The following is a 57,671-nucleotide window of genomic DNA, read 5'->3' on the forward strand; positions in this document are numbered from 1 at the left end:
TCGACAGCTCGCCCAGCGCAGTCTCCCCGCTCAGCACCAGCGCATCGAGCAGTTGCCCTAGGTGCGCCGCCAGTTGCGCCACGGTTTCGCCCGCCAGTTGGCCACGGTCGTAGCTCATGCGCACGCTCAGTTGCTCGCCCGCCTCGATCACCAGGGTCAGCGGATAGTGGGTCTGCTCCTGGCTGACGATGGCATCGAAGGTCAGGGCATCCGGCGCCGCGCCTTGCAGGGCATCGGCGATCGGGTAGTTCTCGAAGACCATGATCGAGTCGAACAGCGCCTCGCCACTCCAGCCGGCCCAGCGCTGGATATCGTAGAGCGGCGTATGTTCATGCTCGCGCACGGCCAGGTTGCGCGCCTGCACCTGCTGCACGAACTCAGCGACAGACTGCTCCGCACGTGGACTGCCCACCACCGGCAGAGTGTTGATGAACAGACCGAGCTGTTCCTCGACACCCGCCAGGTCGGCCGGACGACCGGCCACGGTGGCGCCGAAGGTCACCCCCGACTGCCCGGTGTAGCGCTGCAACAGCAGCATCCACGCCGCCTGCAGCAGGGTGTTGGCGGTAACCCGCTGGTCGCGGGCGAAGTCGTTGAGGCGACGGGTACGCGCTGCATCCAGGGTCAGCAGTTGATCGGCGAAACCTTCGCCCTCTGCCGGCGCCTTGAACACCGGCACCAGGCGGGTCGGCTCGCTCAGCTCGGCCAGCTGGCCGCGCCAGAAGTCCTGGCTGACCTGCACGTCCTGGCCCTGCAGCCATTCGATGTAGTCGCGATAACGGCGGCCCGCAGGCGGTGTGTGTCCGCTGTAGCGCTGCAGCACTTCACCGAGCAGGCGCGAGTTGCTCCAGCCGTCGAGCAGGATGTGATGGCTGGTGAACACCAGGAAATGGCTGTCCGCGCCGGTGCGCAGCAGGCTCAGGCGCAGCAGCGGGTCGCGCTGCAGGTCGAAGCCGCGTTGCTGGTCGGCGGCGGCCCAGGCGTTCAGCGCCTCGGCGCAGCTGTCGCGCTCGCGCCAGTCCAGTTCGACGAAGGCCAGTTCGGCCTGCCGCCGGATCAGTTGCAACGGCTGCTCGAAACCACTGAGGAAATTGGCGCGCAGCACATCGTGGCTGTCCACCACCGCCTGCCAGGCGGCGCGGAAGCGCTGTACATCGAGGCCGCGCACCGTGGCCGACATCTGGTTCACGTAGCTGGCCGCGTCCTGCTCGTACAGGCTGTGGAACAGCATGCCCTGCTGCATCGGCGACAGCGGGTAGAGGTCGGCGATCTGCGCAGCGGCCACTGGCAGGCTGTCCAGCTGCTGCTGGTCGAGACCGGCCAGCGGGAAGTCCGACGGCGTCACGCCGCCGGCTGCATTCAGGCAGTGCTCGACCAGCTGGCGCAGCTCGCGGCCATAGGTATCGGCCAGGCCCTGCACGGTGATGACGTCGAACACCTCGCCACTGAAGCTCCACAGCAGTTCCAGCTCGCCGTCGAGCACCTGGCCGTTGATCGCCAGCAGGCTGTCCAGCGGCGCCTCGGCGTCCTGGCCCTGGCCACTGCCCTCGCCGGACGGGGCAAACAGCGCATCGTCCGAGGCGAAGCTGCCATCCAGCTGGCCGAGGTAGTTGAACACGATGCTGCCCTGGGCCAGCGCGGCCAGGCGGCGTTGCGTCTGCTCGTCGCCGAGCCAGCGCAGCACGCCGTAGCCGAGGCCCTTGTGCGGTACCGCGCGCAGCTGTTCCTTGACGGTCTTCAGCGACTCGCCAGGACCACCAGCAACGCTGAGCTTCACCGGGTACATCGCGGTGAACCAGCCGACGGTGCGGGTGGTGTCGAGGCCGTCGAACAGGTCTTCGCGGCCATGGCCTTCCAGGCGCACCAGGGTCTCGGCGCGGCCGGTCCAGCCGCTGATGGTGCGGGCCAGGGCTGTGAGCAGCAGGTCGTTGATCTGCGTGCGGTAGGCCGCCGGGGCGTCCTGCAGCAGTTGCCGGGTCAGCGCGGCGTCGAGGTGCGTGCGCACCGACACTTCATGCTTGTGCCGTTGCCCGCCGTCGGCATGGTCCAGCGGCAGTTCATCGCTGACACCCTGCAGCTGCGCCTGCCACCAGCCCAGCTCCGCGGCCAGCGCCGGGGTGCCGGCGAAGGCGTGCAGGTGCTCGGCCCAGGTCTTGATCGAATGGGTCTTGGCCGGCAGCGCGACGCCACGGTAGGCCGCCTGCAGGTCTTCCAGGAGGATACGCCAGGACACCCCGTCCACCGCCAGGTGATGGATCACCAGCAGCAGGCGCTGTTCGCCCTGTGGCAGCTCGACCAGCAGCGCGCGCAGCAGCGGACCCTGTTGCAGATCGAGGCTGCGTTGCGCCTGGTTGGCCAGGGCCAGCAGGCCGTCGTGGCTCGCCAGTTCACGGACCCAGAGCAGCTCGCCGGCGACCGGCTCGCGGAAGCTGGCGCGGCCATCGACGAAGCTCAGGCGCAGGGCATCGTGGTGCGCCAGCACGCTGTGCAGGGCGCGCTCCAGCGACGCGGCGTCGAGACGCACGGTCGGCTTGAGCAGCACCGACTGGTTCCAGTGCTGACGCTCGGGGATCGGGCTGGCGAAGAACCATTGCTGGATCGGCAGCAGCGGGGTTTCGCCGCGGACCGGACCCTGCTCGATCCGCACCGCCGCGGCACGGCTCGCCACCTGGGCGATACCCTGCACGGTCTGGCGCTGGAACAGGTCTTTCGGGGTGAACACGATGCCGGCCTGACGGGCGCGGCTGACCACCTGGATGGAGATGATCGAGTCGCCGCCCAGTTCGAAGAAGTTGTCGGTGACGCCGACCTTCTCCAGCTTCAGCACCTCGGCCCAGATCGCCGCCAGCTGGCTTTCCAGGGCAGTGCCCGGGGCGACATAGGCGGCCTGGGCCTGACTCACGTCGGGCTTGGGCAGCGCACGGCGGTCCAGCTTGCCGTTGGCGCTGAGCGGCATCTTCTCCAGCAGGATGAAGTGGCTCGGCACCATGAATTCCGGCAGGTGCGCCTTCAGGTGGGTCTTGAGCAGGTCCTTCAGCTCGCCGCTGTCGTCGGCCACCAGGTAGGCCGCCAGCTGCTTGCCGCTCGGACCGTCGATATCGATCACGCTGGCCTCGCGCACTGCCGGATGCTCCAGCAGACGCGCCTCGATTTCGCCCAGCTCGATACGCAGGCCGCGAATCTTCACCTGATGGTCGATACGCCCGGCGTACTCGATGATCCCTTCGCCGCGATAGCGGGCCAGGTCACCGGTGCGGTACAGACGACCGCCCTCGGACGAGAACGGATCCGGCACGAAGCGCTCGGCGGTCAGCGATGGACGGTTGTGGTAACCGCGGGCCAGACCGACGCCGCCCAGGTACAGCTCGGCGGCGCAGCCTGGAGCCGCTGGCAGCAGGCCGTCTTCGAGGATATGGGTCTTGAGGTTGTCGATCGGCTGGCCGATCGGCACGCTCAAATGATCTTCAGTCGTGCAAGTCCAGTGAGTGACGTCGATCGCCGCTTCGGTCGGGCCGTACAGGTTGTACAGGCCGGCCTGTGGCAGACGTTTCAACACTTGCGCAGCCAGTTCCGCCGGCAGCGCTTCACCACTGCACACCACGCGCTTCAGGCTGTGGCAGCTCTCGACCTGCTCGCTGGTCATGAAGGCCTGCAGCATCGACGGCACGAAGTGCAGCGTGCTGACGCCGTACTGGTTGATGGTCGCCACCAGACGCTCCGGATCACGGTGATCGCCTGGCAGGGCAACGGCCAGACGCGCACCGGTCAGCAGCGGCCAGAAGAACTCCCACACCGACACGTCGAAGCTGAACGGCGTTTTCTGCAGCACGGTATCGCTGCCGTCCAGGCCGTAGGCCTTCTGCATCCAGTGCAGACGGTTGACCAAAGCACGGTGGCTGTTGCCGGCGCCTTTCGGCTTGCCGGTGGAGCCCGAGGTGTAGATCACGTAGGCCAGGTTTTCCGGCACGGCGTGCAGCGAAGGATTGGCTTCGCTGTAACCGTTCAGGTCCAGTTGATCCAGGCACAAGGACTGCACAGCATCCGGAACCGGCAGTTGCGCCAGCAGCGAGCCTTGGGTCAGCAGCAGACCGATACCGCTGTCCTCGATCATGTAGGCCAGACGGTCCTGTGGATAATCCGGGTCCAGCGGCACGTAGGCACCGCCGGCCTTGATGATCGCCACCAGGCCGATGACCATTTCCAGGCTGCGTTCTCGGCGAAGATCAGCGCCGGCGCATCCGGCGTTGCCGCCACTTGCGCCTCGATCAGGCTCTGGATGCACACCTCGCTCGGGAACTCGGCAGCCGTGGCGTTCCAGTCGCGCAGGATATGCTGCTGTTCGGCAGCCTCCAGCAGCGTCAGCTCACCGATCCGCTGCTGCACATCGACGCTCAGCGACGCCAGCAACTGCTGCCAGTGCGCGGCCATGCGGGCGATGGTGTCGGCCTCGAACAGCGCCGTGGCGTAGGTCAGCGAGGCACTCAGGCCGTCGTCCTGCTCGACGGTGTTGAGCATCAGGTCGAACTGCGCGGTGTGCTTCTGCGACAGCACCGCTTCCAGGCTCAGCCCGGCCAGTTGCGGGGCCAGCTGCGGCGCCTGGTTCTGGTGGTTGTACATCACCTGGAACAGCGGGCTGCGGCTCAGGTCGCGCTGCGGCTGCAGGGCTTCGACCAGTTGCTCGAACGGCAGGTCCTGATGGGCCTGGGCCTGCAGGGCATGGCGCTTGACCTGCTGCAGCAGCTCGGCCACGGAGGTCTGTGCATCGATCTCGGCCTTGAGCACCTGGGTGTTGACGAAGAAGCCGATCAACGCCTCGGTTTCCGCGCGGTTGCGGTTGGCGATCGGCACGCCGACACGCACGTCCGCCTGGCCCGAATAGCGGTGCAGCAGGGTCTGGAACGACGCCAGCAGCAACATGAACAGGGTCACGCCCTGCTCCTGGGCCACGGCCTTCAGGCGCGCGGCCAGTTCAGGCGCCAGGCTCAGGTTGAACTGCGCGCCCTCGGTGCTCTGCACCAGCGGACGCGGATGGTCGGTGGGCAGTTCCAGCACCGGCTGCTCGCCGCCCAGTTGCGCGGTCCAGTAGGCCAGTTGCCGGGCCTTCTCCCCCGCTTCCATCCACTGCCGTTGCCACAGGGCATAGTCGGCGTACTGGATCGCCAGCGGCGCCAGCTGCACCGCCTCGCCCTGGCTGTGGCCGGCGTACAGGCGCATCAGCTCGTCGACCATGATCGGCATCGACCAGCCGTCGGTGACGATATGGTGCTGCACCAGCACCAGCACATGCTCGTCCGCGCCCAGATGGAGCAGACGCACGCGCAGCAGCGGACCGCTTTCCAGGTCGAACGGGCGCAGGGTCTCGGCCTCGACCAACAGGCGCACCTGCTCCTCGCGGGCCAGCTCAGAGGCCGGCAGTTGTTCCACGGCCAGCACGAACGGCGCCGGTTCATGGATGATCTGCACGGCCTGGCCGCCGTCCTGGCGGAAGGTGGTGCGCAGGGTTTCGTGGCGGGCGATCAGCTGTTCGAAGCTCAGTTCCAGCGCAGCGATATCCAGCGCGCCACGCAGGCGCAGGGCCGCCGGCATGTTGTAGGCCGCGCTGTGCGGCTCCAGCTGCCAGAGGAACCACTGGCGCTGCTGGGCATAGGACAGCGCCAGCGGCTGGCTGCGATCGGCGCGGGCGATGGCCTGCAGCTTGCTGCTTTCGCCCTGCGCGACCTGCCGGGCGAAGCCGCGCAGGTCTTTCGCCTCGAACAGGCTGCGCAGCGACAGCTCGATCTTCAGGCCCTGGCGCACGCGGGAAATCACCTGGGTGGCCAGCAGCGAGTGGCCGCCCAGCTCGAAGAAGCTGTCGTCGAGACCGACCCGTTCGATCTTCAGTACATCGGCCCAGATGGCGGCGAGCTGTTGTTCCAGCTCGCTGACCGGGGCGACGTAGGTGGTTTGTGATTGCGTGGCGTCCGGCTGCGGCAGGGCCTTGCGGTCGAGCTTGCCGTTGGGCGTCAGCGGCATGGCGTCGAGCACCACGAAGTGGGTCGGCACCATGTAGTCCGGCAGGTTGGCCTTCAGGGAGGCCTTGAGCTGATCGACATCGATCGCGCTGCGAGGTACCAGGTAGGCGGCGAGCTGCTTGCCTTGCGGGCCGTCGATATCCAGGACCACGGTCTCGCGCACCGCAGGATGCTCCAGCAGGCGCGTCTCGATCTCGCCCAGTTCGATGCGATAGCCGCGGATCTTCACCTGGTGGTCGGCGCGGCCGACGTATTCCAGCACGCCATCGGCGCGACGGCGGGCCAGGTCGCCGGTGCGGTACAGCCGCTCGCCCGGGGCACCGAACGGATTCGGCACGAAGACCGGCACGGTGCGACGGGTGTCGCTCACATAGCCACGACCGACGCCGGTGCCAGCGACGCACAGTTCGCCCACGGCGCCCAATGGCACCAGCTCAAGGGCATCGTCCAGCAGGTAGATCAGGTTGTTGTCGGTCGGCGTACCGATTGGCAGGTAGGTACTTTCGGTCGCTTGCAGATCGACACGGAAGAACGCCACGTCGTCCGAGCACTCGGCCGGACCGTAGGCATTGACCAGACCGATCTGTGGATAACGCAGCAGCCATTGCTTCGCCAATTCAGGCGGCATGGCTTCGCCGGTCGGCAGCATCCAGCGCAGGCCGTCGAGGTTGACCCGCTCTTCGGCCAGCAGGCCCTGGATCAGCGATGGCACGCTTTCCAGCACGGTGATTCCTTGCTGGGTGACATGGGCCAGCAGCGCCTGCGGATCGCGAGCGATGTCGTTCGGCACGATATCCACACGAGCCCCGAACAGCGGCGCGGCGAGGAACTGCCAGACCGAGATGTCGAAGCTCTGCGAGGCGGTCTGGGCGATCACGTCCTGCTCGCTCAGGTCCAGGTACGGCACCTTGCTCAGCTGGTTGTTGAGCATGCCGCGCTGTTCCACCATCACGCCTTTCGGCAGGCCGGTGGAGCCGGAGGTGAAGATCACGTAGGCGAGGTTGTCCGGGCCGCTGTAGCGGCCTGGGTTGACCACGGAATGTCCTGCTTGCTGGACCTGTTCCCAGACCAGCAGTTGCACACCTTCAAGCCCGACCAGCAGTTCGCGGGCTTGAGCTTCGCACTCGGCGCTGCAAACCAGCACCGGCGCCCCGCTCTGCCCGATCACGCCGCTCAGGCGCTGGTTCGGCAATGCCGGATCCAGCGGCAGATAACCCGCGCCGGCCTTGAAGCTGCCGACGATCATGCCCAGCAGGTCCGGACCACGCTCGGCCAGCAGCGCGATCGGCTGGTCGAAGGCGACACCCGCCGCGATCAGGGCATGGCCCAGGCGGTTGGCGGCGCTGTTCAGTTCCTCGTAGCTGTGTTCGCGCGCCAGGCAGGTGACCGCGATACGCTGCGGATGCGCCGCCACCTGCTCTTCGAACAGCGCCACATAGCCACGCTCCAGCGGATACGCGCGGGCGCTCTGGTTGCAGCCTTCGCTGAGGAACGCACGCTCGTCGGCGCCCAGCAGCGGCAGCTCGGCCATATCGCCATGGAAGCCCTGGACCAGCGCCAGCAGCAGGCGCTTGAACTCGGCCAGCATGCCCTGCACGGTGCTTTCGTCGAAATAGCGCTGGTCATAGGACAGGTGCAGGCCGAGGTCATCGCCCGGGTAGCACACCGCGGTCAACGGGTAGTTGGTGTGGGTACGGCCGGAATCCGAGGTGGCGTTCAGGCTCTGCGCGCGGTCCAGTACCGAGACTTCCACCGGGGCGTTCTCGAACACGAACAGACTGTCGAACAGCGGCATGCCCTTGGGCAGCTCGCTGAGCTCCTGGATATTCACCAGCGGCAGGTATTCGTACTCGCGCAGCTGCATGTTGCTGTCGAGCAAGCCGCTCAGCCACTGGCGCACGCTCTGGCGCTGGCCGTCGCGGGGCAGGCCGATGCGCAGGGCGATGGTGTTGATGAACAGGCCGACGGTGCGCTGCATCTGCGGCATGTCCACCGGACGCCCGGCCACGGTGACGCCGAACAGCACGTCGCGGTCGCCGCTCAGGCGGCGCAGGGTCAGGGCCCAGGCGGCCTGAGCGAAGGTGTTGACGGTCAGCTGGTGCTGCTGCGCCAGTTCGCGCAGACGGGCGCCATCGGCTACGTCGAGGCGGGTATAGACGTCGCCCACCACCATGCCGCCGCTCTCGCTGGCATGTTCGCGCAGGTACGGACGGTCGCTCGGAATCGGCGTCGGCCGCTCGAAGCCGCGCAGGTTGTCGCGCCACCAGTTGCGCGCCTGTTCCAGGCCGCGCTGCTGCAGCCAGCCGATGTAGTCGCGGTAGCGCGGCGCCGGCGACAGCTGCGCCTCGCGCCCCTCGCCGAGGGCCATGTAGAGGTCGAAGAAGTCGTTCATCAGCAGCGAACGGCACCAGGCATCGATGAGGATGTGGTGGTTGCTCATCATGAACCAGTAGCTGGCCTCGCCGACGCGGATCAGGCGCAGGTGGAACGGCGCCTGGTGCAGCAGGTCGAAACCGGCCTCGCGCTCGCGCTTGTGCAGGGCCTGCAGTTTCGGGTCCTGTTCGTCGGCAGGCACGTCGCGCCAATCGAGGTATTCCACCGCGGTGGTACCCGGCTTGTGGATAACCTGCAGCATGCCCTCGCCGATATCCCAGCAGAACGAGGCGCGCAGCGCTTCGTGGCGGGCGACCACGGCCTGCCAGGCGCGGCTGAAGCGCTCGGGGTCGAGGTCGCTGTTGATGCGGTAGCGGTCCTGCATGTAGTACAGGCCGGTGCCCGGCTCCAGCAGGGTGTGCAGGAGCATGCCCTCCTGCATCGGGGTCAGCGGGAACACGTCCTCGATCCGCGCCGCCGGCACCGGCAGGGCGTCGAGCTGGGCCTGGGTCAGGCTGGCCAGGGGGAAGTCGGACGGCGTCAGGCCGCCGCTGCCATCGCTGACGCAGTGCTCGACCACCGCCTGCAGCTGCGCCAGGTAGGCGTTGGCGAGGGCCTCGATGGTCGCGACCTGATGGCGCTCGGCGCTGAAGGTCCAGCGCAGCACCAGTTCGCCGGCGTAGACCTGGGCATCGATGCTCAGTTCGTTGGGCAATGGCGCCTGGGGATCATGGGCGACGCCCGCGGACTCCTCCAGCGGACGGAACAGCGCATCGCTGGCGAAGCTCTGGTCGAACTGGCCGAGGTAGTTGAAGGTCACCGGCGCCACCGGCAGCGCGCGCATGGCGGCGCGGCTGGCGTCGTCGCCGAGGTAGCGCAGCACGCCGTAGCCCAGGCCCTTGTGCGGCACGGCGCGGAGTTGCTCCTTGATCGCCTTGATCGAGGTGGACAGCTCGGCGGCCGGGGTCAGGCGCAGCGGGTAGGCGCTGGTGAACCAGCCGACGCTGCGGGTCAGGTCGATCTCGTCGAACAGGCTTTCGCGGCCATGGCCTTCCAGCTGGACCAGCGCCGACGGCTGTTCGGTCCACTGGCAGAGCACCCGCGCCAGGGCGCTGAGCAGCAGGTCGTTGACCTGGGTGCGGTAGGCGCTCGGCGCCTGTTGCAGCAACTGGCGGGTGCGCTGCGCGTCCAGGCGCACGCTGACGCTCCGGGCATGGCGGTTCTGCTGGCCGCCAGCCTGGTCGACGCCTGGCAGCGGCATCTCGGCGCCGCCCAGCTGGGCTTGCCACCAGTGGCGTTCCTCGCCCAGGGCTTCGCCGCCGGCATAGGCGGACAAGCGCTCGGCCCAGTCGCGCATGGCGCTGGTCTTGGCCGGCAGTTGCACGGCATCGCCGGTCTGCAGCTCGCGGTAGACCGTCTGCAGGTCTTCCAGCAGCACGCGCCAGGACACGCCGTCCACCACCAGGTGATGGATCGCCAGCAGCAGGCGCTGCCGACCCTGGCCAGCATCCACCAGCAGGGCGCGCAGCAGCGGGCCCTGGTGCAGGTCGAGGCTGCGCTGGGTTTCGTCGTAGAGGTTGCCGCAGTCGTTCAGGTCAGCGACCTGCGCGACCCGCAGCAGGCTGTCGTCCGCCGCGCGGAACTGCGCCTGCCAGGCACCGTCGCGCTCGCGGAACGCCAGGCGCAGGGCATCGTGCTGCTGTTGCACGGCCTTCAGCGCCTGCTCCAGCAGCGCGGCATCGAGGGTCTGGGTCGGCTCCAGCAGCACCGCCTGGTTCCAGTGCTGGCGGTTGACGATCGGGGTGTCGAAGAACCAGTGCTGGATCGGCGTCAGCGCCGAGGCACCGCTGAGCAGGCCCTGCTCGGCGCTGACCACTTCGCGGGTGGTGGCGACGGCGGCCAGGGTCTGCACGGTCTGGTGCTGGAACAGGTCGCGCGGGCTGAAGTGGATACCGGCGGCACGGGCGCGGCTGACCACCTGGATCGACAGGATCGAGTCGCCGCCCAGTTCGAAGAAGTTGTCGTTGAGGCCGACCTGGGCGACGTTCAGCACCTCGCCCCAGATCCGCGCCAGACTCTGTTCCAGCTCGCTGCTCGGCGCCACGTACTGCTGGCGGTTGAGCTCCGGGTCCGGCGCCGGCAGGGCGCGGCGGTCGAGCTTGCCGTTGGCGGTGAGCGGCATGGCTTGGAGCAGGATCAGGTGGGTCGGCACCATGTAGTCCGGCAGTTGCGCCTTGAGCGCGGCTTTCAGCTCATCACGCAGTTGCGCCTGGCGCGCTTCGTCCTGGCTGGCCACATCGCTGACCAGGTAAGCGGCCAGTTGCTTGCCCGCCGGGGTGTCCAGGGCCAGGACCACCGCTTCGCGGATCGCGGCGTGGTCGAGCAGGCGGGTCTCGATCTCGCCCAGCTCGATACGGAAGCCGCGGATCTTCACCTGATGGTCGACCCGGCCGATGTATTCCACCAGGCCGTCGGCGCGCTGGCGCACCAGGTCGCCGGTGCGGTACAGGCGCCCGCCTGCGCTGGAGAACGGATCGGCGACGAAGCGCTCGGCGGTCAGGCCCGGACGCTCGTGGTAACCGACCGCGAGGCCGGCGCCGCCGACATACAGCTCACCGGTGGCGCCCTGCGGGACCAGGGCCAGGTCGGTGTCGAGGATATAGGCGACCCGCGCCCCGACCACGCTGCCGATCGGCACGCTGGCCTGGCCCTCTTCCAGCTCGGCCGGCGACAGGCAGGCCAGCGGCATGACCACGGTCTCGGTCGGGCCGTAGGCGTTGAAGAACAGCTCCGGGGCGAAGGCCGCGCGAATGCGCTGCAGGTGCTCGCCGGTCAGCGCTTCGCCACCGGTGATGCACATGCGCACCGGCAGGCGTTGTTGCTGGGTGGCAAGGAACTGCGCCAGCTGGCTGCCGTAGCTCGGAGTGAAACCGAGGATATTCACGCCCTGCTCGCGGATCAGCGTGCAGATCTCTTCGGCATCCCACTGCCCCTGGGCGCGCAGGACCAGGCGCGCACCGGTCAGCAGCGGCACCAGCAGGCGCTCGGTGGCGGCGTCGAAGTTGATCGAATAGAAGTGCAGTTCGCAGTCGTCCGGGCGCATGTCGAAGCGCCTGATCACCGCCTGGCAGTGCATGGCGATCTCGCCATGGCTGACCACCACGCCTTTGGGCAGGCCGGTGGAGCCGGAGGTGTAGATCAGGTAGGCCTGGTGCTGCGGCAGGTTGACGAAGGGCGGCGCGCTGTCCGGGTAGGCCGACAGCTGTGGCAGGTCGTCCTCCAGGCACCAGCGCGCCACGCCTTCGGGCAGCTCGCCGAGGGCGTCCAGCAGTTTCGCGTCGCTGAGCAGCAGGCGCACGCCGCTGTCCTGGATCATGTACTGCAGGCGTTCCAGCGGGTATTCCGGGTCCAGCGGCACGTAGGCGCCGCCGGCCTTGAGGATCGCCAGCAGGCCGACGACCATCTCCAGCGAGCGCTCCAGGGCCAGGCCGACCCGCACCTGCGGGCCGACGCCACGTTCGCGGAGCATCCAGGCCAGGCGATTGGCCTGGGCGTCCAGCTCGCCGTAGCTCAGGGTCTGGCCACGGAAGGTCAGCGCGCCGGCCTCGGGGTTGGCCTTGACCCGCTCGCTGAACAGGCTGTGGATGCACTGGTCGAGACGCTGCTCGCCGGCTTCCGCGCCGAGGCTGTCGAGCAGGTGCTGGCGCTCGTCGGCGGCCAGCAGCGGCAGCTCGCCGAGGCGCTGTTGCGGATCGGCCAGCAGCGCCTGCAGCAGGTTGCGCCAGTGCGCGGCCATACGGGCGATGCGCGGCTCGTCGAACAGGTCGGTGCTGTAGGTCAGGCAGCAGCCCAGGCGGTGGTCCAGCTCGGTGACTTCGAGGTTGAGGTCGAACTTGGTGGCGCGGGCATCGTTGACGATGTACTCCACGGTCATCCCGGCCAGCTCGCGGCTCTGCTGGAATTCCCAGCGCTGCACGTTGCACATCACCTGGAACAGCGGGTTGTAGGCGGCGCTGCGCGGCGGCTGCAGGGCTTCCACCAGGTGATCGAACGGCAGGTCCTGGTGCGACTGGCCTTCGATCACGGTGTGGCGCACCTGCTCGAACAGCTCGCCGACACTCATCTGCCCGTCGAGCTGCACGCGCAGCACCTGGGTGTTGAGGAAGGCACCGATCAGCCCTTCGCTTTCCGGGCGGATGCGGTTGGCCACCGGCGCGCCGATGCGCAGGTCGGTCTGGCCGCTGTAGCGGTAGAGCAGCACCGCCAGGGCGGCGGTCATGGTCATGAACAGGGTCAGGCCGTTTTTCGCGTTGAAGGCCCGCACGCGGCCGGCCAGGTCGTCGCTGAGGTCGAAGCGGAACAGCTCGCCCTGGTGGCTCTGCACCGCCGGCCGCGGACGGTCGCCGGGCAGTTCCAGCAACGGGTGCTCGTTGCCCAGTTGCGCGGTCCAGTAGTCCAGCTGGCGCTGGCGCTCGCCGGATTCCAGCCACTGGCGCTGCCACACGCTGTAGTCGAGGTACTGCACCGCCAGCGGCTGCAGCGGCGACGGCTTGCCGTCGAGGAAGGCCTCGTAGAGCAGGCCCAGCTCGCGGGCGAAGATGTCCATCGCCCAGCCTTCGGTGACGATGTGGTGCAGGGTCAGGACGAAGTAGTGCTCCTGCTCGCCGGCCTTGACCAGGCAGGCGCGCAGCAGCGGGCCGGTTTCCAGGTCGAAGGGGGTGTGCGCCTCGCTGTCGGCGAAGGCCTGCAGGCGTACCTGGCGCTCGGCGGCGGGCAGCGCGGAAATATCCAGCCACTGCATGGCCACGCCGGTCTCCTCGGAGACTTTCTGGCAGGCCACGCCATCGATGCTGGGGAAGGTGGTGCGCAGGGTTTCATGACGCAGGATCAGCGCCTGCAGGGCTGCCTCGAAGCAGCCGATATCGAACGCGCCGCTCAGGCGCGCCATGCCGCCGACGTTGTAGGCGGGGCTGTCCGGTTCCATCTGCCAGAGGAACCACATGCGCTGCTGCGAGTACGACAGCGCCACCGGCTGGCTGCGGTCGACCGTGGCGATGGCCTGCTGGCTGTTGCGCTGGCCGGCGGCTTGCAGGGCGGCAATCTGTGCGGCGAAGGCGCCCAGCTCACGGTGCTCGAACAGCACCCGCAGGGGCAGCTCGACGTCGCAGCTCTGGCGTACCCGGGAAATGATCTGGGTAGCCAGCAGCGAGTGGCCGCCGAGGTCGAAGAAGTCATCGGCCAGGCCGACCCGCGGCACCGCCAGGACATCGCGCCAGATCGCGGCGATCGCGCGCTGCAGTTCGCTCTCCGGTTCGATGTGTTCGCGGGCCTGCCACTGCGGCTCGGGCAGCGCGCGGCGGTCCAGCTTGCCGCTCGGGCCGAGGGGCATCACGTCCATGCGCACCAGTTGCGCCGGGACCATGTATTCCGGCAGCTCCAGGGCCAGTTCGGCCTTGAGCCGGGCGATCTGCGCGGCCTCGTCCTCCGCGCCCGCCTCGGCGGTGAAGTAGCCGACCAGTTGCGCACCGGCGGCGGTTTCGCGGACCAGCACGGCGGCCTGGCCGACACCGTCCAGGGCCAGCAGGCGTGCTTCGATTTCCTGCGGTTCGACGCGGAAGCCGCGCAGTTTCACCTGGTGGTCGAGACGCCCGAAATACTCCAGGGCGCCATCGGCCGCCCAGCGCACGCGGTCGCCGGTGCGGTACAGGCGCGCGCCCGGCTCGCCACCGGCATCCGGGACGAAGCGCTCGGCGGTCAGCGCGGCGCGGCCCAGGTAGCCACGGGCCAGGCCGATACCGCCAATGCACAGCTCGCCGGCGACGCCGTCCGGCTGGGCATTCAGTTCGCTGTCCAGCACGCGGCAGATCACGTTGCCCAGCGGCCGGCCGATCGGCGAACGGGCTCCGTCGCTGCTCTGGCAGTGCCAGTGGGTGACGTTGATCGCGGTCTCGGTCGGGCCGTAGCGGTTGTGCAACTGGGCGTCGGGCAGTTGCGCCAGCACCCGGTTGCGCAGCTCGGCGGGCAGCGCTTCACCGCCGGAGAAGACCCGGCGCAGGCTGCTGCACTGGGCGCTCAGCGGCTCGTCGATGAACAGTTGCAGCAGCGGCGGGACGAAGTGCAGCGTGGTCACGCCATGTTCCGCGACCAGTTGCGCGATGCGGTGCGGATCGCGGTGCTCGCCGGGTGCGGCGATGACCAGCTTGCAGCCGGTGATCAGCGGCCAGAAGCACTCCCACACCGAGACGTCGAAGCTGATCGGCGCCTTCTGCATCAGCACGTCGCTGGCGTCCAGGGCATAAGTGGCCTGCATCCACTGCAGGCGCTCGGCCAGGGCCGCGTAGGTATTGCCAACGCCTTTCGGCTGGCCGGTGGAGCCGGAGGTGTAGATCACGTAGGCGAGGTTGTCGCCGTCCAGGTGCAGGCCCGGCGCGTGGCTCGGCCAGTTGTCCAGCTTGAGGGTGTCCAGGGCGATGGCGCTGACGCCGTCGGCGCTGGGCAGGTCGCCGAGCAGGTGGCTCTGGGTCAGCAGCAGCGACACGCGGCTGTCGGCGAGCATGTAGGCCAGGCGCTCGCTCGGGTAGTCCGGGTCCAGCGGCACATAGGCGCCGCCAGCCTTGACGATCGCCAGCAGGCCGATCAGCAGTTGCGGCGAACGCTCCACGGCGATCGCCACCCTGACGTCGGGGCCGACGCCCTTGTCGCGCAGGTAGTTGGCCAGGCGGTTGGCCTGGGTGTGCAGCGCGGCGTAGTCCAGGCTGCCGCCGTCCCACACCAGCGCGGTGCGCTCGGGACTGCGCTGCGCCTGTTCGTTCAGCAGCTCCGGCAGCCAGCGCCCGGCTGCGGTGCACGGGGCCACGCTCCAGGCGGCCTGGCGCGCCTGTTCGGCGTCGTCGAGCAGTTGCAGGTCGCCGAGGGCGATGTCGGCCTGCGCGCTGACCTGGGTCAGCAGGCGCACGTAATGGGCGGCCAGACGCTGGATGGTGGCGCGCTCGAACAGCTCGTCGGCGTAGTCGAAGGACAGGTTGATGCGCCCGCCGCGGTCTTCCTCGCTGTGCAGCTGCAGGTCGAACTTGGCTTCGCGGCTGTGCCACGGCAGTTCGTCGGCGAGCAGGCCCGGCAGGCGGCGCAGCGCGCCGAGGTCGCGTTGCTGGTGGTTGAACATGACCTGGAACAGGCCCTGCTCGCGGGCCTGCGGGAAGGCCTCCACCAGTTGGTCGAACGGCAGGTCCTGATGGGCCTGGGCGTCCAGCGCGGCCTGGCGGGTGCGCAGCAGCAACTGCTCGAACGGCAGGCGCGCATCCAGTTCGGCGCGCAGCACCAGGGTGTTGATGAAGAAGCCGATCAGGCCCTGGGTTTCCTGGCGCGGACGGTTGGCGCCAGGTACGCCGATGCGGATATCGGTCTGTCCGCTGTAGCGGTGCAGCAGGCTCTGGAAACCGGCCAGCAGGAGCATGAACGGCGTCGATTGCTGGCGCTGCGCCGCGGCTTTCACCGCCTTGCTCAGCTCGGCGCTCAAACGCAGGCTGTAGCGCGCGGCGCTGTGCTGCCGGCGGGCGGAACGCGGGTGGTCGGTGGCCAGGTCGAGGCTCGGCTGTTCCTCGCCCAGTTGCTGTTTCCAGTAGGCCAGCTGACGCTCGGCCTCACCCCGGGCCAGCCACTCGCGCTGCCACTGGCCGTAGTCGGCGTAGCGCACCGGCAGCGCCTCCAGGGTCAGCGGCTGGCCCTGGACGGCGGCGGCATACAGGCGCGAGAACTCGTCGATCAGCACGTTCAGCGACCAGCCGTCGGCGATGATGTGGTGCAGGGTCACCAGCAGTTGGTGTTCCTGCTCATCGAGGCAGACCAGTTGCACCCGCAGCAGCGGACCGTTTTCCAGATCGAACGGCAGGCGCGCCTGCTCTTCGCGAATGGCCTGGGCACGCTCGCGGCGCTCATCCTCGTCGAGATCGCTGAGGTCGATGCGCTGGATGGCAAACGGACCGGCGGCATCGATGCGCTGCAGGGCCACGCCGTCCTTCTCGTAGAAGCGCGTGCGCAGCGCTTCGTGGCGCTCCACCAGGCGCTGGAAGGCGCCGCGCAGGGCCTCTTCGTCCAGCTCGCCGCGCAGGTTGAGGCCGGCGGGAATGTTGTAGGCGCTGCTCTGCGGATCCAGCTGCCAGGTGAACCACAGGCGGTTCTGCGCCAGGGATTGCGGCAGGTCCTGTTCGCCCGCCAGGCGCACGATGCGTTCCTCTACCTGGGCGCCGGACTGCACGCCCTCGATGGCGGCGACGAAGCCCTGCAGGGTCGGTGCTTCGAACAGCAGGCGCAGGTTCAGCTCGATGCCCAGCGCCTCGCGCAGGCTGGCGACGACCTGGGTGGCGAGGATCGAGTTGCCGCCAAGCAGGAAGAAGTGATCGTCGGCGACGATGTCGTCGACCTGCAGGTGTTCGCGCCAGCTGCGCGCCACCAGCTCGCCCAGGTTGGACTGGGCCAGGCTCGCGCCGTCGGCTTTTTCAGCGCCGGCCTGCTGCGGGAACAGCGCGTAGCTGTCGAGGCTGCCATCGGCCAGGCGGGTGCGGCAGGCGGAGCGCTGCAGCTTGCCGCTGGAGGTCTTCGGCAAGGCCCCGGGATTGAGCAGCACCACCACCGCGGGGGCCTGCTGGTAGGCGTCGGCGACGGTCTGGCGCAGGGTGCGGATCAGTTCCTCGGCCGGCACGTTCTTCTGCACGCTGCGGCCGATCTCGGCGGCGATGCCGATGCCCTCGACGCCGTCCAGGGTGACCGCGAACGCCGCGACCCGGCCCTTGCGCACCACGTCCACTTCGCGCTCGACGGTCTGCTCGATGTCCTGTGGATAGATGTTCTGCCCGCGGACGATCAGCATGTCCTTCAGGCGGCCGGTGATGTACAGCTCGCCGTCACGCATGAAGCCGAGGTCGCCGGTGCGCAGCCAGGTCTGGCCGGCGTGTTCGACGAAGGTCTTCGCCGTGGCCTCGGGGTTGCGCCAATAGCCGTGGGCGATGCTCGGCCCGCTGGCCCAAACCTCGCCGACCTGATTCTCGCCGAGCACTGCCAGGCTCTGTGGATCGGCGATCAGCACGGCGTGTTCCGGTTGGCTGGTGCCACAGCTCATCACCGGGCTGCCCTGCCCGGGCTCGGCGACGTTGCGCGCCAGGGCCTGCTCGTCGAGGCGCAGGTGCGGGATGCCCTGGCCGCGCTTGCCGCCGGCGACGAACAGGGTCGCCTCGGCCAGGCCATAGGAGGCGAAGAAGCGGCTGGAATCGAAACCGCAGCCGGCGAACTTCTCGGCGAACGACTCCAGGCTGTCCAGGCGGATCGGCTCGGAACCGGAATAGGCCACGCGCCAGCCGCTCAGGTCGAGGCGGGCCAGGGCCGAATCGCTGACCCGCGCCGCGCACAGCTGGTAGGCGAAGTCCGGACCGCCGCTGATGGTGCCCTTGTAGTCGCTGATCGCTTCCAGCCAGCGCAGCGGCCGGGTCAGGAAGTACGCCGGCGACATCAGCACGCAGGGCACGCCGCTGAAGATCGGTTGCAGCAGGCCGCCGATCAGGCCCATGTCGTGGTACAGCGGCAGCCAGCTGACGATCACGTCATCCGGGTTGATATCGATGCCGAAGCCGTGGCGGATGAGCTTTTCGTTGGCCACCAGGTTGCCGTGGCTGACCTGCACGCCCTTGGGCAGCGCGGTGGAGCCGGAGGTGTATTGCAGGAAGGCGATGTCGTCGCCGCTCAGTTGCGGTGCTTGCCAAGCCTGGGCGGCAGCGCTGTCGAGGGTGTCCACGCAGAGCAGCGCCGGCGCGCCCTCGGCCTTGAGTTCGGCGACTTCCAGCAGGCTGTCGCGCAGCGCCGAGGCGGTCAGCACCAGGCTCGGCTCGGCGTCGGCGATGATCGACAGCAGGCGCTCCTGGTGATGGCGGCGGTTGGATTCCGGCGGATAGGCCGGCACGGCGATGATGCCGGCGTACAGGCAGCCGTAGAACGCCGCGACGTAGTCCGGGCCGCTGGGGAACAGCAGGATCGCGCGATCGCCGAAACGGGCCTGGGCCTGCAGGGCGGCGGCGATGGTCCGCGCGCGCTGGTCGAGGTCGGCGTAGGTCAGCACGATGCCCTGGTCCTGCTCGTCGGAGAGGAAACGCAGCGCCAGCTTGTCCGGCGTCTGTGCGGCACGACGTTGAAGGGACTGGGCCAGGGTGTCTGGAAGTTCAAACGCATCCATGAGGGGTTCCTGCTGAATTCGGCTTGGCAAAAAAGGGGTCGGGTGACGAAAAGAAAACGCGCCTGCCGTGGCCGGCGCGGGCAACGCTGGGTTCAACCGAGGGCGCGGGCCGTGTGGCGCCGGGCGTGGCGATTGCGCCAGCGCGCCAGGTGCTGGTCGGCGTAGCGGCGCACCTGGCGCAGCAGGCGGGCCTGCTCGTCGACCAGGTAGAAGTGATGACCTTCGAACATGTCGAGGGAGAAACCGGTGCTGGTCTCCTCCTGCCAGTCCAGCAGTTCCTCGACCCTGACCGTGTCGCGCTTGCCGCCGAACACGTGGATCGGCACCGCCAGCGGCTCGCGCTGGCCGTAGGCGAAACTGCCGCAGAGGAGGAAGTCGGCGCGCAGGATCGGCAGGATCAGCTCGAGCAGTTCCTCGTTCTCGATCACGCTTTCACGGGTGCCGCCCAGTTCGCGCAGGCGCGCGACGAGTTCGGCGTCGCTCTTGGCGATGGCGTACTCGCTGACATCGCGTCGCGCAGGGCCGGCGATGGCCGAGGTGAACAGCGCCAGCGGCGCCGGCAGGCCGCGATCGCGCAGGGCGTGGGCCAGTTCGAAGGCCAGCAGGCCCCCGAGGCTGTGGCCGAACAGGGCGAACGGGCGATCCAGCTCGACGGCGATTTCCTCGGCCAGCAGGTGCGCCAGTTGCACGATATCGGTGTGCAGCGGCTCGTCCATGCGCATGCCGCGCCCGGGCAACTCCAGCGGCCGCAGCTTCAGCCAGGACGGCAGCTTGTGCTTCCACGGGCTGTAGCAGGTGGCGCTGGCGCCGGAATAAGGCAGGCAGAACAGGGTCAGGCCGGGTGCGTCGCGTTCGATGCCCATGTGTCGTTTTCCTGTAGGTGCACGCCCCGGCCATGACAGCGGCCGGGCTTGTCTCCCAAAAGAACGGATGGCATCTGGAAATAATTAGTCGCATCTGCCGGCAGACACGCCGGGCGGTTCACTCGCCGATGAACGCGCGGTGGTTGCGTACCACTTCATCGATGATGTTGCGGAAAATCCGCAGCGTCAGGCTCTGGTCCAGGCCGTGCTGGCCGGCCAGGGTCAGGTAGCGGTGGCGCTGCCGCGCCTCGCGTTCGGGGTCCACGGCCTGCCAGCGTTGCCGGGCCTTGAGCCGCCCGACATGCTCGGTGACCTGGAAGCGCCGGGCGAGCAGGATAATCAGTTGCTCGTCCAGCTCGTCGATGGTTTGCCGCAGGCCGGCCAGTTCAACGTCAACCACTCTCTCTTCTCCCGTACTGATCATGGCGCACGCCCCAGCAGTCTGTTGGCCAGCCCCGAGGACTCGCGAATCCTGCCGTGCAACTCCAGCGGCCGCTCCTGCAGGATGACCCGCCACTGGTTGAGCACGGCGATGAACGACTCGGTCTGCGACAGCAGCGCGGCACTGTTGTTTTCAAAAATGCTGGTCCACACCGTGACGTCCGAGGACGCCAGGCGAACCTGCTCGAAGAAGCTGCGGCCGATGAACGAACCGGTCTGCGAATCGAGGGGCAGCTGCTCGCCGAAGGTGTCCATCAGCGAGAAGGCAATCAGGTGCGGCAGGTGCGAAGTCAGGGCGGCGATGCGGTCGTGCTGGCGCGCATCGACCCGGCAGGTGGCAGCCCCCAGGGCGTGCCAGAAGCCCTCGACCCGCTCGATGGCCGGTGTGGGCGTGGCGGCCAGCGGGATCAGCAGGCAGCTCTTGCCGACGAACAGGTCGGCGCGCCCGGCGCTCGGCCCGCTTTGCTCGCCGCCCGCCATGGGGTGACCGGGGACGAACGCCACATGCGCCGGCAAGCGCTCGCCCAGGGCATCGATCACCGTCTGCTTGGTCGAGCCGACATCGGTCAGCACCGCGCCGGGCTTCATGCTCGCGGCCAGCGCCAGGACCACCGAGGCCACGGCCCCGGTCGGCACGCAGACCACCACCAGGTCGCAGTCGCGCAGCGCCGCCAGTTGCTCGGCACAGCGCGGCACCAGGCCCAGCGCCTCGACCTCGGCGCGCACCGCGGGGTCGCTGTCGAAGGGGTACAGCCGGACATGCGGATGATTCAGCCGCACCGCCCGCAGGATCGAGCTGCCGAGCAATCCCAGACCGACGATACCCAGATGCCGTATGTGCTCCATCTCCGACACTCCTTGTCCGAATCGTTTTACCACTGCCGCAGAAAATTAGTACGCACATGATCAATAAGCAAGCACATAAAAACCATCGACGGGCTGCCCGGCGGACAAACGGCGCGGCTCGGGGTGAGCGGAACAAGGGCTGAAAATCCCGTAAACACGGGACGAAATGCCACTCGGGCACGGCCCCCGGCGATCGCCGGCGGCGGGAATACTCTGCTAGAATTTCGCTGCGAGTACATCCTGACAGTTCGCGTGTACTCGCTTTTAACCCTGCGACTGGTCGCGAGGATTTTCGCTGCCATGCCGCTGTCCCGTCGCTAAACGGCAGGCAGGTCGCTTCGGCCACAACTACCGGAGAAGCGGCCGTCAATTACAACAATAGGTCTAACGATGTATTCGAGTCTACGTTCCCTTGCAGACGATACTTTCTGTCTGCGCCTGCAGCGAGCGGCCAGGGTATGGCGCAAGGTGTCCGACGAAGAGTTGAGCAATCTCAACCTGTCGGAAGCCACCACCACCCCGCTCTGGCTCATCAACAAACTGGGCGAGGGCCTGCGCCAGCGCACCCTGGCCGACCATATGGGACTCGAAGGACAGTCCCTGGTACGCCTGCTGGATCAACTGGAAAGTGCCGGCCTGGTAGTCCGCCGCGACGATCCTTCCGACCGCCGGGCCAAGGCGCTGTACCTCACGGACGCCGGGCGCAAGCTGGCCGAACAGGCCGAGCTGGTGGTACGAAAGATTCGCGCCAGGCTGCTGGACGACGTGCCAGCCGAACACCTGGCCATCATCGACGGGGTATTTGACAAGATCATTACCGCCGCTTCCGACTGACTCCGTCGCGCGCCGGACCCCGTCCGCGGGTCCGGCCATTTGCCCTCCTCCTGCCCCTCCACGGCGACGAAAAAACATTTCTACCAATATTTGCGAATAGATCGCATGAGATCTACAGTCCCTCCTGCGCCCTCGATCGTCGTCGGCGCAGAGCAGCGACCGCGTCTGCGCAAACCAGCCAGGGAACGGCGGTCGGCACATTCTTTCCAGCCGTGGAGCCCACGTCATGTCAGATTCGCCTGGAGTCAGGGACGCTACACGTGAACGGACACTTACCGCTCCGCCCCTGGCCGCACACCGCCAACAGATCATCGACCTGCTCGACCCGCACAGCTTTCACGAACTGGATGCCCAGGCCGAGCACGACTGCGTGCACTTCGGCGCCGCCGCGCGCAAGGTCGCCGGCGACGGCATCGCTACCGGCCATGGCACCCTCGATGGCCGCCCCGTGGTGGTCTACGGCCACGACGGCAGTTTCCTCGGTGGCAGTTCCAGCCGTATCCATGCCCTGAAGATCGGCAAGGTGCTGGACATCGCCCTGCGCACCGGCGTCCCGGTGATCGCCCTCAATCACTCGTCCGGCCTGCGCATCCACGAGGGCGTCGACGCCGACTCGCAGTTCAGCCATGTCTTCTACAAGACCGTGCGCGCGTCGGGGGTGGTGCCGCAGATTTCCATCATCCTCGGCGACTGCATCGGCGGTGCGGCCTACACCCCGGCGCTGACCGACTTCATCATCATGGTCGACAACCAGTCGGCGCTGTTCCTCACCGGCCCCGCGGTGATCCGCCGCGCCACCGGCGAGGACGTGACCAAGGAAGAGATCGGCGGCGGCCTGCTGCACGCCAGCGAAACCGGGCTCGCGCATTTCCTCGTCGACAGCGCCGACGAGGCCCTGGCCCTGACCCGCGCCCTGCTCTCCTACCTGCCGCAGAACAACACCGCCCGCCCGCCGCAGCTGGACGGCCCGGCCAGCCAGCGCTACCCGACCCCGGCCGTCGCCAGCCTGGTGCCCGCGGAAAAGAACCTGCCATTCGATGTGCGCGAGCTGATCGACGGCTTCGTCGACGAGCAGTCGTTCCTTGAAGTGCATGCCCTGTTCGCGCGCAACATCGTGGTCGGCTTCGCCCGCCTGGGCGGGCAGAGCATCGGCATCGTGGCCAACCAGCCGTCGTGGCTGGCCGGTTGCCTGGACATCGATGCGTCGACCAAGGCGGCGCGCTTCGTGCGCCTGTGCGATGCCTTCGGCCTGCCCGTGCTGACCCTGGTCGACGTGCCCGGCTACCTGCCCGGCCGGGACCAGGAGCGCGCCAACGTGATCGGCGCCGGGGCCAAGCTGATGCACGCCTACTGCGAGGCCACGGTGCCGAAAATCGCCGTGGTGCTGCGCAAGGCCTACGGCGGCGCCTACCCCACCCTGGCCAACCGCTCGGCCACCGACCTGATCTTTGCCCTGCCCGGCGCGGAGATCTCGGTGATGGGTCCGGAGGGCGCCGTCGACGTGATCTTCCGCAAGGACATCGCCGCCGCCGACGATCCCCAGGCGCGGCGCACCGTCCTGATCGAGGACTACCGCCAGGCCCACGCCAGCGCCGAGTACTCGGCCAGCCGCACCTACATCGAGGGCCTGCTGCAGCCCGAGCAACTGCGCAACGCGCTGATCGCCAACTTCGCCCTGCTGCAGGACAAGATCAGCGGGCTCCCCGCGCGCCGGCATTCGAACATTCAACTGTGAAGGAGCATGGTCATGGCTATCCCAAGGAATCCCGCCAACGATTATGAGTACGACCAGGTGGCCCGACGCCTGGCCTGGGTCGTCGAGCAGACGGACACCGCCCTGCCCTACATCGGCGGCGCGCCGATCAGTGGCGAGCAGGTCAAGGGCACCTGCGAGAACTTCATCGGTTTCGTCGGCACGCCGCTGGGGGTCGCCGGCCCGCTGCGGATCGACGGCGAACGTGCCCGCGGCGACTTCATCGTGCCGCTGGCGACCACCGAAGGCGCGCTGGTCGCGTCGTTTTCCCGCGGCATGAACCTGATCACCGACAGCGGCGGTTGCACCGTCACCAGCCTCGACAACCAGCAGCCCTCCAGCGAACAGCCGGGCTATCGCTTCCTCGGCGATGCGCTGACCAAGGTGTCCGCGCTGGTCCTGCGCAGCCCCGCCGATGCGGCGCCGTTCGACGCCTGGCTGCGGCTGCACATGAGCGAAATCGTCGCCATCGCCAACGCCACCAGCAACCACGCGCGCCTGCTGGAACTGTCGCCGCTGCTGCACGGCGACCTGGTCGGCCTGGCGTTCACCTACGCCACCGGCGACGCCATGGGCCTGAACATGGCGACCAAGGCCAACGAGGCGGTGTGCCGCTTCATCAAGAGCGAATGCCCGCAGTGGGTCGACGGCTACTTCAACACCCTCGGTGGTGACAAACGCTTCGTCGCCGACCAGGCCAAGGGCCGCTACGTATCGGCCAGCGTGCGCATCCCCAAGGCCCTGGTGGAGCAGCGCCTGCGCACCACGCCGCGACGCATGCAGCGCTTCCTGCAGGCGTGCAACAGCCTGCTTGCCCAGCGCGGCGCCACCGCGCCGAACATTCATGTGGCCAATGCCCTGACCGCCCTGTTCATCGCCTGCGGCCAGGATCCGGCGTTCGTCACGGTGTCGTTCAAGAACGCCTGCACCACCCTCGACGTGCTGGACAATGGCGACCTGCTCGCCAGCGTCACCCTGCCCAACCTGATCGTCGGCACGGTCGGCGGCGGCACCCGCCTGCCGGCCCAGCAGGAATGCCTGCGCATGCTCGGCTGCGCCACGGATGCCCGCAAGCTGGCGGAAATCGCCGCCGCCGTGGCCCTCGCCGGTGAGATCTCGGTGGCCGGTGCGGTCAGCGCCGGCGAATTCACCCGTGCCCACACCACCCTCGGGCGCGGCCAGAACGCCGAGGCAGGCTCCGTGCAAGCGGCGGAGGCATGAGCATGGTCAGTCGCGTCCTGATCTGCTGTCGCGGGGAAATCGCCCACCGCTTCATTCGCACCTGCCAGCTGCTGGGCCTGGAGACCGTGGTGATCTACAGCGCCGACGATGACCAGGCGCCGTTCGTCCTCGCCGCCGACGCCACGGTGCGCGTCGCCGCCTGGGATCCGGCAACCCTGATCCCCACGGTGATCGGCGCGGCGCTGGACCACGGCGCCGACGCCGTGGCGCCCGGCTACGGCCCGTTGGCCGAGAATGCCCAGTTCGCCGAGGCCTGCGTGGCCGCCGGGCTGGTGTTCATCGGCCCCAACGCCGCCGCCGTGCGCCAGACCGGCGACAAGATCGCCGCCCGCGCCGCGGCGCAGCGGGCCCGGGTTCCGCTGGTGCCGGGACGGAGCATCGACGCCGACCTCGAGGCCGGCGCCCGCGCCGCCGCCGAGATCGGCTACCCGGTGCTGCTCAAGGCCGCCCTTGGCGGCGGCGGGCGCGGCATCCGTGTGGTGAGCCAGGCGGCGGACTTCGCCGGGGCGCTGGCCGAAGTGCGCCATGAAGCGCTCCGGGCCTTCGGCAGCGACCAGGTGTACCTGGAGAAATTCCTCGGCGAGACAGTGCGGCACATCGAAGTCCAGGTGGTCGCCGACCAGCACGGCCATTACCTGCACCTGGGCACACGCGAGTGCAGCGTGCAGCGCCGTCGGCAGAAAATCGTCGAGGAAGCCCCCGCACCGAACCTCAGCGACGACCTGCGCCGGCGCCTGCACGAGGCGGCCCTGGCCATGGCCCGCGAGGTCGCCTACGACAGTGTCGGCACGGTGGAATTCCTCGTGGATGCCAACGAGCAGTTCTACTTCATCGAGATGAACGCGCGGATCCAGGTCGAGCACCCGGTGACCGAGGCCATCACCGGTGTCGACATCGTCGAGCAGCTGATTCGCTCGGCCCAGGGCCTGCCCCTCGCCCTCAGCCAGGAGCAGGTGCAGTTCCACGGGCACGCCCTGGAGTTTCGCCTCTGCGCGGAAAGCGCCCATGGCGACTTCCTGCCCACCGGCGGGCGGGTGGTCGACTACCGCGTGCCCGAGGGGCCGGGGATTCGCGTCGATTCCGGCATTCGCATCGGCTCGCTGATGTCGCCGCTGTTCGACAGCCTGTGCCTGAAGCTGATCGTCAGCGCCGGCAACCGCGCCTTCGCCGTGCAGCGCGCCCGCGCCGCCCTCGACGAATTGCTGGTGGCCGGTTTCAGCAGCAACCTGCCGGTACACGCCTGGCTGCTGGCCTGGCCGCCCTTCGTCGAGGGGCGCTATGACCTGTCGATCTGCAACCACTTCCCCTCGGCCCATGCCCTGCCCGCCGAGGAGGCGCAGTTGCTGCAGGCGGTGGCGGCCCTGGCGCGCCACCTGCAGCCCGCCGCCGCGCCCGCCCCAGCGGCGGGCAACCCGGTCTCGACCTGGACCCAGCGCAACAGCCACTGGCAGTTGTCCTGATGTCACCCAAGGAGCATGCCCGCATGAGCAGATCAGCGCCCAATACCTCACTCTCGACCCTCGCCGGCAACGTCGAAGGCGACGCCGGCACGGCTCAGGTCCATATCGAGGAGCTGGGTGAGCAGCGTTACCAGGCGGTGTTCGCCGATGGCCGCACCGTCCTGCTGGAAGTGCTGCGCCAGGACGAACTGTCCCGGCACGGCACGCGACTGGCCCTGAATGTCGAAGGCCGGCGGCAGACCGTGCACTTCACCAGCACCGGCACGCACACGGCGATCCTCGACCACGCCGGCAATCGTCGCGAGATCAGCTGGCACGGCGCCAGGCGTCGGGAAGGCGGCGCCAGCAGCAGCCGCCGGGACTTCGGCAACAGCCTGCTGGCGCCGATGCCGGCCCGCGTGCTGGAGCTCCTGGTCGACGCCGACAGCCTCGTCGAAGAGAACCAGCCGTTGCTGCGCATCGAAGCGATGAAAATGGTCATGACCCTGTCGGCGCCCGGCCGCCGGCGGATCGAGGCCCTGCACGTGCAGGCGGAGGACAGCGTCCTCGCCGGCCAGTTGCTGATCACCTTCGCCCAGGCGGACTGAGCCTGCGGCACCCGCTCGTTTTTCTCATCTCAAAGGAACTGAAATGACACTGGAAGCCCGCCTTATCCGCTATTGCGACGACCTCACCTATGCCGCCATCGACCCCGCGGCCGTGGAGATCGCCAGCCGCTCGCTGCTCGACGCCCTCGGCGTGTCCTTGGCAGGTGCCCGTGACGACGGGGTCAGGGTGCTCGCCGGGATCGTCGAAGACTGGGGCGGCCAGCCGCAGAGTCGTGTCCTTGGTCGCCGCCAGGCGCTGCCCGCGCCGGCCGCGGCGCTGCTCAACGGCGCCGCCGCGCGGGTCCTGGATTTCGATGATGTGGCCGACCCGCTGGGCACCCACCCGAGCGTGGCCATCCTCCCGCCCCTGCTGGCGATCGCCGACCTGATCGATGCCCCGCTCGACCGCGAGGCGTTCATCAGCGCCTTCGTCCTCGGCCAGGACCTGTCCATTCGCCTGTCCCGGGCGCGCAAGGAAACCCTGCTGGAGAGCGGCCGCTACGACCTGTGCAAGGTGATCGCAGCGACAGCCGCCGCCGGCAAGCTCTACGGCCTGCGCGGCAACCAGTTGCAGCACGCCCTCGGCATCGCCTACACCAGCGCCCTGGGGGAAACCCAGTGCATGATCGATGGCGCCTCGACGGTGTTCTACCAGCAGGGCCTGGTGGCGGCCAACGCGGTGCGCGCGGTGATCCTCGCCGCCAACGGCTTCACCGGCGCCAGCCAGTTCCTCACCGGCCGCTGGGGCTACTACAACGCCTTCGAACCCGGCTCGGCGCTGGAAACCATCGACGCCGAGCTCGGTACCCTGTTCAGCAACACCGACGGGATCGCTTTCAAGCCCTACCCGACCTGCCGGCCGAACACCTCGGCCGTGGCCCTGGCCCTGGAACTGGTGGGCGGGCGCCGCCTGAGCGCTGCCGAGGTGGTGCGCATCGACATCCGCACCAACCGCCAGATCCATGACCTGGTCAGTGCCCCGGTGGAGCGCAAGCAGGCGCCGACCACGGTGGTCGAGGCGCGTTTCAGCCTGGCCTACAACGTCGCCACGGCCCTGGCCAGCGGCGACCTGTTCATCGACGACTTCACCGAGCAGGCGATCCTGCGTCCGCAGATCATCGCCTTGAGCCGCAAGATCTTCCCGGCCCACGACCCGGCCTGCGAAATCGCCGAGCTGGGTACCCACGGCAAGATCAAGGTGCGCATCGAGCTGACCGATGGCACGGTTCTGCAGGGCGAGGTCAGCCACGCCAAGGGCAACCCGCGCAACCCGATGAGCCAGGAAGAACTGCTGCACAAGTTCGACAAGTGCCTGGCCTATTCGGACGCGCCTCATGCCCGGGCGCACGCGGCCACGGTGATCGACTGGATCTTCGATCGCGACGGCATCAACCCCGCCTACACCGTGCTGGCCCAGGCCCTGCACGCGCCGCTTTGAGCCGGGCGACCGGATAAGCCTGTTGGGGCTGCTCTGCAGCCCTTCGCGGGCAAGCCACGCTCCTACGGCAATCCTGTGGGAGCGAGCTCGCTCGCGAAGGGCCGCAAAGCGGCCCAATACGCCTGTTGTCGTTCAGGTGCACTCCCTTCAGGACACCTTGTCCACCTCCACCACCGCAATGCGCCTCGGCGCCCCGCGCTCCACCGGCCCGCCCTCGATCTGCGCGATCAGGTCGAGCTGACGCTGCCGCGCCAGGACGATCGAGCGGGTCTTGATGTGCCCGTAGCCGCGAATGCTCTCCGGCACCCGCGCCCAGCTCACCAGCAACGGCAAGGTGTCGGCGTTCAGCCGCGGCAGCAGGGACAGCAGCGTGCGCTGGTAGTCGTCGAGCAAGTGCCGCTCTTCACGCCGCTCCTTGAGCAGACCGAACGGGTCGAGCGCCGTGTGACGCAGGAAGCGCAGCCCGGCCAGCGCGCGGAACACCGGGATGATCCAGCCCGAGACCTTGATCTTGCGCGGCTCGCCGGCCTGCTTGCGAAACACATCCAGCAACGGCGGCGCCAGGTGGAAGGTCACCCGCGGCCGACCGACGAAGGACTCGCCAAGGCTGCGCAGGAACGCCGGCGAGCTGTGCAGGCGCGCCACCTCGTATTCATCCTTGAAGGCCATCAGCTTGAACAGGTTGTGGGCCACCGCGTGGGCCAGGGTGAGATCGCCCAGGCTCGCGCTGGCCTGCACCACCTGCTCGACCAGCTCGCGGTACCGGCCGGCGTAGCGTTGATCCTGGTAGTCCACCAGGAACGCGCTGCGCTGCTCGACGACCTGCTCCAGGGTGCGCGGCGGCGGCGCTTCGCTGTGCATGAGCGGGTTGATCTGGGCATCGACGAACGCAGGATCGGCGGCCAGCAGGCGCCCCCAGGCGAACGCCAGCCGGTTGGCCTGGACATCGCCGCCATGGATTTCCAGCGCCCGGTCCAGGGCACTGAACGCCAGGGGCACGGCGCCCTGCTGCCAGGCATAGCCGAGCAACAGGATGTTCGCCTGCATCGGCCCGACCACCGCCGCCGCCACCTCCCGCGCATCCACGGACAGGTAGTGCTCGGCGCCGACGATGTCGCTCAGGCGCTTGGCGATCGCCGCCGTCTCCAGGCGCAGGGTGGCGTCCTGGAGCATGGCCCCGGCCTGGACTTCGCTGGTGCTGGCGATCACCCGCGAGCGGCCGCGCTGCAGCACGTTCAGGGCTTCGTCTTCCGAGGCCACGGCGAGGTCGGAGGCGATCAGCACGTCGGCGCAGGCGCGGTCGATGCGGTGCTGATGCAGGTGTCGGGCGTCATGGGCGAAGCGGATATGGCTGAACACCGAGCCGCCTTTCTGGGCGAAGCCGGTGAAGTCCAGGACCGACACCTCGAGCCCCTGCAGGTGCGCGGCCATGGCGATGGTGCCGGCCATGGTCACCACGCCGGTACCACCAACGCCGGTGAGCAGCAGCTCGAAGGTGCGCGCGAACTCCACGCGACGTGGCGGCGTCAGGGCATCCGCGCGGACCAGCACATCGGCGCCGGCAACCGCTGCCCGCCGCGGCTTGGCCGGGGTGCCGGTGACCGTGACGAAGCTCGGGCAGAAGCCCTTGACGCAGGACTGGTCGAGGTTGCAGGAGTCGGCCTCGATGCTGCGCTTGCGGCCGAACGCGGTATCCACCGGCACCACCGACAGGCAGTTGGACTTGGTCTGGCAATCGCCGCAGCCTTCGCAGACCTGCTGGTTGATCACCACCCGCGAGCGCACCTTGGCCGGCGGCGCGCGCTTGCGCCGGCGGCGGGCTTCGGTGGCGCAGACCTGGTCGAAGACCAGCACGCTGACCCCGCGCACCTCGCGCAGGCGCCGCTGAACGCTGTCCAGGCTGTCGCGGTGATAGACCTGGACGCCCTCCGGCAGGCTGTCGCGCGCCTTGTAGCGGCTCGGGTCGTCCGCCACCACGACCACCTCGCGCACCCCTTCGCCGCGTACCAGCTCGACCACCTGGCGCACGCTCAGGGTGCCGTCCACCGGCTGGCCGCCGGTCATCGCCACCGCATCGTTGTAGAGCACCTTGTAGGTGATGTTGGCGTTGGCCGCGATGGCCTGGCGGATCGCCAGGTAGCCGGAATGGAAGAAGGTGCCGTCGCCCATGTTCTGGAAGATGTGCGGGGTCGCGACAAAGGCCATCTGCCCGAGCCAGTCCACGCCCTCGCCGCCCATCTGCACGCTGCCGCTGGTGGCGCGGTCGGGCATGCGCGCGGCCAGGGCATGGCAACCGATGCCGAGCCGCGCCTCGCTGCCCTCGGGCAACTGGGTCGAGGTGTTGTGCGGGCAGCCCGAGCACAGGTACGGGGTGCGCTTGAGCCAGTGGAAGTCGCGCGATACCGGCCCCTCGATCCAGTAGCGCGGCACGTCGATGTCCAGGCCGAACGGCGCCAGGCGCGTCGCCAGGACCCAGAGGATGCGCGACGGCCGCAGCTCTTCGACCACCGACAGCAGCGGCTGCCCGCGCTCATCCAGCTTGCCGATGATCAACGGGCGGTTTTCCGGGCGGGCATTGAACAGGCTGCGCTTGAGCTGGTCCTCGACGATGCCCTGCTTTTCCTCGATGACCAGCACCCGCTCGCAGCGTCTGGCCCAGGCGTCCAGGACCGGCGACAACGGATGCACGACACGGATGCTGAGCAGGGCGATGCCGGCCTTCTCCAATGCCTCCAGCGACACGCCGCCCTGCTCCAGGGCCTCGCGCACGTCGCCGTAGGCTTTACCGACGGCGGCAATCAGCAGCCGCGGAAAGGCCGGCGCGGTTTCCACCCGGTCCAGGGGATTGGCGCGGATGAAGCGCCGCGCCGCCTCCAGCTTGTGCGGAAAACGCCGCTCGATCTGCATGCCGGGCAGGTCCGGCCAGCGCCAGTGCAGACCGTCCGGGCCGGGATCGACCTCGGGCCGGGTGAAGTCGGGCGCCGCCAGGGTATCGACCGAGCGCGAGGCCTCGACGGTTTCGGTGATGGCCTTGAAGCCGACCCACAGCCCGGAACAACGCGACAGCGCCCAGCCCCACAAGCCGCAGTATTCATAGTCGCCGAGCCCGACCGGATGGATCACCGGCAGCCCCCAGGCGATCAAGGCCTGGTCCGACTGGTGGGACATCGACGAGGAGACGCAGCCATGATCGTCACCGGTGACCACCAGCACCCCGCCATGGGGCGAGGCACCGTAGGCATTGCCGTGCTTCAGGGCGTCACCGGAGCGGTCGACGCCGGGGCCCTTGCCGTACCACATGGCGAACACCCCATCGTGCAGGCGCGCCGGGTCGCTTTCCACCCGCTGCGTGCCGATCAGCGCGGTCGCCGCCAGGTCTTCGTTGATCGCCGGCTGGAAGCGCACGTTGGCTTTTTCCAGCAGCGGCTTGACCCGCCACAGTTCCTGATCCAGGCCGCCGAGGGGCGAGCCGCGGTAGCCGCTGACGAAGCCCGCCGAATTGATCCCTGCCGCGCGGTCCGCCGCGGCCTGGGCCAGCAGCAGGCGGACCAGCGCCTGCTGGCCGCTGAGGAAGATCTTTCCGGGCGGCTCGTCCAGGCCGCGCAGGTAACGGGAGTCCAGCCGATACGCCGAGTCCAGAGTCATGTCCGAGCCCCTTCGCTGTGCGCGCGAGGTGAGTGGGAAGGCGTGACGGCCAGGCGTTTCAGGCCTTGCCGGGCGATCTGGATCACCTCCTGCAGCACGGTGTCGTCGCCGATGTGGTTCATCAGCAGCAGCACCAACTGGGCGTGGAGCAGGTGCCCGGTGGCGGCGTCGAGGTCCTGGCAGGCGTCCGTCAGCAACTGGTAGGTGCGGTCCGGGTTGCTCAGGCGGCATTGCGTGACCAGGCCAGCGCCCGGTGAAGTGGCGGATCGGCTCATGACACGTACTCCTGTGCGTGGACCGGCAGCCCGGTGGCCGCCGCGAGGGCAATCGAACGCTCGATGGTCGCTGGATCGGGGAACGCGAGGATGGTCAGCACATGCTGGTCCGGACGCACGATCAGCACGTCCCCCGGCTGCAGGCCGTAGCGCGCGGCGACCAGGCCGTGCTGATCCCACACCAGGTCCTGCCCCGGTGCGGGCTCGCCGGCGCTCACCACCAGCAGATCGGCCGGATAGGCCGAGGCAATCGCCGCCGGCACGCGGCCTGGCGCCGGCTCGTAGAACAGCACGCTGAAGCCGCGCCGCCCCAGGTGGTCGAGCAGCCAGGCGGGTTCGCCGTGGATACTGACCGGGGCGTCCGGCGCGGCCGTGCCGGGGACGATCCGGGCACCGCCGGGGTGGACGAACTGACCGAACAGGCCCACCCCTTCCAGGCGTGCAGGCCGGGACAGCCGCCCGGAGTTGATCAGCGCACGCCCCCACGAGGTGGTGCCGGCCAGGGCCAGCGCCGCTTCGCGCAGCACATGAGCGGCGCGGCTCGGCGGGGTGATGAAATCGGCGCTGCGGGTGGAGTTGAGGATGTTTTCGTCGGCGGCGAACACCCGCTCCTCGTCGTAGGAGTGCAGCAGCGACGGCGATGCCCCGTGCAGGAGGATGCCGGCCAGGCGCCAGGCGAGGTTGTCGGCATCCTGGATCCCGCCATTGCCGCCACGCCCGCCGAACGGGCTGACCTGATGCGCGCTGTCGCCCGCGAAGATCACCCGCGAGTGGACGAAGCGCTCCAGGCGTCGGCAGCGGAAGGTGTAGACGCTGATCCAGTCGATGCGCAGCGGCGTGTCTTCGCCGAACATCGCCCGCAGCCGCGCGGCGACCCGCTGCGGTTCGCGCTCGACGGCCGGGTCGGCCTCCGGCCCCAGCTGGAAATCGACACGCCACAGGTCATCCGGCTGCTTGTGCAGCAGCACCGAATGGTTGGGGTGAAACGGCGGGTCGAACCAGAAACGCCGTTCGGCGGGAAAGTCCGGCTTCATCTCCACGTCGACGATCAGGAAGTGATCGTCGAAGACCTTGCCGATGAACGGCAGGTCCAGCGCCGTGCGCACCGTCGAGCGCGCGCCGTCGCAGGCGACCAGCCAGTCGCACTGCAAGCGGTAGGCGCCGTCCGGGCATTCGATGCTCAGGGTCGCGCCGAGGGGCTGCTGGTCGACGCCGACCACCCGGCTCAGGCAGCGCAGGTCGACCAGGCCGGTGGCCAGGCAGGCCTGCACCAGCCATTCCTCGATGTAGGTCTGCTGGATGTTGAGAAACGCGGGACTGCGAAAGCCGGGCTCCGGCTGGAAGTCGAAACTGAACACTTCCTGGTCCTTGTGGAAGACCCGGCCGAGCTGCCAGTCGACGCCCTTTTCCCGCAGCGCCTGCGGCAGGCCGAGACGGCCGAGGATTTCCAGGCTGCGCTGGGCGAAGACAATCGCGCGGGAACCTTCGATCAAGGTCTGCCGTGCCTCCACCACTACGCTCGCCACACCGCGACGGGCGAGGTCGAGGGCCAGGGTCAGGCCCACCAGGCCGGCACCGACAATCGCGATAGGCACCTTGCGCAGCGTACCGAGCCGAAGCTCCGGGGGGGTTGCATAGGTCAAGCTTGACGGCTGATGCATGGTTCGTCGCCTCCGATGGCAAAGTGCTGCGTTGAGAAACGCAAACAGGGTCCGCCGAAGGAAGTTAGCTCTCTTGCGCTTAGTTCGCAAGAACGCCAAAAACCCAGAGATATAGCGAATAAAACTAGGGCTATCGCGCTTTATTCAGCTTCGCTGGTAACGCTAGGCCAGCACCAGCTATCGCTAAAACCGGGAAAAAACCAATTAAAACAGGGCAATAATCGACAAATAGGGTGCCTCAGCAAGACCAGACTGGACCTGTATCACAGGTCTGAAAGACACAGAAAAACAATGTTGCAAGCGATCTATTCGTGAACTACTTTGTTTCCTGGCAACACCCACGTTGAGCGTCACGGACCCACCCGGCCGTCGCAGCCACAGCCCATGGAACGGCAACGGCATTGAGATTTCAGGAGAAGACATGCTCGACATCACCCCGGAAAGCACCGCGTCCGCCCCGCTTCAGCGCGCCGGCGATGAACCGCTGACGGTGCTCTGCACCCTGCTCTCGCGCGCCGACAACACGCCCCTGCACCAGCGGCGCAAAGGCCCGCTGCAGATGCTCGACCTCTACGGCGAAGTGCTCGGCGATCCGGCCAGCACGCCCAACGCCTTCGAAGCGCAGCCCAACCTCAACTACGAGAAATGGACCGAATACTGGCGCAAGACCCACGGCCCGCGCTTCACCCACGCGCTGCCGATCCAGGCCGATGGCCGCCATCCGCTGCTGCGCTATGACCAGATCCACCGGGTCAGCGCCGGCCCGTCCAGCCTGCGCCCGCTGCCGTACCTGCCGCCGCTGGACGCGGACGGCCGGCTGTTCGACACGGTGATCGGCCATGTGCCCGAGCACGAGCGCCCGGAATGGGACGGCATCGCCTACCTCGGCTTCGCCAACACCGATGCCCTGCAGGTCACCTTCGGCCACGAGGAGATCACCCGGGCGATCCTGCCCGAGGACCAGGTGATCTTCCGCGAGCTGTGCCCGATCCTCTGCCGGCAGCACATCGTCATCCCCAACCCGACGTCGAGGGAGTCGATCCTGCTGATCAGCCTGGTGCGTCGCGCCCCCGCGCTGGGCCGCGAGCAGTTCCAGCAGCGCTGGCTGCACGACTACGCGCCGCGCCTGCTGGCCCAGCCCGCCACCCAGCGCCTGGTGCGACGCTACGTGCAGTTGCACAACATCGGCCCGGTGGACGCCGACCAGCCGCTGTACCACGAAGTGGGCAAGGACATCGACGGCGTGGCCATCACCGCCTTCGCCACCATCACCGACCTGGAGGAGTTCCTCGGCGATCCGCAGATCGCCGCGCTGCTCCACGACCAGGCGCAGCTGATCGACCCGCAGCAGCATGAGTACTGGACCGCCCTGGCCTTCCAGGTGGTCAATCAACTGCCCGCGGAAACCCGCACCGCCACTCCCGGCCCTGCCCGCCAGGTCGCCGACGCACACGCTTGAGCAGCACGCTGATCGCCCCCATCCCCTTATGGAACAAGTGGAGATGCACCCATGCCCAATGAATGGTCACCTTCCTCCTGGCGTGAAAAGAATGCCCTGCATTTGCCCGAATACGCCGACCCCGAGCGCCTCGCCGCCGTCGAGGCGCAACTGAGCGACAGCGTGCCGCTGGTCCTGGCCTCGGAGGTCCGCTCGCTGAAGTCGCGCCTCGCCCAGGTCGCGCGGGGCAAGGCGTTTCTCCTGCAGGGCGGCGACTGCGCCGAATCCTTCGCCGAATTCAGCCCCGGTGGCGTGCGCGACCTGTTCCGGGTGTTCCTGCAGATGTCCACGGTGCTGGCCTTCAGCACCGGGGTGCCGGTGGTCAAGGTCGGGCGCATCGCCGGGCAGTTCGCCAAACCGCGCAGCTCGCCGGTGGAAACCATCGATGGCGTGACCTTGCCCAGCTACCTCGGCGATATCATCAACTCGATCGAGTTCACCGAGCAGGCGCGCCGTCCCGATCCCGAGCGGATCCTGCAGGCCTACCATCAGGCCAACGCGACCATGAACCTGCTGCGTGCCCTGGGTCGCAGCGGTTTTTCCGACATGCGCCACGTGCAGCAGTGGAATACCCGCTTCATTGCCGGCGCGCCGGAAGGACGGCGCTACCAGGTGATCGGCCGGCGCATCGAGGAAGCCCTGGCCTTCATGAATGCCTGCGGGGTTTCGCCGGAATCGGTCCAGGCCCTGCGCGAAACCGAGCTGTTCACCAGCCACGATGCGCTGCTGCTGAACTACGAGGAAGCCTTCACCCGCCTCGACTACACCAGCGACGAATGGTACGACTGCTCGGCGCACATGCTGTGGATCGGCGAACGCACGCGGGGCATCGACGGCGCCCATGTGGAGTTTCTCAAGGGCGTGAAGAACCCGGTCGGCCTCAAGTGCGGCCCCACCCTGAAGGAACAGGACCTGCTGCGCCTGATCGAAGCGCTCAACCCGCAGAACGAGGCCGGCCGCCTGACCCTGATCGTGCGCATGGGCGCCGATGTCCTCGCCGAACGCCTGCCGCAACTGGTGCGCGCGGTCAAACGCGAGGGCCACGATGTGATCTGGTCGGTCGACCCGATGCATGCCAATACCATCAAGTCCAGCAGCGGCTACAAGACCCGGCGCTTCGCCTCGGTGATCACTGAAGTCGAGCGCTTCTTCGATGTGCACCACGCCGAAGGCACCCATGCCGGCGGCGTGCACCTGGAAATGACCGGCGCCGATGTCACCGAGTGCACCGGCGGCGGCCAGCGCATCTGCGACGACGACCTGAGCAACCGCTACCACACCCACTGCGACCCGCGCCTGAACGCGACCCAGGCCCTGGAGCTGGCGTTCCTCATCGCCGAGAAGCTGAAGGTCGACCAGCCCGCCCGGCCCAACCTGGAACTGGCGCTCTGAGCGACGTTTCCAGCGGCCGCAAAAAAGCCCATCCGACGCTCGTCGGATGGGCTTTTCAATGCCCCGCTCAGACCTCCGTGAGCATGGCCTCGCGGTCGAAACGACGGATCTCCGCCAGGCGATTTTCCCGCACCTTGTTGGGCCATTGCGGATCCGCCAGCAACATCCGCCCCAGGGCCACCAGGTCCACCGCACCGGACTGCAGCTGACCGAGCACCGGCGTCAGGTCGCCCTGCCCGGCGTCCGCGCTTTCGTTGCCGCGCAGTTGGGCGATCGAGTACACCTTGTCCAGCCCGACGCTGCCCACCATCATCACCGGCTTGCCGCTCAGGCGCCGGGTCCAGGCCGCCAGGCTGTCGCTGCTGCCGGCGAAGGCCGGCTCCCAGCAACGCCGGGTACTGACGTCGAAGATATCGACACCGGCATCCACCAGGATCTCGAGAAAGACCTTCAACTGCTCGGCGTCCTCGACGATCCGCGCGTCGTAGTCGCTGATCTTCCACTGGGAGAAGCGGAACAGGATCGGGAAGCCGGGGCCCGTCGCCTCGCGCACCGCCCGCACGATGCGCGCGGCCAGGCGGGTGCGGTTGGCCAGCGAGCCGCCGTACTCATCGTCGCGCTGGTTGCTGCGCTGCCAGATGAAGCTGTCGATCAGGTACTCGTGGGCGCCGTGGATCTCCACCCCGTCGAAGCCGACGGCCTGGGCGTCCCGGGCCGCCTGGGCGTAGGCCTCGATCACCTCCTCGATATCCGCCAGGGTCATCGCCTTGACCAGCACTTCGTCGCCTTCCCTGATCTCCATCGGGCCGTAGCCCGGCACCTGGGGCGACGGTGCCATGCCCAGGCGGCGGATCGGCCCGACGTGCCACAACTGCGGGACGATCCGCGCGCCCGCCTTGTGCACCGCGGCCACCACCGCCTTCCAGCCGTCCAGGGCCTGCTCGCCAGACAGGTCGGGCACATGGTTGTAGCCATGGGCCGCCGGATGGCCGATGCAGGTGCCTTCGGTGACGATCAGCCCGACGCCGCCTTCGGCGCGGCGCCGGTAATAGGCGACCGATTGCTCGCCGGGTATGCCCCCGGGCGAACGCTGGCGGGTCATGGGGGACATGACGATGCGGTTTCTCAGGGTATGCGCGCCGAAGGCGATGGGGTTGAACAGCACCTGGTGCTGAGGGTCGTGCGCTTGACTCATGATCTGCTCCTGAACGGATTCGCGGGAAGGAAACGGCACCAAAGGTGGCCCCTCACGCGGTGCTGGCCAGGAATCCGCCGTCGATACGCAGGTTCGCGCCATTGATATAGGCCGCCTTCGGGCTGGAGACGAAGGCGACCAGGTCGGCCACTTCATGGGGGCGTCCCAGGCGCCCCACCAGGGTCGGCGAAATCTCCGTGGCGATCTTGCTCTCGATCGCCTGCCAGTCCCCTTCCCAGGCATTTTTCTGCGCCACCGACTGCCAGTGCTGCTCCGCGGCCGGGGTCAGCACATCGCCGGGGCTGATGCAGTTGGAGGTGACGCCGGTGCCGCCGAACTCCTTGGCGAAGGTCACCGCCAGGCTCACGCAGGCAGCCTTGGTCGCCGCATAGGCACCGAAATTGGCGAACGGACGGGTCGCGGCGATGCTGCCCAGGGTGATGATCCGGCCCCAGCCGCGATCGATCATCGCTGGGGCCAGCAGGCGCACCAGGCGGATCGCCGAGCCGACGTTCTGGTCATACAGCTTCAGCCAGTCGTTGGCCTCGCTGTCCAGCACCGGCGTGGGGGGAAACGCGCCCGCATTGGCGACCAGGATATCGATGCCACCGAAGGCCGCCAGCGCCAGCTCGGCCACCTCGCTGGCCTGTTCGTCGCTGACCAGGTCGCCACAGGCCAGCGCGGCCTTGCCGCCGGCCTCGCGGATGGCACTCACCACCGCCTCGCTCTCCGGCCGGCGCCGGCCATGCACCACCACCTCGACACCTTCGGCGGCCAGCGTCAGGGCAATCGCCCTGCCGATGCCGCTGTTGCTGCCGGTGACCAACGCTCGTTTACCCGCCAGTTGCAAATCCATTTATTCACCTCGACGATTGGTAGTGTCACGATTTCAGTTGTGCACGGGCGCCCCGCCGCTGCTGTCGACCTTGACCGTCAGCGCGCACAGCAGCGCACACAGCGCCGTCAGCGCGGCGATCAACAGCAGCACCGCACTGAACGACTGTTGATAGACCGCCGACAGCAGTTGCCCCAGGGCAGGCCTGTCGGCGCTGGCGGCCTGTTCCAGCAGCGCGCCCAGTTGACCGCTGGCCACCTGCCCGGCCCACTCGCCGAGCCGCGCCGGGTCGAGCAAGGCCTGTTCGCTGGCCAGCTGGTGCAGGCCCGACGCCGTGTAGCCCACCAGCAAGGCCCCGATGATGGCGATGGCGACGGCTTCGCCGGCCACACGCATGGTGGTGAAGATCCCGGCGGCCATCCCGGCGCGCTCCTTGGGCACCACGCTCATCGACAGGCCGTCCATCAGTCCCCAGGGCAAGCCGCTGCCAATGCCAATGACCAGCATCGCCGGGACCACGCTCCAGACATCCGCGCCCGCCTCCAGGGTGAACGCCAGCCAGCACTCGCCCAGCGCGGCCAGGAGCAGGCCGGCGCCGCACAGGTGACCGGGGGCGATGTGCCGCGACAGGGCGCCCGCCAGCAACGGCACGATCAGCATGGGCGCGGTCAGCGGCAGGATGGCCAGGCCGACGCGGGTCTCGTCGTAGCCCTGGATGCCGATGAACCAGATCGGCAGGTACACCAGCAAGGCGACAAAGCAGAACCCGGTGGAGATGGGCAGCAACTGCACCCCGACAAAGCGCGGGTAGCGGAACAGGCTGAGGTCGAGCATGGCCGCGCGGGACTTGAGTTCGACCAGGACGAACAGCAGCAGCAGCCCGGCGCTGCCCAGCAGCAAACCGATCACCAGCGGATGCCCCCAGCCCTTTTCCGGCCCCGAGACGATCCCGAGGGTCAGCGCGCCGAGGGCCAGGGTGAACAAGGCGATACCCCACCAGTCGATGCCCTTGGCGTTGGTATCACGGGACTCGTTGACCTTCTGGAAACTGAACAGGAAGACCAGCAGCGACGCCAGGGCAATCCCGAAGAACAGCGAGCGCCAGCCCAGGTGGGCAATCAGCACCCCAACCAGCATCGGCCCGAATGCCAGGCCGATGCCGAATGAGGTGCCGAGGAAACTGAAGGCGCGCAAACGCAGGTGATCGTCGAACTCCTGGGCGATCAGCGCGGAGGCCGAGGTCAGCGTCAGCGCCCCGGCGATCCCTTCGATACCGCGCAGGACATTGAGCACGCCGATGCTCGGGGCGAGGCCGATCAGCAGCGAGGTGAGGAAAAACAGCAGCAGACCCGAGATGAAGCATCGCTTGCGACCGAATCGGTCCGCCAGCGCACCACCCGCCATCACACAGCTGCCGAAGGCGACGTTGTAGGCATTGACCACCCCGCCCAGTTCCAGCAGCGAACCACCCAGGTCACGGGCGATCATTGGCGTGGCGATGGCCGGGCCGGTGAACACGATGGGAATGATGATGCCGGCTGCGCACAGCGGAAGGAGCACGGAGTAGCGGTTCTTCAGGACCGGGTGAATGTGTTCTTCATGGAGCTCTTGCGAAATGCCCATTTAGTCATGCCCTCGACTCAAAAAAATCCTCTCGACCTCTGCCGGTCATCCCGGTCGCGGGTCGGTACACCAGAAAGAAGCGGATTTTATGCTCTCACGCTGATAGATCGCATGCAACCTAAATAATCGAGACAACAGGCAAGGCGCAACGACGCCGCCCGGCGCACAGGCATGGGTGCCGGGAAGGTTTGGCGGAGGGAATGGCGAAGGAAATGCAGAAACAAAAAAAGCGGCCAATGGCCGCTTTCTTTGTAGCTTCCGGGTGTTCAGTGGGCCCTGGAAGCTCGATATGGCGCAGCGGACGGGACTCGAACCCGCGACCCCCGGCGTGACAGGCCGGTATTCTAACCGACTGAACTACCGCTGCGTATCGCACGAACTTGCGTTCGTTTGAAACTGGGATCTGGCCTGAAGGCTTCGGTGCCTTCGGACCTCAAACCGCTCATCGAGCGATCTGGAGAAAAGTGGCGCAGCGGACGGGACTCGAACCCGCGACCCCCGGCGTGACAGGCCGGTATTCTAACCGACTGAACTACCGCTGCGCATGTGGACTTGCGTCCTGTTCCTCTCTGGTAGACCGTTTCTTGCGAAGCGATCCGGGTCAGGAACGTTCTCAGGAAGTGGTGGGTGATGACGGGATCGAACCGCCGACCCTCTGCTTGTAAGGCAGATGCTCTCCCGGCTGAGCTAATCACCCTTCGTAACTTACGTCCCATCGCGTCACTGCTGTTGCTGTTTCGCTTTGTTTCGTTTGCTTCGCTGAGGCCGCGAAATTTACGCAGGTAACGAACCTAAGTCAATACCCCCATTGAAGTTTTTTTTCAAAAAGGGCAAAAAAAGCGTTTTCCCCGTATCCCTCTCGACCGCAAGCGGTAGCACAAACTTGCCGTTTCACAACCACGAACCGCGAGAAACGCCAGCGGTTACTGGTAGATCATCTTCTTGGTCATGCCGCCGTCGACGACGAACTCCTGGCCGGTGACGAACCCGGCATTCTTCGACAGCAACCAGGACACCGCCGCCGCCACGTCTTCCACCGTCCCTACCCTGCCCGCCGGATGCTGGGCATGGTCGGCGTCGCTGAGAGGCTCGGCACGCCGCACGGAAGGATCACGGGCATCGATCCAGCCGGGGCTGACCGCATTGACCCTGATCTCCGGGCCCAGGCTCATGGCCAGGGCATGGGTCAGCGCCAGCAGGCCGCCCTTGCTCGCCGCGTAGGCCTCGGTGTCCGGCTCGGACTGGCCGGCACGGGTCGAGGTCAGGTTGACGATGGCCCCGCAATGCGCGCGCAGGTAAGGCGCGCAATGCTTGGCCAGGAGCATCGGTCCGCCCAGGTTGACCGCCAGCACGCGATTCCAGTGCTGCAGGCTGAGGCTTTCCAGGGTGGTGTTGTGCGGATCGGCGATCGCCGCGTTGCACACCAGGGCATCGAGGCGACCGAACTGACCAAGGACTTCGGCCACGCCGAGGGTCACCTGGACCTCGTCGGAGACATCCATGCCGACGAACCAGGCGTTATCGCCCAGCACCTTGGCGACCTTGGTCCCGCGCACCCGATCGAGGTCGGTGAGCACCACCTGCCAGCCCTCGGCGATCAGCCAGGCAGCGATGCCCAGGCCGATGCCGCGGGCGGCGCCGGTGACCAGCGCCACGCGACCGTTATGGCTGCTCTCGGCAACCGACCAGTCGATCACAGCGCGGCCAGCCCGCGCGCGAGGTCGGCCTTGAGGTCGGCCACGTCTTCCAGGCCCACGGCGACGCGGATCAGGCTGTCGCGGATACCGGCGGCTTCACGCTCCTGCGGCGACAGGCGGCCGTGGGAGGTGGTACCCGGGTGGGTGATGGTGGTCTTGCTGTCGCCGAGGTTGGCGGTGATCGAGATCAGTCGGGTGGCATCGATGAAGCGCCATGCGCCCTCCTTGCCGCCCTTGACCTCGAAGCTCACCACCGCGCCGAAGCCCTTCATCTGGCGCTTGGCCAGGTCGTGCTGCGGATGGCTTTCCAGCCCGGCGTAGTGAACCTTGTCGATGCCGTCCTGCTGCTCCAGCCACTCGGCCAGCTCCTGGGCATTGGCGCAGTGCGCGCGCATGCGCAGGTTCAGCGTCTCCAGGCCCTTGAGGAAGACCCAGGCGTTGAACGGGCTCAGCGACGGGCCGGCGGTACGGATGAAACCGACCACTTCCTTCATCTGCTCGCTGCGACCGGCGACCACGCCGCCCATGCAACGGCCCTGGCCGTCGATGAACTTGGTCGCCGAGTGCACGACGATGTCCGCGCCCAGTTGCAGCGGCTGCTGCAGGGCCGGGGTGCTGAAGCAGTTGTCCACCACCAGCTGGGCACCCTTGGCGTGGGCGATTTCCGCCAGCGCGGCGATGTCCACCAGTTCGGCCAGCGGGTTGGATGGCGACTCGACGAACAGCAGCTTGGTATTGGCCTTGATCGCCTGTTCCCAGGCGTTCAGATCGGCCAGCGGCACATAGTCGACCTGCACGCCGAAGCGCTTGAAGTACTTCTCGAACAGGCTGATGGTCGAACCAAACACGCTCTGCGAGACCAGCACATGGTCGCCGGCGCTGCACAGGGCCATGACCGTGGCGAGGATCGCGGCCATGCCGGTGGAGGTCGCCACCGCCTGCTCGGCGCCTTCCAGGGCGGCGATGCGCTCCTCGAAAGCCCGCACGGTGGGGTTGGTGTAGCGTGAATAGACGTTGCCTGGAACCTCGCCGGCGAACCGCGCCGCGGCATCGGCCGCGGTCCGGAACACGTAGCTGGAGGTGAAGAACAGCGGGTCGCTGTGCTCACCTTCCGGCGTGCGATGCTGGCCGGCGCGTACCGCCAGCGTATCGAAAGCGACCCCTTCGAGGTCGCTGTCCAGGCGCCCGGCATCCCATTCCTGTGTCATGCCGCTGCTCCCCTTATCAGTTGTTGTGAAGGTCGATGATCGCGCTGACTGCCTGGTTCTTGGCCTTGGCGAGGTCGTTGCGCGCTCGCTCGATGCGCTCCAGGTAGGCTTCGTCGACGTCACCGGTGACGTACTGGCCGTCGAATACCGCGCAGTCGAAGTGCTCGATCTTGATCTTGCCGCCGCCAACCGCTTCGATCAGGTCCGGCAGGTCCTGGTAGACCAGCCAGTCGGCGCCGATCAGGTCGGCGACATCCTGGGTGCTGCGGTTGTGAGCGATGAGTTCGTGGGCGCTCGGCATGTCGATGCCATAGACGTTGGGGAAACGCACGGCCGGAGCGGCCGAGCAGAAGTAGACGTTCTTCGCGCCGGCTTCACGGGCCATCTGGATGATCTGCTTGCAGGTGGTGCCACGGACGATGGAGTCGTCCACCAGCATCACGTTCTTGCCGCGGAATTCCAGCTCGATGGCGTTGAGCTTCTGGCGCACGGATTTCTTCCGCGCGGCCTGGCCCGGCATGATGAAGGTACGGCCGATGTAGCGGTTCTTGACGAAGCCTTCGCGGAACTTCACGCCCAGGTGGTTGGCCAGTTCCAGGGCCGCGGTGCGGCTGGTGTCGGGGATCGGGATGACCACGTCGATGTCGTGGTCCGGACGCTCGCGCTGGATCTTCTCGGCCAGCTTCTCGCCCATGCGCAGGCGCGCCTTGTACACCGAGACGCCGTCGATGATCGAGTCGGGACGGGCCAGGTAGACGTGCTCGAAGATGCACGGCGAGAGTTTCGGGTTGGCCGCGCACTGACGGGTGTGCAGCTTGCCTTCCTCGGTGATGTAGACCGCTTCGCCCGGTGCCAGGTCGCGGATCAGGGTGAAGCCGAGGACGTCCAGGGACACGCTTTCGGAAGCGATCATGTACTCGACGCCTTCGTCGGTGTGACGCTGGCCGAAGACGATCGGACGGATACCGTTGGGGTCACGGAAGCCGACGATGCCGTAGCCGGTGATCATCGCCACCACGGCATAGCCGCCGACGCAGCGGTTGTGCACATCGGCGACCGCGGCGAACACGTCTTCCTCGGTCGGTTGCAGCTTGCCGCGTACCGCCAGCTCATGGGCGAAGACGTTGAGCAGGACTTCCGAATCGGAGTTGGTGTTGACGTGGCGCAGGTCGGACTCGTAGATCTCCTTGGCCAGCTGCTCGACGTTGGTCAGGTTGCCGTTGTGCGCCAGGGTGATGCCGTAAGGCGAGTTGACATAGAACGGCTGGGCCTCGGCCGAGGTCGAGCTGCCCGCGGTTGGATAGCGCACGTGGCCGATGCCCATGTGGCCGACCAGGCGCTGCATATGGCGCTGCTGGAAGACGTCACGGACCAGACCGTTGTCCTTGCGCAGGAATAACCGGCCATCATGGCTGGTCACAATACCGGCAGCGTCCTGGCCGCGGTGCTGGAGGACGGTTAGCGCGTCATACAGCGCCTGATTGACGTTCGACTTACCGACGATACCGACGATGCCACACATGCGACGCAACCCCTACTTAATGAAACTGGATTGAACGGTGCTCACGGAGCTTTTGGCCCCAGGAGCTGTTCCTTGAACGGGAGATCAACCGGAGCGCTGATCCCGCTGGCTAGCCACTGGCTGGTCAACCCCAGGATGAGGTTCTTCGACCAGTCAGCCACCAATAGAAATTGTGGCAAGAGTCGCGACTCCTGCCACCACGGATCCTGTTGTACCGGCCCCAGGCTCAGCAGCCCGACGGCCACCACCACCAGCAGGGCGCCGCGGGCGGCGCCGAAGGCCATGCCGAGGAAGCGATCGGTCCCGGACAGCCCGGTGACGCGAATCAGCTCGCCAAGAAGAAAATTGATCATCGCCCCCACCAGCAGGGTGGCGACGAAAACGATGGCGCATCCGCCGATGACCCGGGCCGATGGCGTCTGTATGTAACTGTCCAGATACTGCGCGGCGGAGCCGCCGAACATCCACGCCACCGCACCGGCGACGATCCAGGTAAGCAGCGACAGGGCTTCCTTGACGAAGCCGCGCTTGAGACTGATCAGCGAAGAAATGGCGATGATCGCGAGAATCGCCCAGTCGACCCAGGTAAATGCCACGGTGTTGCCTGCAAACGGTTGAGGCCGCGCATTTTACCAGAGCGAGGGACTATGGGTAAGCGGTGATTTGCCGTCCGGCGCGGGCTGGACGGCAGGTTTCAGCCACGCTCGGGCTGGAAGCGCACCACGAAACCCTTGAGTTTCTGCTGGCGACTGATGACATCGCGCAGGCGCTCGGCCTCGGCCCGCTCGATGACCGGACCGACGAACACCCGGTTCATCCCGTCCGCGGAGCGGATATAGGCGTTGTAGCCCTGGCTGCGCAGGGTTTTCTGCAGGCTGTCGGCGCTGGCGCGATTGGACAGGCTGGCCAGTTGCACCGACCAGCTGACCGGCAGGCCATTGGGATCGACCTTGTTGGCCGGAGCCTGGGGCGCGGCCGCTGCAGGTGCCGGAGCAGCCACGGGTTTGGCCGGCGCGGCAGCGACCGCCGGTGCTGGCGCTGGTTTGGCGGCGGGTGCCGGGGTCGGGATCGGCGTGCTTGGCTTCGGCGCTTCCTGCACGGGCGTCGAGGCCACCGGCGCAGACGGCGCCGGAGCGATCGGCGTGCTCGGTGCCGTCTGCGGCTGGCTGGCCACGTTGCTGTCGGGAATGACCTGGGGTTCCGGCACCTGTACCGGCTCCACCTGGACCTGCGGCAAGGCCGGCACCGCCGGCGCCTGCGGCGCTTCGACCTGGACCTGACGCAGTTCGTCTTCCTTGGTGAACAGCATCGGCAGGAAAATCACCGCCAGCGCCACCAGCACCAGCGCACCGACCATCCGTTGCTTGATCACCTTGTCCAGCCCCGCCATTGACTCAGTCCTCCATGGCCTGCCGGCTCAGCCACTGCAAGGCCTCGCCGACACAGAAAAATGATCCGAACAGCAGGATTTCGTCATCCGCCGTCGCCCGCGCGCACTGCCCTTCCAGGGCCTGCGCGACGCAGGAGTAAGACTGCACGGAAGCGCCAAGGTTCTCCAGCGCGGCCTGCAGCTCCGGCGCCGGGCGACTGCGCGCAGTATCCAGTGTAGCCACCGCCCAGCTGCCGACGTGCGGCAACAGCGGCCGGATCACTCCGTCGAGGTCCTTGTCCGCCAGCAGGCCGAACACCGCCAGGCGCTGGCCGGCCACCGGGCGCGCAGCCAGGCGCTCGGCCAGGTACTCGGCGGCATGCGGGTTGTGCCCCACATCCAGGAGGATATTCAGGCGCTTGCCCTGCCAGACGAACTGGCGGCGGTCCAGGCGCCCGACGATCCGCGCCGCCTGCAACGCCTGGGCGATCTGCCCGGCCTGCCACGGCAGATCCAGCAGCAGGTAGGCCTGCAGGGCCAGGGCGGCGTTTTCCATCGGCAGGTCGAGCAGCGGCAGGTCGCGCAGCTCGACCTCGGCACCCCGCGCATCGACGCCGCGCCATTGCCAGCGCTGCTCGGTGTAGGCCAGGTCGAAATCACGTCCGCGCAGGAAGAACCCGCAGGACAGCTCGCGCGCCTTGTCCAGCAAGGGCTGCGGCGGATTGAGGTCACCGCACAGGGCGGGCTTGCCCTGGCGGAAGATGCCGGCCTTCTCGAAGGCCACCGACTCACGGGTATTGCCCAGCCAGTCGGCATGGTCGACACCGATGCTGGTGACCACGGCGAGGTCGGCGTCCACCAGGTTGACCGCATCCAGGCGCCCGCCTAGGCCGACTTCGAGGACCACGGCATCCAGCGCCGCGCGACTGAACAGCCAGAAGGCCGCCAGGGTGCCCATTTCGAAGTAGGTCAGGGAGATTTCGCCACGGGCGGCCTCGACCGCGGCGAAGGCCTCGCAGAGCTGCTGGTCGTCGACTTCCCGTGCGTCGATCTGCACCCGCTCGTTGTAGCGCAGCAGGTGCGGCGAGCTGTAGACCCCCACCTTCAGCCCCTGCGCCTTGAGCAGCGCGGCGATGAAGGCGCAGGTCGAACCCTTGCCGTTGGTCCCGGTGACGGTGATCACCCGTGGCGCCGGCTTGCCCAGCCCGAGCCGGGTCGCTACCTCTCGGGAGCGATCCAGGCCCATGTCGATGGCCGACGGGTGCAGTTGCTCCAGATAGGCGAGCCAGTCGCCAAGGGTACGCGGGGTCATACGGTGGCAGGCGCCGGCGGTACGACCACGGCATCGACGGCCGATGGCACGTGCTTCGGCGTCGGTTTGCCGGTCATCTGCGCCAGGATCGTGGCCAGGCGCGAACGCAGCTCGGCGCGGTGGATGATCATGTCGATGGCGCCGTGCTCCAGCAGGAACTCGCTGCGCTGGAAGCCTTCCGGCAGTTTCTCGCGCACGGTCTGCTCGATGACGCGCGGACCGGCGAAGCCGATCAGGGCCTTTGGCTCACCGACGATGACGTCGCCGAGCATCGCCAGACTGGCGGAAACGCCGCCGTAGACCGGGTCGGTCAGCACGGAGATGAACGGAATGCCTTCTTCGCGCAGGCGCGCCAGGGCGGCGGAGGTCTTGGCCATCTGCATCAGCGAGATCAGCGCTTCCTGCATGCGCGCGCCGCCGGAAGCGGAGAAGCAGACCATCGGGCAACGGTTTTCCAGGGCGTAGTTGGCGGCACGCACGAAGCGCTCGCCGACCACGGCACCCATGGAGCCGCCCATGAAGGAGAACTCGAAGGCGCTGACCACGATCGGCATGCCCATCAGGGTGCCGCTCATGGAGATCAGCGCGTCCTTCTCGCCGATCGCCTTCTGCGCGGCGACCAGGCGGTCCTTGTACTTCTTGCCGTCGCGGAACTTCAGGCGGTCCACCGGCTCCAGCTCGGCGCCCAGCTCGTTACGGCCTTCCGGATCGAGGAAAATGTTCAGGCGCGCGCGGGCGCCGATACGCATGTGATGGTTGCACTTGGGGCAGACGTCCAGGGTCTTTTCCAGTTCCGGACGGTACAGCACGGCCTCGCAGGACGGGCACTTGTGCCACAGGCCCTCGGGAACCGAACTCTTCTTCACCTCGGAACGCATGATCGATGGGATCAGTTTGTCTACTAACCAGTTGCTCATGCTTTATTTCTCCAGTAGCGGCGGCCGGCAGGCAATGGGTGCCGGGTCGCGCGTATGCCCTTGAGCTTGAAAATTCGTGTATGTCGCGAAGATCAGCCGCAACCGCCGCCGCGCCCTGGGCGCCAGATCCTGCGGAATGCGACTCATCGTCAACCTGTATGGGCGACGCCTGCGGCGCCGACCGTGAAATTCGGCCGGCCCGCGGGCCTGACCAGGCAGCAACGGGCTGCGAAAGCTATGGACGATGCCTTGTCGGCCGCCGTCACATCGACACGCATCACGCCTGGCGCACCGCGGCGAGGAAGGCCTGGATACGTTCCGGGTCCTTGATGCCCTTGGCCTGCTCCACCCCGCCGCTGACGTCCACGGCCCACGGACGGACCTGGGCGATGGCCGCGCCGACGTTGGCGGGCGAGAGACCACCGGCGAGGATGATCGGCTTGCTCAGGTGCTCCGGCACCAGCGCCCAGTCGAACGCTTCGCCGGTCCCGCCGGGAACGCCGGCCACATAGGTGTCGAGCAGAATGCCGCTGGCCCGCGCGTACAGCTTGCAGGCCGCTTCCAGGTCATCGCCGGGGCGCACCCGCAGGGCCTTGATCCACGGCCGGTTGTAGCCTTCGCAATCGGCCGGGGTTTCGTCGCCATGGAACTGCAGGAGGTCCAGCGGCACGGCTTCGAGGATCTCGTTCAACTCGCAGCGACTGGCGTTGACGAACAGCCCCACGGTGGTCACGAACGGTGGCAGGGCGGCGATGATTTCCCGCGCCTGCTGCACATTCACCGCCCGCGGGCTCTTGGCGTAGAACACCAGCCCGATGGCGTCAGCCCCCGCCTCGGCCGCGGCCAGCGCGTCTTCCACGCGAGTAATACCGCAGATCTTGCTGCGAACGGCAGACATGGCCAGGGAATCTCCAACGAAGCGAAAGTCCCGGATGTTAGCAAATGACCACCGGGTCGTCAGCCGTCAGGGCATCGAAACCCGTGAGGAAATGTGGCCCGATGAAACGTCGCGGCAGGGCGAACTCCTCGGGGTATTCGACCTGCACCAGATACAGGCCGAAAGGATGCGCGGTCGGTGCACCGGCACGCCGGTCGAGGCTGGCCAGGACCTCGCCCACCCACTCGATCGGCCGCTCGCCGGCACCGATGGTCATCAGTACCCCGGCGATGTTGCGCACCATATGGTGGAGGAAGGCACTGGCGCGGATATCGAGGACGATCATCTTGCCGTGGCGGGTGACCCGCAGGTGGTGGATGGTCTTGATCGGCGACTTGGCCTGGCACTGTCCGGCGCGGAAGGCGCTGAAGTCATGGGTACCGATGAGACAGGCGGCGGCGGCGGCCATGCGCTCGACGTCCAGCGGCCGGTGGTTCCAGGTGACCTGGTCGCCGAGATGCGCCGGACGGATCTGGTCGTTGTAGATCACATAGCGATAACGCCGGGCGAACGCCTTGAAGCGGGCATGGAAGTGCGCCGGCATCTGCTCGGCCCAGGTCACGCTGATGTCGTGGGGCAGATGGCTGTTGGCGCCCATGGTCCAGGCCTTGGGATTGCGCACGGCGCAGGTATCGAAATGCACCACCTGGCCGCTGGCATGGACTCCGGCATCGGTGCGTCCGGCGCACTGCACGGTGATCGTCTCGGCGGCCACTTTCGACAGGGCCTCCTCGAGGGTCTGCTGGACACTGATGACGCCATCGCCCTGACGCTGCCAGCCGCGGTAGCGGGTGCCTTTGTATTCAACGCCCAGGGCGATGCGGGAATAGCCTTCGGCCGCGACTTCGGCGGGGTTTTCGATGATTTCCAAGGGAATGAGAGCCTGTGGGTTACGCAATGGCGGCGATTATAACGACAACGGCAGCTGCGGGGGCCTATGCGCGATGCATGAATGGGCTAGCCCGCGAAGGACTGTAGGATCTGACTTGCCCGCGAACCAACCGTAGGAGCGCGGCTTGCCCGCGAAAGGACCGCGCAGCGGTCCCGGAAATGTTTCGCCAGGATGGGACCGCGTTGCGGTCCTTTCGCGGGCAAGCCACGCTCCTACGAGGCCTGCCCGTCAGGACAGCTTGGAACGCAGCTCGTTGGCCTCGCGACGCTGGTCCTTGTCGCCTTCCTTGTAGACCTCGTCGAGGATGTCGCGGGCGCCATCGTGGTCGCCCATGTCGATGTAGGCACGGGCCAGATCGAGCTTGGTGGCGACTTCATCGGTGCCGGACAGGTAATCGAACTCCTCGTCTTCCGGCGCCAGGCTGGCCGCATCCTCGGCGGTGAAGTGCGGCTCCAGCGACGGGGTCTCCAGGCTGGCGGAAAGCTTGTCCAGCTCGGCGTTGACGTTGTCCAGTTCGGCGGCGAAATGCTTCGACGCAGCATCGTCCTCGCCCGGCAGGGACAGGTCGAAATCGTCGGGCAGTTCCAGGTCCGGCAGGTCGGCTTCCAGGCCCAGGTCGTTGTCGAAGGCCGCCAGCTCCGCTTCGATATCCAGCGGCGGACGGTTTTCCGTGGCGACGCTCGGCGCCTCGTCGGGAATGCTCAGGTCGAAATCGGCCAGGTCGTCGCTGGCGGTGGATTGCGCCTTGGCGTGCTCGTCGAGCAGCGCATCGAAGTCCAGGTCGTCATCGAGCGCCGACAGCTCGGGCTCCGGCTGCGGCTCGGGTTGCGCCTGGGCGGCGGTGTGTTCCTGCAACAGGCTGTCGAAGTCCAGATCGTCCGCGACCGCGGCGGGCTCCGCGGGCGCTTGCGGCTCACTGGCCTGGGCCGCGGTGTGTTCCTGCAGCAGGCTGTCGAAGTCCAGATCGTCCTCGAGCGCGGCGGGCTCCACCGGCGCTTGCGGCTCAATGGCCTGGGCCGCGGTGTGCTCCTCCAGCAGGCTGTCGAAATCCAGGTCGTCGACCACCGGCGGCTCTGGCTCTGGCTCGGCCTGCGGCGCCGGCTCGGCAGCCTGGGCCGCGGCGTGCTCCTGCAGCAGACTGTCGAAGTCGAGGTCGTCGGCAAGGCCGGCTGGCTCGGGCTCCAGTTGCGGTGGCTCGGCCTGCGGCGCTTCCGGGTTGTCCTGCAGCAGGGTGTCGAAATCCAGATCATCCAGCGACGGCTCGGCCGGTGCCTGGCTGCTGGCCTCGACTGCGGCCTGGTCGGCCGGCGCTTCCAGCTCCAGGCCATCGAGGTCGTCGAGGCTCAGGTCGAAGGCGCTGTCCAGCTCGTCATCGGCGGGCAGGTCGGCATCCGCCTGCGCCTCGGGCTCGTCGGACATCAGTTGCTCGACGAACTTCTCGTCCAGGCCGGAGGCCACGGCAGCGCCGGCGGCCGCGGCCGCCAGGGCGACCATGGTCGGGAAACGGCTCTTCAGCGATTCGACTTCGGCAAGGTTGTGTGGATTGGCCTGCAGCTGGCGTTCCTGGCTGACGAAGCCGTCGCGATCGCCCTGGCGTGCGTAGACTTCCATCAGTTTCAGACGCAGGTCGCTGCGCTGCGGGAATTTCTCCACCGCCGGTTCCAGCAGGTTGGAGGCCTGCATCAGGCGGCCGTGGGCAATGCAATCGTCGATCTCGGCCATGAACGGATCGGCTTTCGGCTCGGCGGCGCGCGGCTCGCTGACCTGCTCGGCGGCGGTGGCCGCGGCGGCGGAGGCGGCCACTACGGCAGGCGCCAGCTTGACCGTCGGCGGCGCGATGTCGAGGCCGTCGAAGCTGCTCGGCGGCAGGTCCAGGTCAGGACCCAGCTCGCTTTCCTCAGCCAGCGCGCGGGCCATGCGCATGTGTTTTTCCGCTTCCTGCTGGGCCTTGCGCTTGCGCACCAGGAGCAGGATCAGCAGCAGCAGGACCAGCAGCGCGGAGCCGGCGATCAGGGCGAGCATCTGCGGATTGCCGAGAATGCCGTCGAGCCCCTTGCTCTCGCCCTCCTCCACAACGGGCGCGGCGGCGCCTTCAGGTGCTGGGGTGACCTGCTGCGGCTCGGTATCGACCGCGGCTGGCGCTGGCGCCACCGGTTCGGCGGCCGGCGCCGGGTTGGCCTGCAACTGCGCGTCGATCACCGGCGCGCTGGCGACCGGAGCAGCCGGGGCATTGCTCTGCGCTTCGAGGCGGGCCAGTTGATCGTTCTTCAGCTCGATCAGGCGCTGCAGCTTGTCCAGCTGGCTTTGCAGATCGGCCACACGGCTTTTCAGTTCGTCGCCTTCGCGGCGGCTGCTGTCGAGGTTTTCCTGGGTCATCGCCAGTTTGTCGCTCAGCGCCTTGTCGCTGCCCTGGCCCTTGCCGCCGGGAGCGACCAGCTTGAGGTTGTCCTGCTCGGCGATGCGCGTCGGCGCGGCTTGGGCGGCGTCGCGGCGGGTGGCATCGAGCTGGCGGGCCTGCGGGCCGAGGCGACGGCCCTGGCGCCAGGCGGCGTACTGCTCGTTGACCTCTTTCACCGCCTGGGCCTGCGGGACGCTCTGGATCTGTTGCTGATCCGGCATGCGCAGTACCTGGCCGGTCTTCAGCTGGTTGATGTTGCCGTTGATGAAGGCATCCGGGTTGAGCGCCTGGATCGCCAGCATGGTCTGCTGCACCGAGCCGCCCTGACGCGAACGCGAGGCGATTTCCCACAGGGTGTCGCGGCGTACGGTGGTGTAGTTGGCCGGGGCAGTGGCCGCCGGGGTCACGCCGGAGGCGGCCTGGGCGGTTTCCGGGGAGAACTTGGAGGTATCCAGCAGCACGCTGTAGTCGCGCAGCAGGCGGCCTTGCGGCCACATCACCTGGACCAGGAACTTGACCATCGGCGCCGGCAGCGCCTGGCTGGAAGTCACCTTGAGCACGCTCTTGCCGGCCGGGTTGATCACCGGGGTGAAGGTCAGGTCATCGAGGAACGGCGGGCGTTCGACGCCGGCCTTGGCGAACTCTTCGGCCGGCGCGAGGCTCGGCTTGAGATCGGCGGGGCTCAGGTCGCGCACGTCGAGCAGTTCGATTTCAGCGTTGAGTGGCTGGTTCTGGGCCGACTTGAGGGTCAGCTCGCCCAAACCGAGGGCATGCGCCATACCGGAAGACAGCGCCGACGCGGCGGCTATTGCTAACACCAGTTTGCGAATTCGAAGCATGACCTCATCCTTTGTTTGAAACTTCCCCGGCACACGAGAAGAAGTGAAGAACCGCCGTGAGGCTAATAAAAACGACATGATCGCAGTCATGTTCAATCTGCCATTATTGGCCGCGGGCAAGTTGCCGGCGGTAATTAATGGTCAGTGGGCAAAGTGTCGCCAAGTATCTTTTACACAAGGTCTTTTATCAACAATTCAGCCAGCTGCACGGCGTTCAAACCCGCGCCTTTGCGCACGTTGTCGGTAGTCAGCCAGAGATTGAGCTGGCGCGATTCGTCGATACCGCCGCGCACCCGCCCGACATACACCACGTCCTGCCCCACGGCATCGCCGACCGGCGTCGGATAATCCCCCTCTTCCACCAGCTCTACGCCGTCGGCCGCTTCCAGCGCCGCATTCACCGCGCGCAGATCCACCGCTTCGCTGGTATTCAGCGTCACAGTGTAGCTATCGCCAAAAAACACCGGGACTTGAACGCAGGTGACTGAAATGCTGAGTAAAGGCATGCCGAGCAGTTCGCGCAACTCGCGCACCAGGCGACGCTCGAGCAGGCCATGACCCTGTTCGTCGCTGGCGCCGACCTGGGCCAGCAGGTTGAAGGCCATCTGCCGGTCGAAGAAGCGCGGCTCCAGCGGACGGGCATTGAGCAGTTCGGCGGTCTGCCGGGCCAGCTCGCTGACCGCCTCGCGGCCCTGGGCGGAGACGGCCAGGCAGGCGGTGACATTGACGTGCAGCGGGGTCAGCAGGTCTTTCAGCGGCGCCAGCACCACGGCCAGGGCCACCGCGGCGGCACTCGGGCTGTGGATAACTGCCGGTGTCGGCAGCGCGCCGAGCACCTGTGGATTGGCCTCCGGAACCACCGCCGGAGCCTGCTCGGCGGGCAGCGCACCGGACAGGTCGATCACCGTGCAGCCGGCGGCCGTGGCCCGCGCGGCGAAGCTCAGGGTGACCGCGGCCCCCGCGGCGAAGAAGGCCAGGCGCACCTTGGCGAAGTCGAACTCGTCGACATCGCGGGTGCGCAGGTTCTTGCCGCGGAAGCTCACCGCGCTGCCGGCGGATTCGCTGCTGGCCAGCAGGTACAGGGTGCCCACCGGGAAATCACGTTCCTCGAGGATCTGCACGAGGGTTTCGCCGACGGTGCCGGTGGCGCCGATCACGGCGATGTCGAGGGGCTGGGTCATCTGGATTTCCTCTGGCCATTGGGGCCGCCTTGCGGCCCTTCGCGGGCAAGCCACGCTCCTACGAGGAACGCGCGCCTCCGTAGGAGCGTGGCTTGCCCGCGAAGGACCGCAAGGCGGTCCCGAAATTTTGGGGAGCGGCACTTTACGCGAAAAACAAAAAACCCGCGCTGTCGCCAGCACGGGTTTTTCAGTTCACCGCGAAGCGATCAACGCTCCAGCAGGATCCGCAGCATGCGCCGCAGCGGTTCGGCAGCGCCCCACAGCAGCTGGTCGCCGACGGTGAAGGCGCCCAGGTACTGGGAACCCATGTTCAGCTTGCGCAGACGACCCACCGGAATGTTCAGGGTGCCGGTGACGTTGGTCGGGCTGAGTTCCTGCATGCTGATGTCGCGCTGGTTCGGCACCAGTTTCACCCAGGGGTTGTGCTGGCTGATCATGCCTTCGATATCGGCCAGCGGCACGTCCTTGTTCAGCTTGATGGTCAGCGCCTGGCTGTGGCAGCGCATGGCGCCGATGCGCACGCAGATGCCGTCCACCGGGATCGGGCTCTTGAAGCGACCGAGGATCTTGTTGGTCTCGGCCTGGCCTTTCCACTCTTCGCGGCTCTGGCCGTTCGGCAGTTCCTTGTCGATCCACGGGATCAGGCTGCCGGCCAGCGGTACACCGAAGTTCTCGGTCGGGTAGGCCTCGCTGCGCATGGCCTCGGCGACCTTGCGGTCGATGTCGAGGATGGCGCTGGCCGGGTTGGCCAGTTCATCGGCCACGGCGGCGTGGGTCGCGCCCATCTGACGGATCAGCTCGCGCATGTTCTGCGCGCCGGCGCCGGAAGCGGCCTGGTAGGTCATGGCGCTCATCCACTCGACCAGACCGGCTTCGAACAGGCCGCCCAGGCCCATCAGCATCAGGCTGACGGTGCAGTTGCCGCCGATGTAGTTCTTGGTCCCGGCATCCAGCTGCTGGTCGATGACCTTGCGGTTGACCGGGTCGAGGACGATGACTGCGTCATCCTGCATGCGCAGGGACGAAGCGGCATCGATCCAGTAGCCCTGCCAGCCGGCTTCGCGCAGCTTGGGGAATACTTCGTTGGTGTAGTCGCCACCCTGGCAGGTCAGGATCACGTCCAGGGTCTTGAGTTCGTCGATGCTGTAGGCATCCTTCAGCGGAGCAATGTCCTTGCCCACCGCAGGGCCCTGGCCACCGACGTTGGAGGTAGTGAAGAACACTGGCTCGATGAGATCGAAATCCTGCTCTTCGAGCATCCGCTGCATGAGCACGGAACCGACCATTCCACGCCAACCGATCAGACCTACACGTTTCATCGCAACTACACCTTCGCTAAAAGTGGGCCGCCGCCCTGGTTGTGTTTTGGGCGGCGGGCCAGAGAGATTACAGATTCCGCAGCGCTGCGACTACTGCGTCGCCCATTTCCTGCGTACCTACTTTGGTGCAACCGTCGGACCAGATGTCTCCGGTACGCAGTCCCTGGTCCAGCACGACGCTGACGGCCTTCTCGATCGCCTCGGCGGCGGCCTGCTGGTTGAAGCTGTAACGCAGCATCATCGACACCGAGAGGATGGTCGCCAGCGGGTTGGCAATGCCCTGGCCGGCGATGTCCGGCGCGGAACCGTGACAAGGCTCGTACATGCCCTTGTTGTGCGCATCCAGCGAGGCCGAAGGCAGCATGCCGATGGAACCGGTGAGCATGGAAGCCTCATCCGACAGGATGTCGCCGAACATGTTGTCGGTGACCATCACGTCGAACTGCTTCGGCGCGCGGACCAGCTGCATGGCGGCGTTGTCGACGTACATGTGGCTGAGCTCGACGTCCGGGTAGTCCTTGGCCACTTCCTCGACCACTTCGCGCCACAGCTGGCTGGAGGCCAGGACGTTGGCCTTGTCCACCGAGCAGAGCTTCTTGCCGCGCACGCGGGCCATGTCGAAGCCGACCCGGGCGATGCGACGGATTTCGCTTTCGCTGTACGGCAGGGTGTCGTAGGACTGGCGCTCGCCGCCTTCCAGCTCGCGGGTGCCGCGTGGCGCGCCGAAATAGATGCCGCCGGTCAGTTCACGAACGATCAGGATGTCCAGGCCGGAAACGATCTCGCGTTTCAGCGACGAGGCGTCGGCCAGTTGCGGGTAGAGGATCGCCGGACGCAGGTTGGCGAACAGGCCCAGTTGCGAGCGGATCTTCAGCAGGCCGCGCTCGGGGCGGATGTCACGCTCGATCTTGTCCCACTTCGGTCCGCCCACGGCGCCCAGCAGCACGGCATCGGCCTTGCGCGCACGCTCCAGGGTCTCGTCGGCCAGCGGCACGCCGTGCTTGTCGATGGCGGCGCCACCGATGACGTCGTGCTCCAGGGCGAAGCCGAGCTGGAACCTGTCGTTGGCCAGTTCCAGGACCTTGACTGCCTCGGCCATGATTTCCGGACCGATACCGTCACCCGGGAGAATCAGAATCTGCTTGCTCATGCTTTCCTCTATCTCAATTCAAGCGGCGCGCCGCGATGGCCCGCCGGAAAAAACTCAGCGCTCGGCCCACAGCACCAGGACATCGGTGCTGAACGAGCCGTCGGCTTCGATCTGGTAATACTGCCGTACTTCTTCGCCCATCGCCTGCTGCAATTGGAGGATGGCGGCGCGCATCGGCTCGGGGGTGCGCATGCGCTCGACCCAGGAGCGGTATTCGAGGCGCAGGCGCTGGCGCGCATGGCTGCGCACGAACAAGCCGGCCTCGCTGACCTGGCGCAGCCATTCGGCGGCGCAATAGTCGCGCACATGGCTGGTATCGCGCAGGACTTCGACGCTTTGCAGGTAGGTATCCAGCAACGGGCTGCCCGGCGACATCACGTCGACGAAGGCGGCCACGCCACCCGGCTTGAGCACCCGGCGCACTTCGCGCAGGGCCAGGCCGAGGTCGCTCCAGTGGTGCGCGGAGTAGCGGCTGAAGACGAAGTCGAAGGAGGCGTCGGCGAACGGCAGGCGTTCCGCGGCGCCACGCTCGGTGACGATGTTGCCCAGGCCACGCTCGGCGGCGCTGGCAGCGACCACGTCGAGCATCTGCTGCGACAGGTCGTAGGCCACCACTTCGCCGACCAGCGGCGCGACATGGAAGCTGACGTGGCCGGCACCGCAGCCCAGGTCGAGCACCCGCGCGCCTTCATGCCCGGCCAGTTCGGCCTGCAACAGGGCGAATTCGCTGCCCTGGGCG

Annotated in this window: 33 protein-coding genes and 3 tRNA genes (1 of these 36 running past the window's edge); 8 read left to right on the top strand and 28 right to left on the bottom strand. The window is 67.5% G+C overall.

Annotated features, from left to right (window positions below; translation table 11 throughout):
• The 5 genes from RTI28_RS23770 to RTI28_RS23790 all read right to left on the bottom strand — a co-directional run.
• Positions 1 to 4,198, bottom strand: a 4,198-nt coding sequence (locus RTI28_RS23770) for an amino acid adenylation domain-containing protein (protein ID WP_316922736.1), incomplete at its 3' end; no start/stop codon positions are given.
• Positions 4,108 to 18,603: a non-ribosomal peptide synthase/polyketide synthase gene (locus RTI28_RS23775; protein ID WP_316922737.1), complete on the bottom strand. Its 14,496-nt coding sequence runs from the start codon at positions 18,601 to 18,603 to the stop codon at positions 4,108 to 4,110. The genes RTI28_RS23775 and RTI28_RS23770, both read right to left, overlap by 91 nt.
• 92 nt (positions 18,604 to 18,695) lie before the next feature.
• Entirely contained in the window at positions 18,696 to 19,466 is a 771-nt protein-coding gene (locus RTI28_RS23780; protein ID WP_316922738.1) for a thioesterase II family protein, read from the bottom strand.
• A gap of 118 nt (positions 19,467 to 19,584) precedes the next feature.
• A complete protein-coding gene (locus RTI28_RS23785; protein WP_316922739.1) occupies positions 19,585 to 19,866 on the bottom strand; it encodes a chorismate mutase in 282 nt (93 codons plus the stop codon).
• Between the two features lie 20 nt (positions 19,867 to 19,886).
• A complete protein-coding gene (locus RTI28_RS23790) occupies positions 19,887 to 20,753 on the bottom strand; it encodes a prephenate dehydrogenase (protein ID WP_316922740.1) in 867 nt (288 codons plus the stop codon).
• A gap of 468 nt (positions 20,754 to 21,221) precedes the next feature.
• Between RTI28_RS23790 and RTI28_RS23795 the strand changes: the two genes are divergently transcribed.
• From RTI28_RS23795 to RTI28_RS23820, 6 genes are all read left to right on the top strand, one after another.
• On the top strand, positions 21,222 to 21,587 hold the full coding sequence (locus RTI28_RS23795; RefSeq protein WP_316922741.1) for a MarR family winged helix-turn-helix transcriptional regulator: 366 nt from the start codon (positions 21,222 to 21,224) through the stop codon (positions 21,585 to 21,587).
• Between the two features lie 226 nt (positions 21,588 to 21,813).
• The gene (locus tag RTI28_RS23800) at positions 21,814 to 23,322 is read left to right on the top strand and encodes an acyl-CoA carboxylase subunit beta (RefSeq protein ID WP_316922742.1); all 1,509 of its coding nucleotides are present in this window, start codon (positions 21,814 to 21,816) and stop codon (positions 23,320 to 23,322) included.
• 12 nt (positions 23,323 to 23,334) lie between these two features.
• Positions 23,335 to 24,561 (top strand): hypothetical protein, encoded by a 1,227-nt coding sequence (locus RTI28_RS23805; protein WP_316922743.1) that lies wholly within the window; start codon positions 23,335 to 23,337, stop codon positions 24,559 to 24,561.
• Between the two features lie 2 nt (positions 24,562 to 24,563).
• A complete protein-coding gene (locus RTI28_RS23810; RefSeq protein WP_316922744.1) occupies positions 24,564 to 26,042 on the top strand; it encodes an acetyl/propionyl/methylcrotonyl-CoA carboxylase subunit alpha in 1,479 nt (492 codons plus the stop codon).
• A 23-nt stretch (positions 26,043 to 26,065) separates the two neighbouring features.
• On the top strand, positions 26,066 to 26,629 hold the full coding sequence (locus tag RTI28_RS23815; RefSeq protein WP_316922745.1) for an acetyl-CoA carboxylase biotin carboxyl carrier protein subunit: 564 nt from the start codon (positions 26,066 to 26,068) through the stop codon (positions 26,627 to 26,629).
• Positions 26,630 to 26,672: 43 nt separating this feature from the next.
• A complete protein-coding gene (locus RTI28_RS23820; RefSeq protein WP_316922746.1) occupies positions 26,673 to 28,067 on the top strand; it encodes an MmgE/PrpD family protein in 1,395 nt (464 codons plus the stop codon).
• A 147-nt stretch (positions 28,068 to 28,214) separates the two neighbouring features.
• Here RTI28_RS23820 and RTI28_RS23825 read toward each other — a convergent pair whose 3' ends face one another.
• Genes RTI28_RS23825 through RTI28_RS23835 form a run of 3 tightly spaced genes read right to left on the bottom strand, consistent with a single transcriptional unit; the run spans position 28,215 to position 33,648 of the window.
• The gene (locus tag RTI28_RS23825) at positions 28,215 to 31,712 is read right to left on the bottom strand and encodes an indolepyruvate ferredoxin oxidoreductase family protein (RefSeq protein WP_316922747.1); all 3,498 of its coding nucleotides are present in this window, start codon (positions 31,710 to 31,712) and stop codon (positions 28,215 to 28,217) included.
• Entirely contained in the window at positions 31,709 to 31,987 is a 279-nt protein-coding gene (locus tag RTI28_RS23830) for a DUF2783 domain-containing protein (RefSeq protein WP_316922748.1), read from the bottom strand. Before RTI28_RS23830 ends, RTI28_RS23825 begins: the two co-directional genes overlap by 4 nt.
• Positions 31,984 to 33,648 (bottom strand): FAD-dependent monooxygenase, encoded by a 1,665-nt coding sequence (locus RTI28_RS23835; protein WP_316922749.1) that lies wholly within the window; start codon positions 33,646 to 33,648, stop codon positions 31,984 to 31,986. Before RTI28_RS23835 ends, RTI28_RS23830 begins: the two co-directional genes overlap by 4 nt.
• Before the next feature lie 421 nt (positions 33,649 to 34,069).
• Between RTI28_RS23835 and RTI28_RS23840 the strand changes: the two genes are divergently transcribed.
• Entirely contained in the window at positions 34,070 to 35,107 is a 1,038-nt protein-coding gene (locus tag RTI28_RS23840; protein WP_316922750.1) for an EthD domain-containing protein, read from the top strand.
• 51 nt (positions 35,108 to 35,158) lie between these two features.
• Positions 35,159 to 36,538 carry a class II 3-deoxy-7-phosphoheptulonate synthase gene (locus tag RTI28_RS23845; RefSeq protein WP_316922751.1) on the top strand — a complete coding sequence of 460 codons (1,380 nt, stop codon included), beginning with the start codon at positions 35,159 to 35,161 and terminating at the stop codon, positions 36,536 to 36,538.
• 67 nt (positions 36,539 to 36,605) lie between these two features.
• On the opposite strand, the gene RTI28_RS23850 is transcribed toward RTI28_RS23845, so the two are convergent.
• From RTI28_RS23850 to RTI28_RS23945, 20 genes are all read right to left on the bottom strand, one after another.
• A complete protein-coding gene (locus tag RTI28_RS23850; RefSeq protein ID WP_316922752.1) occupies positions 36,606 to 37,733 on the bottom strand; it encodes an NADH:flavin oxidoreductase in 1,128 nt (375 codons plus the stop codon).
• A gap of 52 nt (positions 37,734 to 37,785) precedes the next feature.
• A complete protein-coding gene (locus RTI28_RS23855; RefSeq protein WP_316922753.1) occupies positions 37,786 to 38,589 on the bottom strand; it encodes an SDR family NAD(P)-dependent oxidoreductase in 804 nt (267 codons plus the stop codon).
• 33 nt (positions 38,590 to 38,622) lie between these two features.
• The gene (locus RTI28_RS23860) at positions 38,623 to 40,191 is read right to left on the bottom strand and encodes an MFS transporter (RefSeq protein ID WP_316922754.1); all 1,569 of its coding nucleotides are present in this window, start codon (positions 40,189 to 40,191) and stop codon (positions 38,623 to 38,625) included.
• 290 nt (positions 40,192 to 40,481) lie between these two features.
• Positions 40,482 to 40,558, bottom strand: a tRNA-Asp gene (locus RTI28_RS23865).
• Positions 40,559 to 40,656: 98 nt separating this feature from the next.
• A tRNA-Asp gene (locus RTI28_RS23870) sits at positions 40,657 to 40,733 on the bottom strand.
• Positions 40,734 to 40,812: 79 nt separating this feature from the next.
• Positions 40,813 to 40,888 (bottom strand) — tRNA-Val (locus tag RTI28_RS23875).
• Between the two features lie 226 nt (positions 40,889 to 41,114).
• Positions 41,115 to 41,888 carry an SDR family oxidoreductase gene (locus RTI28_RS23880; protein ID WP_316922755.1) on the bottom strand — a complete coding sequence of 258 codons (774 nt, stop codon included), beginning with the start codon at positions 41,886 to 41,888 and terminating at the stop codon, positions 41,115 to 41,117.
• Positions 41,885 to 43,096: an O-succinylhomoserine sulfhydrylase gene (locus tag RTI28_RS23885; protein ID WP_316922756.1), complete on the bottom strand. Its 1,212-nt coding sequence runs from the start codon at positions 43,094 to 43,096 to the stop codon at positions 41,885 to 41,887. The genes RTI28_RS23880 and RTI28_RS23885 overlap by 4 nt, the downstream gene beginning before the upstream one ends.
• Before the next feature lie 16 nt (positions 43,097 to 43,112).
• On the bottom strand, positions 43,113 to 44,618 hold the full coding sequence (gene purF / locus RTI28_RS23890; RefSeq protein WP_316922757.1) for an amidophosphoribosyltransferase: 1,506 nt from the start codon (positions 44,616 to 44,618) through the stop codon (positions 43,113 to 43,115).
• Positions 44,619 to 44,659: 41 nt separating this feature from the next.
• Positions 44,660 to 45,214, bottom strand: coding sequence for a CvpA family protein (locus RTI28_RS23895; protein ID WP_316922758.1), 555 nt, complete (start codon positions 45,212 to 45,214; stop codon positions 44,660 to 44,662).
• Between the two features lie 98 nt (positions 45,215 to 45,312).
• A complete protein-coding gene (locus RTI28_RS23900; protein WP_316922759.1) occupies positions 45,313 to 46,008 on the bottom strand; it encodes an SPOR domain-containing protein in 696 nt (231 codons plus the stop codon).
• Between the two features lie 4 nt (positions 46,009 to 46,012).
• Entirely contained in the window at positions 46,013 to 47,299 is a 1,287-nt protein-coding gene (folC, locus tag RTI28_RS23905) for a bifunctional tetrahydrofolate synthase/dihydrofolate synthase (protein WP_316922760.1), read from the bottom strand.
• Positions 47,296 to 48,216, bottom strand: coding sequence for an acetyl-CoA carboxylase, carboxyltransferase subunit beta (gene accD, locus RTI28_RS23910; RefSeq protein ID WP_316922761.1), 921 nt, complete (start codon positions 48,214 to 48,216; stop codon positions 47,296 to 47,298). Before accD ends, folC begins: the two co-directional genes overlap by 4 nt.
• 277 nt (positions 48,217 to 48,493) lie before the next feature.
• Positions 48,494 to 49,114, bottom strand: a complete 621-nt coding sequence (locus tag RTI28_RS23915; protein ID WP_316922762.1) for a phosphoribosylanthranilate isomerase — start codon at positions 49,112 to 49,114, stop codon at positions 48,494 to 48,496.
• Between the two features lie 37 nt (positions 49,115 to 49,151).
• Positions 49,152 to 50,030, bottom strand: coding sequence for a tRNA pseudouridine(38-40) synthase TruA (truA, locus tag RTI28_RS23920; protein ID WP_410479036.1), 879 nt, complete (start codon positions 50,028 to 50,030; stop codon positions 49,152 to 49,154).
• 243 nt (positions 50,031 to 50,273) lie between these two features.
• Complete coding sequence (locus RTI28_RS23925) at positions 50,274 to 53,282, bottom strand: FimV/HubP family polar landmark protein (protein WP_316922764.1); 3,009 nt, start codon at positions 53,280 to 53,282, stop codon at positions 50,274 to 50,276.
• 170 nt (positions 53,283 to 53,452) lie between these two features.
• Complete coding sequence (locus RTI28_RS23930; RefSeq protein WP_316922765.1) at positions 53,453 to 54,463, bottom strand: aspartate-semialdehyde dehydrogenase; 1,011 nt, start codon at positions 54,461 to 54,463, stop codon at positions 53,453 to 53,455.
• A 206-nt stretch (positions 54,464 to 54,669) separates the two neighbouring features.
• Complete coding sequence (gene asd / locus RTI28_RS23935) at positions 54,670 to 55,782, bottom strand: aspartate-semialdehyde dehydrogenase (protein ID WP_316922766.1); 1,113 nt, start codon at positions 55,780 to 55,782, stop codon at positions 54,670 to 54,672.
• Between the two features lie 67 nt (positions 55,783 to 55,849).
• Positions 55,850 to 56,932 (bottom strand): 3-isopropylmalate dehydrogenase, encoded by a 1,083-nt coding sequence (gene leuB, locus RTI28_RS23940; protein WP_316922767.1) that lies wholly within the window; start codon positions 56,930 to 56,932, stop codon positions 55,850 to 55,852.
• A gap of 54 nt (positions 56,933 to 56,986) precedes the next feature.
• Positions 56,987 to 57,671, bottom strand: the 3' portion of a protein-coding gene (locus RTI28_RS23945; RefSeq protein WP_316922768.1) for a methyltransferase domain-containing protein. The gene runs 80 nt beyond the window's last position; the window shows 685 of its 765 coding nt (coding positions 81-765); its start codon lies beyond the right edge, outside the window — the gene reads right to left on this strand; its stop codon occupies positions 56,987 to 56,989.

The sequence above is a fragment of the Pseudomonas sp. zfem002 genome (assembly GCF_032621685.1).
GTDB lineage: Bacteria > Pseudomonadota > Gammaproteobacteria > Pseudomonadales > Pseudomonadaceae > Aquipseudomonas > Aquipseudomonas japonica.

Excerpts from the sequence above, each read along its gene's own strand:
- RTI28_RS23780 (WP_316922738.1), bottom strand. The coding sequence starts at position 19,466 with ATGGGCATCGAACGCGACGCACCCGGCCTGACCCTGTTCTGCCTGCCT.
- leuB (WP_316922767.1), bottom strand. The coding sequence starts at position 56,932 with ATGAGCAAGCAGATTCTGATTCTCCCGGGTGACGGTATCGGTCCGGAA.
- RTI28_RS23825 (WP_316922747.1), bottom strand. The coding sequence starts at position 31,712 with ATGACTCTGGACTCGGCGTATCGGCTGGACTCCCGTTACCTGCGCGGC.
- accD (WP_316922761.1), bottom strand. The coding sequence starts at position 48,216 with ATGAGCAACTGGTTAGTAGACAAACTGATCCCATCGATCATGCGTTCC.
- RTI28_RS23790 (WP_316922740.1), bottom strand. The coding sequence starts at position 20,753 with ATGGAGCACATACGGCATCTGGGTATCGTCGGTCTGGGATTGCTCGGC.
- RTI28_RS23805 (WP_316922743.1), top strand. The coding sequence starts at position 23,335 with ATGGCTATCCCAAGGAATCCCGCCAACGATTATGAGTACGACCAGGTG.
- RTI28_RS23820 (WP_316922746.1), top strand. The coding sequence starts at position 26,673 with ATGACACTGGAAGCCCGCCTTATCCGCTATTGCGACGACCTCACCTAT.
- RTI28_RS23925 (WP_316922764.1), bottom strand. The coding sequence starts at position 53,282 with ATGCTTCGAATTCGCAAACTGGTGTTAGCAATAGCCGCCGCGTCGGCG.
- RTI28_RS23815 (WP_316922745.1), top strand. The coding sequence starts at position 26,066 with ATGAGCAGATCAGCGCCCAATACCTCACTCTCGACCCTCGCCGGCAAC.
- RTI28_RS23830 (WP_316922748.1), bottom strand. The coding sequence starts at position 31,987 with ATGAGCCGATCCGCCACTTCACCGGGCGCTGGCCTGGTCACGCAATGC.
- RTI28_RS23800 (WP_316922742.1), top strand. The coding sequence starts at position 21,814 with ATGTCAGATTCGCCTGGAGTCAGGGACGCTACACGTGAACGGACACTT.
- RTI28_RS23845 (WP_316922751.1), top strand. The coding sequence starts at position 35,159 with ATGCCCAATGAATGGTCACCTTCCTCCTGGCGTGAAAAGAATGCCCTG.
- purF (WP_316922757.1), bottom strand. The coding sequence starts at position 44,618 with ATGTGTGGCATCGTCGGTATCGTCGGTAAGTCGAACGTCAATCAGGCG.
- asd (WP_316922766.1), bottom strand. The coding sequence starts at position 55,782 with ATGAAACGTGTAGGTCTGATCGGTTGGCGTGGAATGGTCGGTTCCGTG.
- RTI28_RS23915 (WP_316922762.1), bottom strand. The coding sequence starts at position 49,114 with ATGTCTGCCGTTCGCAGCAAGATCTGCGGTATTACTCGCGTGGAAGAC.
- RTI28_RS23810 (WP_316922744.1), top strand. The coding sequence starts at position 24,564 with ATGGTCAGTCGCGTCCTGATCTGCTGTCGCGGGGAAATCGCCCACCGC.
- RTI28_RS23775 (WP_316922737.1), bottom strand. The coding sequence starts at position 18,603 with ATGGATGCGTTTGAACTTCCAGACACCCTGGCCCAGTCCCTTCAACGT.
- RTI28_RS23860 (WP_316922754.1), bottom strand. The coding sequence starts at position 40,191 with ATGGGCATTTCGCAAGAGCTCCATGAAGAACACATTCACCCGGTCCTG.
- RTI28_RS23885 (WP_316922756.1), bottom strand. The coding sequence starts at position 43,096 with ATGACACAGGAATGGGATGCCGGGCGCCTGGACAGCGACCTCGAAGGG.
- RTI28_RS23930 (WP_316922765.1), bottom strand. The coding sequence starts at position 54,463 with ATGACCCAGCCCCTCGACATCGCCGTGATCGGCGCCACCGGCACCGTC.
- RTI28_RS23900 (WP_316922759.1), bottom strand. The coding sequence starts at position 46,008 with ATGGCGGGGCTGGACAAGGTGATCAAGCAACGGATGGTCGGTGCGCTG.
- RTI28_RS23835 (WP_316922749.1), bottom strand. The coding sequence starts at position 33,648 with ATGCATCAGCCGTCAAGCTTGACCTATGCAACCCCCCCGGAGCTTCGG.
- RTI28_RS23850 (WP_316922752.1), bottom strand. The coding sequence starts at position 37,733 with ATGAGTCAAGCGCACGACCCTCAGCACCAGGTGCTGTTCAACCCCATC.
- folC (WP_316922760.1), bottom strand. The coding sequence starts at position 47,299 with ATGACCCCGCGTACCCTTGGCGACTGGCTCGCCTATCTGGAGCAACTG.
- RTI28_RS23855 (WP_316922753.1), bottom strand. The coding sequence starts at position 38,589 with ATGGATTTGCAACTGGCGGGTAAACGAGCGTTGGTCACCGGCAGCAAC.
- RTI28_RS23840 (WP_316922750.1), top strand. The coding sequence starts at position 34,070 with ATGCTCGACATCACCCCGGAAAGCACCGCGTCCGCCCCGCTTCAGCGC.